The sequence below is a fragment of the Paenibacillus sp. 2KB_20 genome, assembly GCF_052115765.1.
Taxonomy (GTDB): Bacteria; Bacillota; Bacilli; order Paenibacillales; family Paenibacillaceae; genus Paenibacillus_AQ.
This window is the reverse complement of the sequence record NZ_JBFRHH010000002.1, coordinates 230,687-288,357: the sequence shown is the minus strand read 5'-3', so window position 1 is coordinate 288,357 and position 57,671 is coordinate 230,687. Positions and strand designations below refer to the sequence as shown.

Below are 57,671 nucleotides of genomic sequence, written 5' to 3'. Positions count from 1 at the left end.
CAAGCGAAGGTGGAGCAGGGCGGTCCGCAAGATACCTTTAACTCGATTGGACTTAACAATATACGGAACCGGATATCCCTTCATTTTGGGCCGGAATACGGCCTGTGGATCAAGAGGGGAGAGCATGGCGGAACTGTGGCATGGCTTCGGGTTCCGATCATCACAGAAGAAACAGGGTGATAAGCAAGTGCGAATACTTATAGTAGATGACGAGCCTCTCGTTCGGATTGGAATCAAATCGGCGATTGATTGGGAGGCCCAGGGTGTGGCTATTGTGGGTGAGGCTGGCGACGGCGAAGAGGCCCTGCGCATGATAATGGAAATCGCACCTGACGTGGTGCTGCTGGATATCAAAATGCCGAAGATGGACGGGATCGAAGTACTCCGGGCGATTAAGGAGCGGCAGCTTCCTGTGCAGACCATTGTGCTGAGCAGCTTCGATGATATTACATATGTGAAGGAAGCTTTGAAGCTGGGGGCGTTCGATTATTTTCACAAACCCGATATGAATGAACGTGAGCTGACCGCGATGCTGAAGAGCGTACGGGAACAGTTTGGAAGCCGTGGGACTCCGGCTCAGGCGGAGTCGGGTGCAGCGGGCAACCGGAAGGAGAAGATGCTATATGACGCTCTCCATGGTTATGTTCATGACCTGCACGAAACGGAACTTAAAGAGGGTAACATATACGTCGTTCTTTTTAAAATCAAGAATTATCATACGGTCATCCAAAGGTATACCAAAGAAACCGAATCCATCCTGCCGAATACGGTTCAGAACGTGGTCAGCGAGATTCTGTCCACGGAGAAGGAAGTTGAATATCTTCAACTGGATGAGCAGTGCAGCGTCGTATTCATCAGCAACAGCGAGCTGAAAAGCCTGCTGGCTTCGTTGACGCGTGTCAATAAAATGGTGCAGATGATCAGCTCCGCGCTCAAGCGCTTTGTGAACATCGACATCGTGCTGGGTATCAGCGACTGGTTTGCCGATTTTGGTGGCATTCAGAAGGGCTACGAGCAAGCAGGAACCGCGTTAGCGCATCAATTTTATAACCCGGATACGTCGATATTCTATTATCAGCATCTGAAGCAGAAGAGTGAGGGTGTCTATAAACAGGCGGATGCCTATTTAAGCCAGATGAAATCTGCACTAAGGGAAGAAGCGAGCGATCGGTTTATGGAGCTGCTGTCCCAGTGGGAGACGTTTCTGGAGCAAGAAGAATGCATGGAAGAGAAGGATGTCCGCAAGGTTTACGAAGGTCTGCTGTTTATGATCGGGGAGAGCACGGGGACGTCCGGCGGGACCGTTCAAAAGGATGTAACGGCTTTTGAAGAGATCCATCATTTCCAGCAGCTGTCGGCAGCGTACCGGGCCAGATTCGAGGAGCGGTTTAAGAACCGCAACCATCTGGAGATGAAGGGATACAGCCAGCTCACGCGCAATATTATGGAGTATACAGAAGAGCACTACCCGGAGAGCCTCTCGTTAAAATTGTTCGGCGACCTATTTCATGTCAGCCCGAATTATGTCAGTCGTCTGTTTAAACAAGAGGTCGGTCAAGGCCTGTTCGATTATATTAATGAGCTCCGGATCGAAAAGGCGAAGATACTCCTTAAGGACTACCGCTACAAAATTTATGACGTTGCCGAGATGGTAGGGTTTAATAATCAGGCCCATTTTGCGATTGTATTTCAAAAATACACAGGCTTTTCTCCTAAACAGTATAGGAAAGAAGAAGTGTGATATTTGAAAAGAAAGTGTGATTTTTCATAAAAACGCTCTTGCCGTGCAACCTATTTATAAAAAAATAGTCAATTTTAAAAAATTAATCATCATTTGATTAATTTTTTTTATTGCTTCCGCTCTTTATCATTAAGGAGCAAGGTAAAACGAAAAGAAACGTGGGGGGGAGCATCATGGGTAAATTGAACAAGAAGTTTTCGGCCATGCTGGTGTTGTGCCTGGCTCTTGTTGTTGGTTTAACCGCTTGCGGCGGCAATAAAAGCGTTGACAATAAAGATAATGGAGCCGCAGATACGGAAAAAGTAACAGTGAATTTCGGATTCTGGGGTACGGCACAGGATTTGGAGATTTATCAAAAAGCGGCGGACACCATCTCCGAGCAGTATCCGGAGCTTGAACTGAAAATCAAACAATATCCAAGCAGTGAGCAATTCTGGAACACGCTTCCGGGTGAAATTGCGGCCGGCGTCGCGCCGGACTTCATTAAAATGTCCAACGAAGGTGCTTACGAGTACATCAACAAAGGATTGTTCTCGCCAATCGATGACCTGGTTCAGGCAACGGGCGTTGACATGAACCGTTTCCCGGATACATCTAAGAACATCTGGAATGTGGACGGTAAGCAATACGGTGTGCCGAACAGTGATATGCCGGCGATGTTCTTCATCAATGAGCAAATGTGGAAAGATGCTGGTCTCGGCGAGTACCCAACCACTTGGGATGAAGTGATCAAAGCGGCGAAAGTGCTGAACAAAGGCGATGTGAAGGGCATTATCGTCAATCTGGATGCCTTCCATATTACGAACTACGTGAAGAGCTTCGGCGGCGGCTGGGGCAATGGTGAGACCATCAACTCGCCAGAGAACGTCAAAGCGCTGGAAATGATCATCGATATGTATGACCAAGGACTGGCTGTAACTCCTAAATCACTCGGCTTTGGCTGGGACGGCGAAGTATTCAGCAACGAGCAGGGCGCTATGAGTACAGGCGGTTACTGGTACAAAGGTTACCTGAAGGATGCAAATCCGGACCTGAAAATGGTAGCTATTCCGGTACCAAAAGGAACAACCAACGGAAGCACCATGAGCTCTGACGCTTACATGGTATTGAAAGACGCGAAGAACAAAGAAGCTGCGCTCAAAGCTGCTTATTACATGACCAATGACGATACGCAAACCGCATTCATGGAGCTTGGCTTTAATCCGGCGGTAGCCTCATTGTCCGAGCAGTATTTCGAGAAAAACCCTGAATTCAAGGCGCTGCAGCCTGCGCTGGAGTACAGCACAGACTATGGTTATCCGACAGATACCAAGCGTTTCACGGATGAACTCGTGAAAGAATTGGAAGGCTTGATTCTAGGTGGCTCCGGTAAAACGGCTCAGCAAATTCTCGACGATATTCAAAGCCAGTTCAAATAAGAAAAAGGCAACACCCGCTCCCGCTCCTTGTTCTAAGGGAGCGGGAGCGTTTGTTAAATGATCCATTCAATTTAAGCCATGGAAGCGGGGGATAAATTATGTCCGATTACAGCAGCAAGCACGCTGATATGAAAGGGAACAAGATCAGGCAATCCTGGTTCCGTTCGCTGGCAGACTCCGACAAGACGCTGGGCTGGTTGTTTACGCTGCCCTTTTTGATTTTATGGGCGTGGTGGTTTCTCTATCCATTTATCCAGTCTTTCGTAAGGAGTTTTCAGGATGCGAATTTCGCTGCCTTGGACCAGGCGAAATTCATCGGCCTCGAAAACTATGTCACCATTCTTCAAGATAAGGAATTCTTCCAGGCGCTGCTTCACTCCCTGGAAATCGTTGTCATCTCGATTCCGATTCAGACCCTGCTGGGTCTGCTCCTGGCGATCCTGGTCAACCAGAAGCTGAAGGGCAAGGGAATATTCCGGACGGTATTCTTCATTCCGTACATTACCTCGCAAATCGCGATCACCACGGTGTTCATGATGCTCTTCAAGAAGGGTACCTTCCTGACGGAATTTTTCGGAGCGTTGGGCTTCGGGAATGTGACATGGTTTGCGGATACTAACTATGCGCTCTTATTCGTATGTATTCTGTTTATCTTTCAACAAGCCGGCTTCACCATGATTGTGTATTTGTCGGGTCTACAGGAAATTCCGAAGGATCTGTATGAAGCGAGCGAGATTGACGGAGCGTCCAAGTGGAACAAATTCCGCTACATTACGGTGCCGTTCCTGAAGCCGATCACGTTCTTCATCGTGTCGGTATCCACGATTGCCGGTTTCCAGATCTACGATCAGATTGCAGCGATTTCCCGGTATGGCGCACTCGGTTCGCCAGCGGGCGCTACCAGTACGGTGGTTACGTATTTCTACCAGCACGGGATCCGTTACATGAACATTGGATACGGAAGCGCGGCGGTGGTGCTGTTCTTCATGATCATCATGCTGATTACGTATCTGCAAAAAAAATTCTTGGATGAGAAGGAGTGAGGGTAATGTTGACCCGTACGAATAACGGTCGGCTGTTTCTGTATATCGGCACGATCATCCTTGGGCTCTTATTTGCCCTTCCTTTTCTCTATACCCTCTATACGTCTATCATCCCGATGCGCCATGTCAATACGCTGACTTCGCCGGCCAACTGGACGTTCGAGAACTTTAAAATCTTCTTCACGAACGATGCCTACAACGTGCCGAGATGGTTTCTGAACACCATTATCATGACTGGCGTTGTTGTCATCGGGAACCTGATCATTAACCCGATGGCCGGCTTTGCCCTGGCCAAGCTGAATTTCAAGGGAAAAGGTCTGATTTATTGGATCGTCGTTGCCACCATGATGGTGCCATACCATATGATCCTGATCCCGGTATATGTGAATGTGGCACAGCTCGGTTGGCTGAACACATTCTGGGGGTTAACGGTACCGTTCCTATATCAAGGCCTGTACATCTTCATGCTCCGCCAGTTCTTCATCTCGGTTCCGAATGAGTTTCTGGAAGCTGCGCGGATGGATGGCCTGACGAAGATGGGCGCTTTCTGGCGAATCGTCTACCCGCTGGCCCGTTCATCGCTGATTACGATGTCGATTCTTGCTTTTGCCGGAACCTGGAACAGTTACCTTGTTCCGAGTACGCTTGCGAATACACCGGAAATGTATGTGCTGGTTGTGGGTCTGAACAGCGTGAAGGATATGTTCTTTGAGAATACGCCGATGATTATGGCGGGGGTTGTGCTGTCCACGCTGCCGATCATCCTGTTCTTCTTCCTGTTCCAGCGCCAATATATCGAGGGGATTTCGAACGCCGGCGTGAAAGGTTGATATAAAGCCTTGGGAGGGATTAGATATGGATAACGTGGAACAGCGTGCAAAGGATCTTCTCGCGCAGATGACCTTGACCGAGAAGATTGGCCAGACGGTGCAGTATGGCCGGTGCGAGGAGCAGGAGCTGAAGCTGGTTGCCGAAGGCAAGATCGGGTCCTTGCTGAATGTGCATGGTCCGAAAAAGATCAATGAGCTTCAGCGTCTGGCCGTAGAGGGGACGCGGCTCGGGATTCCCCTTCTCATTGGGGATGACGTCATTCACGGCTTCCGTACCATCTTTCCGATTCCGCTCGGCGAAGCCGCCAGCTGGGATCTGGAAGGGATGGAGAAGAACGCTCGCATTGCAGCGGTAGAGGCGGCCGCGGAAGGCATCCGCTGGACCTTTGCCCCGATGGTCGATATCACGCGTGATCCCCGTTGGGGCCGCATCGCGGAGAGCACGGGGGAGGACGTCTATCTGTCCTCCCTGGCCGCTGCCGCGAAGGTCAGAGGATTTCAAAGTCCGAATGAGGACGGCTACCCGACGGTGGCGGCATGCGTGAAGCATTTTGCCGGTTATGGCTGGATCGAAGGCGGCCGGGACTATGACACGACGGACATGTCGGAGCGGACGCTCCGGGAAACCGTGCTTCCCCCGTTCTATCACGGGATTCAGGCCGGGGTTCTGTCCGTGATGAGTGCCTTCAGCGAACTGAACGGCGTTCCGGCTTCCGGCAGCCGGTATCTGCTGCGGGATATATTAAAGCAGGAATGGGGCTTTGACGGCATGGTGGTCAGCGATTGGGAGTCGATTGAAGAGCTGATCCACCATGGCTATGCGGAAGACCGGAAGGATTCCGCGTTGAAGGGATTGAACGCCGGCGTCGACATGGACATGCACGCCGGAGTCTATCTCGATCATCTGGAAACGCTGGTCCAGGAAAACCCTGAGCTGCTTAAGCTATTGGACGATGCGGTTCTCCGCATATTACAGGTAAAAATTAGCCTTGGATTGTTCGAGAATCCGTATGTGAGCGAAGACGCTGAAGGCGCCGGAGATCCGCTGAAAGGGCAAGTCATTCCAGCGGATCATCTGGCTCAGGCCAGGGACAGCGCCCGGAGATCGATCGTGCTGCTGCAGAATAACGGCGGGATTTTGCCGTTGGATACCAGTAAGCACAAGAGACTGGCGTTAATTGGGCCGCTGGCGGATGACCGCCACAATTCGATGGGCTGCTGGGCTTGGAAAGGCCGCGATGAGGACGTCGTCACGGTATGGGATGCTTTTCAATCGGAAATCGCACCTAAAGCCGAGGTATTCTATGAGCAGGGCAGCGGCATTCTGGAGGAACTGGATGGGGGAGTAGAACGGGCTGTGGAGCTCGCCAGACAGTGTGATGCCGCCGTGGTCGTTGTGGGTGAATCCGAAGCGATGACGGGCGAGCATTACAACGTAACGTCCATCACGCTTCCATCCTGCCAGGAGCGCCTGATTCAGGTGCTGAAACGTCAGACCGACACGCCGATCGTCGTCGTCCTGATGAACGGACGTCCGCTTGCCACTCCATGGCTGCATGAACATGCGGATGCTGTGGTTGAAGCGTGGCATTTGGGAACCACCACAGGTCATGCGCTTGTGGACGTGCTCACCGGCGCTTACAATCCGAGTGGTCGCCTGCCGGTTACCGTTCCGCGTGCGACGGGCCAAATTCCGATGTATTACAACCGGAAGAATACCGGACGTCCTCATTTGTACGAAGATTATATCGATTGCGATGATTCTCCGCTGTATCCGTTCGGGTATGGCCTCAGTTATACAACGTTCGAATATACGGATTTGCAGCTGGATCGGCATCAAATCGGCCGGGACGAGACCGTACATGTATCCGTGAGCATAACGAATACCGGATCCAGAGCCGGCGAGGAAACCGCGCAGCTGTATATCCGCGACTTGGTGGCAAGCTCTACCCGGCCGGTCAAAGAGTTGAAGGGATTCCGCAAGGTACAGCTGCAGCCGGGCGAGAACCGGACGGTGCATTTTACGCTGGGGCGTGAAGAACTGGGGCTCTTGGATGAGAGGCTTGCGTTTACGGTCGAGCCCGGGAAGTTCCATGTCTGGGTCGGCCCGCATTCGGAAGAAGGATTGCAGGCTGAGCTTGTGGTTGTTGAATAAACCGGAAACAAAGGGGGATTTATGCATGGACTACCGCGTAATTAAAGAAGGAGACGTATTTTTTCTGACCGGGCTTAATGGAGATATCGTCCTCGGGGATGATCAAGGCCATGGGTTATATACGAAGGATACGCGTTTCCTGAGCCGCATGGAGTTGTTCATCGACGGCGAGAAGCCTTCGCTCTTGTCCTCTACGGGCGACAAAAGTTATGTGGCATCCTTCCGCCTAATGAAGGATACAAAGGATGTAGGGGCGATTGAAGTGCTTCGGGAGCGTTTTATCTATAATGGCATCCTGTACGAGCGCTGCACCTTGTCCAATTATTTTGTGACGGATTCGAATATCGAGTTCACGATTTCCTTTGATGCCGATTTTCAGGATATGTTCCTGGTGCGTAAATATCGTACCGGGGAAGTTGGCAAGATGGAGGGTATACGGACAGGCGATCAAGATATGACGCTGGCCTATGTCGGCGCCGACAACCTGAAAAGGCAGACACGCATTACTTGGGATGCGGATGGCGGCCAAGCGGATGAATCCGGGAATGTTTCGTTCTCTTTGTCCCTGAAAGCCAAAGAGCAGAAGGTTATTACGTTCTTTGTTTCGCCGATGACGGAGCAGCATTCCGCAGCGGAGCCGTTGACCTACGAAGAGGGGTTGAAGAAGCTCGAAGCCTCCTATGAAGCTTGGTACGCGAACAGCTCGCAGGTCCAGTCGGACTCCGCGCTGTTCAGCGGCTTGTACCAGAGAGGACTGCAGGATCTGCGCATGCTGACGACCGATGTAGGCTTCGGCGATACAACGGTCGCGGGGCTGCCGTGGTTCGCGGTTCCATTCGGCAGAGACAGCTTGATCACGGCCCTGTTCATGCTTCCGGTGAATCCGCTCCATGCCAAGGGGACCCTGAGAACGCTCGCAGCTTATCAAGGTGAGAAAACCGATCCTTGGCGGGATGAGCAGCCGGGCAAAATCATGCATGAGATTCGCTATGGTGAGCTGGTCACGACGAACCAATCCCCGTTCTCGCCGTACTACGGCACCATCGACTCCACGCCGCTGTTTCTGGCGCTGATCGGCGAATATTACCGCTGGACGGGCGATCTTTCCTTGGCGGAGGAGCTTAAGCCAAACATGCTGCGGGCATTGGATTACATCGATGCCGCGCTTGAAGCGGGCTCCGGCTTCATGGCCTACAAACAGGAAGCGGAGAAAGGCTTTCCGAACCAGGGCTGGAAGGATTCCGCCAACTCGATCATTCATGAGAACGGGGAGTACGCGGAATCTCCGATCGCGCTGTCGGAGGTTCAGGGTTACGTGTATCAAGCGAAGAAATCGCTGGCACCCGTCTTCGCAGAGCTGGGCGAGCCGGATCTGGCCCGTAAGCTGGAGACGGAAGCCGAGGAGCTTCGCGCCCGTTTCGAAGCGGCCTTCTGGATGGAGGATCAGCAGTGTTATGCCATCGCTTTGGATAAGGACCTGCGTCAGGTCCGAAGCGTCACCTCGAACCCGGGGCATCTGCTCATGAGCGGACTGCCGGAAGAGAGCCGGGCGAAAGCCCAGTCCGAGCGGATGCTCCGAAACGATATGTTTAACGGATACGGTATTCGTACGATGAGCACAGACTCCACCGGATATTATCCGGTGAGCTATCACAATGGCAGCGTATGGCCGCATGACAATGCCATGATCCTGCTGGGTCTCGGCAAGCAAGGATTCAAAGCTGAGGCAGGCAAGGTGATCTCCGGCCTGCTGCAGGCTTCCGCACATTTTGAATACCAGCGTCTGCCGGAGCTGTTCTGCGGACATGATGCGAAGCTGGGCCATCCGGTTCCGTACCCGACAACCTGCTCGCCGCAGGCATGGGCGGCCGGAACCTCGATTGTCTTCCTACAGGCAATGCTCGGATTGTATCCGAATGCGGTGACCAAGGAAATCGCATTGTCCCCGTTCCTTCCGGAAGGGATGAATGAACTGAAGGCCGAACGGATTGCGATCGGAAGCGGCCATCTGTCCGTCAGCGTCGTGCGTGAAGCTGACGGCAGCAAGTTCCGCGTGGAAGTGCTTGAGAATACAACCGGATTTAATCTCGTTGGCTGATCGGTTATAAGATATATAGCGGAACAACCTGCCTCTTAGCATTTAAGAGGCAGGTTGTTTTTTTGTTGAAACATTAGGAACATATGTTCTATAATAATGAAGCGAGTTCGAACAACATATTAGTGTATACATATTGGATTGGAGAGAACATATGAATTCCTATTGTACATATGCATTACATCAGATTGAGGTTGCTATCGTTTCCATTGTTGCGATTATCGACAAGCTCGATGAAGCGGATTTGCTCGTTAAGCCGACAGAGGGTAAATATTCTGTCGGGGAACTGCTTAAGCATATCGCCGTCATCTGCCGAGCCGATTTCCACATATCCGGAGGAGCCACGCAAGAGGAGATGAGCACCTATTATGCAGGTGTATCGTTAAATAACCTGAAGGATTTACAGGCTGAATTATTAAGCAGCTATTCCTATCTGGAGCAGGCGTTTAGAGAGATGACAGAAGAAGAGCTCCATCAGGAGATGACGTCCTACTGGGGTGTCACCTATTCGAGGTATGAATGGCTGCTCGAAATCGTGGCGCATGTGTATCACCACAGAGGACAACTGCATGCGATGCTGGTTCATTGTAACGGGAAGGACCCGAGGGTACCGTTATTCGAGTAGCAATTGCGTGGAGGATTATCAGCCCTGGCCGGACAAGGATTTATTCTTGGTCGGCTTTTTTTCAGCATTTGAAAGCTCCTTCCTTTCCTCGCATAGAAATTCACATAAAAAACATACAATCGCGCATCGTCAATCCTTCTGGGAATCCTTTATAGTAATGACACAGCATGGAATGTGCTTGTCACCCACCGTTAAGCCCCCGCAGATTTACTCACGGCAATATCGTGTTACTTATCTTACAGCAGCGCGTAAACCAACATACCCACTCATTATATTTTCCGGATGATTCGCTACAAACATTGCTAGTACTCAAGATTTTACCTTTGTTAGGGCTAACCAACAAGGTTATTCGCGTTTGCGGCGTGACGTGGAGTACTGCGGCAACGGTTGACCGACACAGGACACACAGGAGTTCAAGGGAGGTGATCGGCACGAACGGAACATAAATGTAAGCGCATACTTTTTTCTTTCAACATGCGGCCAAGAAGGCGAGATTATGTATGCAATGTACAGAAGGAAAGCATTTGATATCGGGAGGTTGGATAATGAAATCCAGAAGGTTGATGAATAGAATCAAGCCTGCTGTAATGAGCTTACTCGCATGGATGCTGATATGGACACAGCTGATCATCGTGCCTGACACGGGCTTTGCGGAACGATCCCATACCGATTCGCACCCAGCCATCCAGATTGGAGATTGGCAGCAAATGGATGGCGATCCGGCGACGGGGGAACCCGTTGGTGATAATACGGACACAGGGCAGCTTGGTTCAGGTCATGAGGAGGTGCCTGGAGATGGCTCAGGTAATGAAGGCACTCCCGGCAGTGGATCCGGAGAAGGTAAAGCTCCTGCATCCGGGGATGCCGTAATCGCGGTGGAGCCTGGCAATCTGGCGGCGGGCAAGAATATGACAGCCAGCTCCTATAACCAGACTTATGTTGCCGGGAATGCCAATGACTCTAACCAGGCCACCTACTGGGAAAGCAATAACAATACCTTTCCGCAGTGGCTTCAGGTGGATCTGGGCAGCTCCTACAATGTCAACAAAGTGATATTGAAGCTGCCCGCGAGTGGGTGGGAGATGAGATCCCAGACCTTGACCGTACAGGGCAGCAGCAACGGCTCGACGTTCACCAACCTGGCTTCATCCGCTGCCTATACATTTAATCCGGCAGACGGCAATAAGGTTACGATCAATCTGACGGCACAATCGGCGCGATATGTGCGGCTGCTCTTCACGGCCAATACGGCATGGCCTGCCGGTCAGATTTCCGAGTTCGAAGTATACGGCCAGGCTCCAACCGGGGATACAGAGGCTCCGGCTGCCCCGAGTAATCTCGCTTATACTGAGCCTGCTTCTGGTCAGATTAAGCTGACTTGGTCGGCATCAGCCGACAATGTCGGTGTATCGGGGTACGATGTTTATGCCGATCATGCGGTGAGGGCAAGTGTAGCCGGCAATGTGCTGACGTATACGGATAATCAGCCTGCTGCTGCCACTGTCAGTTACTATGTGAAGGCCAAAGATGCTGCCGGTAATGTATCTGCCGCTAGCAACACGGTGACCCGCACGGGCAGTGGCAACGGAGGCACCGGAACCAATCTCGCACTGAACAAACCGATCACAGCTTCATCGAACGAGTACATTTATGCTGCTTCCAATGCCAATGATGGCAGCTTGAGCACGTATTGGGAAGGTGGGGCAAACAGCTATCCGCATACGCTGACCATCGACTTAGGCTCAAATTCGGACATCTCTTCGGTCGTACTGAAACTGAATCCGGATAGCCAGTGGGGAACGCGGACACAGACGATTCAGGTGCTGGGTCATGATCAGAACAGTACCACCTTCACGAATCTGGTATCCGCTGCGCAGTATACCTTTAACCCGGCTTTGGGAAATACCGTGACCATTCCGGTTGCTGCGAAGGTTAGCGCCGTACAGCTGAGAATTACCGCAAATACCGGTTCGTCTGGAGGGCAAATTGCCGAATTTCAGGTCATCGGCACGCCTGCTTCCAATCCGGATTTGACGATTACGGGAATGTCTTGGTCACCGGTGAACCCCGTGGAAACCGACAGCATTGTAGTAACGGCAGTAGTGAAGAATATCGGAACTTTGTCTTCCGGGGCGACAACCGTCAATTTCTACCACGGCAATACCAAGCTCGGTACTTCGAATGTGGCAGGATTGGCAGCCGGTGCTTCGGCTAATGTGACATTGAATCTTGGTGCCAAGGAGGCTGGTACGTATCAGCTCACAGCCAAGGTGGATGAGAACAATGCCGTTATTGAGCAGAACGAAGCCAACAACAGCAACATGCATCCGACATCCATGGTCATCAGCCCTGTTCAAAGCTCCGACCTGGTGGCAACGACGAGCTGGTCACCGGGCAATCCAGCTGCCGGAAACAGCGTGAATTTCACCGTTACGGTGAAGAACCAGGGTACGGCCGCATCCGCTGGAGGAGCCCACAACATTAAGGTGACCTTGAGCGATGCGAATACGAACAATATCATTCAGACCTTTACAGGTACAGTGAATGGCGCCATCGCCAGCGGGGCTTCGGCTCAGCCGGTGAACGTCGGCAGTTGGACGTCTGCCAACGGCAAGTATAACGTGAAGACCGAGGTGGCCGTGGATGCCAATGAGCTGCCGGTGAAGCAAGGTAACAACATCTCAACAAGCCCGCTATTTATCGGGCGGGGCGCGAATATGCCGTACGACATGTATGAGGCTGAGGATGCCGTCGTTGGCGGCGGAGCGGCTGTTGTCGGGCCGAACCGCAACATCGGGGATATTGCCGGAGAAGCATCCGGCCGGAAGGCGGTCACACTCAATTCAACAGGCAGCTTCGTAGAGTTCACGACGAAAGCCAGCACGAATAGTCTGGTTACGCGCTTCTCGATTCCGGATGCGCCTGGCGGCGGAGGGATCGATGCCACGCTGAACATCTATGTGAATGGCGTCTTTACGAAGGCAATCAATCTCACTTCCAAATATGCATGGCTGTATGGCGATGAGGCCGATCCAAGAAATAGCCCATCTGAGGGAGCACCTCGTCATATATATGACGAGGCCAATATCATGTTTGACACCACCATCCCGAAGGGAAGCAAAATCCGCCTGCAGAAGGATGCAGCCAACACAAGCCAGTACGCCATTGATTTTATCAACCTGGAACAGGTGTCGTTAATTCCGAATCCGGACCCGGCTAAATATGTCGTTCCGGCAGGTTTTACGCATCAGGACGTGCAGAACGCCTTGGATAAATTCCGCATGGATACGACGGGGAATTTGGTCGGCGTTTATCTCCCGGCTGGAACCTATCAGACTTCGAATAAGCTCCAGGTTTACGGCAAGCCCGTGAAGATCGTCGGTGCGGGTCCATGGTTTACGCGTTTTACCGCCCCATCGTCACAGAACAATACCGATATCGGATTTTCCATCAATTCAACGGCGAACGGCTCAACCTTCGCGAACTTTGCATACTTTGGCAATTACACCTCGCGGATCGACGGACCGGGTAAAGTGTTCGATTTCTCGAATGTCGCGAACATTACGATCGATAACATCTGGGTGGAGCACCAAGTGTGCATGTATTGGGGAGCCAACACGGATTACATGAAAATTACCAACTCCCGGATCCGCAACGTGTTTGCTGACGGGATCAACATGACCAATGGCAGCACGAACAATCTCGTAAGCAACATTGAGGCACGGGCAACGGGTGATGACAGCTTTGCTCTGTTCTCCGCGATTGATGCGGGAGGGGCAGACGAGAAGGATAACGTCTACGAGAATCTGACTTCGCTGCTGACCTGGCGTGCGGCGGGCCTTGCGGTATATGGAGGATACGGCAATACGTTCCGTAATATCTACATTGCGGATACGCTCTGTTATTCCGGCGTCACGATCAGCTCGCTGGATTTCGGATACCCGATGAACGGCTTCGGAGCATCGCCGCCGACCCAATTCGAGAATATCTCGATTGTCCGTGCTGGCGGCCATTTCTGGGGCCAGCAGACCTTCCCGGCGATGTGGCTGTTCTCAGCCTCGAAGGTGTTCCAAGGCATTCGGGTAACGGACGTGGACATTATCGATCCGACTTACCACGGCATTATGTTCCAGACCAATTATGTTGGCGGGCAGCCGCAGAATCCGGTCAAGGATACGATCTTTACGAACATTACGATCACAGGGGCCAAAAAGAGCGGCGACGCATTTGACGCGAAATCAGGCGTAGGTATCTGGGCTAACGAAATGCCGGAACCGAACCAAGGTCCGGCCGTTGGCAGCGTGACCTTTAATAACCTGAAGATCACCGATACCGTAACGCCGATCAAGAATAACACATCGACGTTTACGATTAATGTGAATCCTTAATACTCAAGCTGTGAAGCAAGATCAGCGCGGCTTGCAGAACGAGCAGCTAAGCTACGTGCAGAGCAGACCCGATGGTGCATTTGAAGCATGGAACCGTAAGCCGTCCGAACTTTTCGGGCGGCCTGTTCCATGTTCGATCTTAGCTTACGCTGCAGGAGGCCTTTTTCTAGATGCACCGTAACTGCGGACGGGTGAAACATTATCACACCTTTTTACTCTCGTAAATCTCCAACAAGAGCATGCTCTATTGGGGTGTAGCGGTGTCATAGTATCGTCGTTCGCGCCATGATATTTGTTACATTGAGTTGATATTCTTTTAAATTCGACAAAATAATACAAATTTCGCTATAGACTATGGCTAAATCATTCCTCTATGATAGATATTAAATAGTTTGGCGAGCTATTCTGAAAGCGCTATCCCAACCTCTTCGCTGAACCGAATGATCCTAAGTCTAGGGGGAATCCAACAAACCAGGGATATAGCAGAATCTGTTGTTAACTGAATAGTAAGCGTATACATGATATATCGAAGCCTTGATGAGTGCCGTTAACACAAATTTTACATATCGTTAATACTGTCATGATCTTATCGCTTTATCATAAGAGTGTTCGGTAGAAGGGGGACACGCACTTATGGCAGATCAAAGGACACGGCGTCTTCCCGTAATCGCTTCGATTACCAAGCTGGAACAGATCGATGCAGCTGTGAACAGCACGGTGGAGCGTGTGAACCTGATGACAGGCGATATCATAAAACTCAGGGATATCGTTAATCGACTTCACTCCTCAGGCAAAAAAGTGTTTGTTCATCTGGAGATGGTAAGCGGCATCGGCCGGGATAATTCGGCTGTGCAGTATTTGGCGGATTCGTACAAGATCGACGGGATTATTACGACGAAGACGAATACGGTATTGGCTTCGCGCCAAGCGGGCATTAGCTCGATACAGCGAGTGTTTGCCATTGATACGACAGCTTTAAGAACCGCAGTGAAAATGATCGGACAAGCCCGTCCGGATGAGGTGGAATTAATGCCGGGACTCATACCCCGCGTGATCCGCGACCTGAAGAAGGAAATTCACTGTCCGCTTATTGTGGGAGGTTTTTTACGAAGCGAGGAAGAAATCGATGAGGCGCTGGCAAATGGTGCAGACCTCGTATCTACAGGAGATACGCGTTTTTGGACGTAAGATTCCCTGTACGGTTGATGGATTAACTATAATTACATATTTGCTAGGGGTGGAGACGATGAGATAACCCGAGTAGCAGCTACTTTAGCTTTTATAGGAGGTGGTGGCTCTTAGGTTGCGCTCTTTTGACGTCTCTATTTTTGTGCGCTTTTTAAGGGGGAGACGGGTTGATTGGATGGGGGAATCCCCCCATCTTAGGATCCGCGTGCAGTTGAACCGGCCATTTGATGAAGTGGATAGACAGCAGTGATGAAGATGAATGATGAATAGATTCGAGAGGGGACAACAGATCATCTATGAAAAAGAAATCATGGTTGTTAATGTTACTGACCATATTTATGGTTATTACCACGGCTTGCGGAGGCGGCGGTGGAAGTGAAAGTGCCGGAGGAGAGGTTTCGCTCGACGATGTGGAAGCTGCTTCGATGGATATGAAGAATGATACAACGCCTGTCAAAATCCAGTACTGGCATGCCCATGCGGATGCTCAACTGGAAGGCTTGAACTACATGATCGCAGAGTTCCAGAAGAAGTACCCACATATTACGGTAGAACCGGTGTTCCAAGGCGGCTATCCTGATCTTCACAAAAAATTATCGGCTGCAGTAGCAGCGAACGATGTACCGGCCGTTACTAATGTTGAGGTATCTTCACTCGCTAACTTTGCGGATAGCGGCGTTTTTGCCGATCTGGGTCCGTGGATTAAGCGCGACGAAGTGAAGATGGACGATTTCGCTCAAGGTATGCTGAACGCTTATGCATACAACGGGAAACAATTCGGATTCCCTCTGATCGTCAGCACCAGCGTATTCGTCTACAACAAAACGATGCTGGACGAGCTGGGCGTAGAGCCTCCTGCGAAATGGGATGAGATCGAGGATTTCAATGCGAAAGTAACGAAAAAGGAAGGCGAAAAAACGACGCGTTATGCTTTCTCTGTTCCAGGTTGGGACACATGGTACTATGACCCGTGGAACATTAACGGCGGTGGACAAATTCTGACGGAGGACTTGAGTGCCTCGGCTGTCGAGAATGAGGATTCTCTCCGTTACCTCCAGAATTTCTACAAGTGGCAAAATGACGGCAGCATGCATATGGGCTTCGGTAAAGGGGCCTCCGATAATATGCGTCAAATGTTCCTGAACGGTGAAATCGCGATGGTACAACATACTTCCGCGATGCTGAAAATGTACCGCGAGAATGCGAACTTCGAGGTTGGAGTATCCTTCATCCCTGGTGATAAAGTACGGACCTCCAACATCGGCGGCGCGGGGATCGTCATGATGGACGGTGCCGAGGATCTGGAGAAGGAAGCGGCTTGGAAATTCATCGAGTTCATGACTTCGGCGGAGCAAAACATTAAGTGGGCTGAATCCGTTGGATACCTGCCGACAAGAAAATCCGCAATCGAGTCTGAGGAAGGCGATCAATATTTCGAAAGATGGCCGCAATACAGAGCGGTATACGAGCACTTTGACGAAGTGACACCGCGCATGCAGCACCCGGCTTACCCTGAATTCAGCGAAGTTTACAAAGAAGTCGTAGGGGAAATGGTGCTGAACAAAAAAGATCCGACACCACTTATGCAGGATGCAGCCAAGAAGATCAACGATATTCTGGCTGACTATGAGTGATGCCTATGGAGACCAATAAACATATGACAAAGGCGGCGTCCAATCGGGCGACCGCTTCGGTCTCTAAACGGATCTCCCATACGTTGATCGAGAAGTGGAAGGACTTCTCGTTTGCGGTCCCGGCGTTGTTATTCATGGGCGTGTTCCTGTATTATCCTCTGGGTTATTCCGTGTACATCAGCTTTACGAACTGGAATATGACGCGGCCCATGAAGAAGTTCGTGGGCGTCGATAACTATACGCGCTTGCTGTCAAACCCGGATTTCTATCACTCCTTGAAGGTCACGTTCTTGTACACTGTTATGGACGTAGTGTTCACGCTTGTCATCGGGCTACTGCTGGCGCTGCTGCTCAACGTGTCATCCTCACGGTTGTTCGGTTTCATGCGTGGCGTTATCTTCATGCCGTATTATGTCTCGATGGTTGTTGCCGCCATGGTATTTACCTGGATTTACAACGGGCAATATGGGTTGCTGAATTCCATTGTCTCCTGGTTCGGCATGGATCCGGTCGAATGGCTGACCAACCCTTCGACGGCATTGCCGGCGCTGGTTGCCGTTTCGATCTGGAAGGGCGTCGGCTTTGCGATGATTCTCTTTATTGCGGGCATGCGCGGGATTCCGGCCGAGTATTATGAGGCGGCTTCGATTGATGGAGCCAGCAAGTTCCGGCAGTTCCGCAACATTACGCTGCCGCTCTTGTCGCCTATGACACTGTTTCTTGTCATCACGAGCTTTATCTCCTCTATGCAGGTGTTCCAGTCCATTGACGTCATGACGGACGGCGGCCCGCTCAAGGCAACAAACGCGATTGTGTACTGGATCTATACGATGGCCTTTGATGAATTCAAAACAGGAAGAGCCTCGGCGCTTGTCATGATTCTGTTTGTAATCATATTGCTGTTAACATTGGTACAATGGGTGGTCAGCAGGAAGAAGGTGCACTATGAAGGATAATTATATGGCTGGGTCCGCCAAGTACCGAAAGACCATGATGGGGCTCCGTATCATCGGAGCTGTGATCGTGACGCTCGTCATGTTCTTTCCGGTATATTGGCTGCTGATCAGCGCGCTCAAGACACAGTCTGAGATGCGGATGGCCGTACCTACATTCTGGCCGGAAACCTTTGCCTGGCAGAACTTTGCCGAAGCCTTCCGGGTTATCCCGTATGCACGATTTTTTGGCAATACGCTGCTCATGGCGATCGGAACGATTATTCTGCAGCTGAACGTGGCGCTTATGGCGGCGTATGCATTTGCGAAGGGGAGATTCTGGGGACGGGACGCTCTATTCTTGCTCGTTCTCGCCGCATTGATCGTGCCGGAGCAGGTTATTTTCGTTCCGGTATACGTCATGATGTCCAAGCTGGATTGGCTGAATACATTCTGGGCGCTCATCGTGCCTCACGGGGCTTCCGCCTACGCGATATTCCTGCTCAGGCAGGCGTTCAAATCGATTAACAACGACGTGCTGGAAGCGGCACGCGTGGATGGAGCCGGTCGTTTCTCCATACTGTACAAGCTTTTATTCCCGATGGCGATGCCGACGATCGTTACCATGGGCGTGTTGATCTTCATCTCGTCCTGGAACTCGTATTTCTGGCCGCTAATCATGACTAATAACAACGACATGCGCGTGCTAACGGTAGGTATTGCGATGCTGAGGGACTCCATTGCCGGAAATGAAGCCATGTTCTTCAATGTCATTATGGCGTCCAGCGTTATGGCGATTATCCCGATCGTGCTGGTCTTTACGGTCATGCAGAAGCATATCGTGGCCGCGATGGCGAATTCGACGTTTAAATAACCACATAACCGGATGAAGCAGGTATTCTAGACGGTATGGAAACGGTGGTCAAGGATACACCGCCATGCCGTCTCTCTGTTTTCTCCCGAAGGTTATGATCTGCTGCAGACAGCAGGGATCGGAAGGTTCATGGCGAACAGTCCTATAGAGCTTCAAATGGCATCCCGATTACGTAACTCAGTCCGTTAACGTACGGTATTGGCCGTGATCGAGGCCATCAATCGACTTAAGTTTGGAGGGAATGGTACATGGAAGTACGGGGATTGGCTCATAGAGGGTATCCGCTGAAATACCCGGAGAACACGATGCTGGGCTTTCGGAAAGCGTTGGAGCTTGGCTTCTCGCACCTGGAACTGGATGTCCAGCTGACGAAGGACGGCGTGCCTGTTGTGATCCATGATCCAACGGTAAACCGGACGACCAACGGAACAGGGGCAATCAATGCCTTCACGCTGGATGAAATACGCAAGCTGGATGCAGGTTCAGGAGAGGTCATTCCCACGCTGGAGGAAGCTCTGCGCTTTGCCAAGGATCGGATGATCGTTGACATTGAGCTGAAGCAGATGGGGGATACCTATCCCGGCCTGGAACAAAAGGTTATTGACGTGATCAAGGATACAGGCATGGAGAAGCAGGTATTCCTCACTTCCTTCGATCATTATTCCATTGAACGAGCACGTTCCCTGGACCCTGAAATCGAGCTGGGCCTGGTGATATATGGAGCTACGCCATCGGTATTCCCTTACCTGGAGGAGATCGGCGCTCGTTATGTGTCCGTTAAATATGTGTACGTGACCCCTTCATTTATGGAGGAAGCGCGCAAGCGGGGGGTTCAGCTCATTGTCTGGACGCCGGATGATGAGGCTGTACTGGCATCTCTTGCCCAATACCCTGAGCTCTTGATCGTTACGAACAATCTGGAGGGCTGGGCCAGAGTATACAAGGAGAAGATTGCGCTGAATACGTAACGGCTCACGGAGCCGACGTGCGTGAATACTAAAATCGAAGGATCTGTCCTAAGTTGCGGCGTAGGGCGGATCCTTTTTTTGTGAAGAAGATTACAGCCGGTAATTCTATGTGTGTCCACTGCATGACCCAGCGGATTCGTACCATGGACGGCATCCATTTTTCTTTTATTGAAAATTCAATGAAAATTTTCAGTTGACCTGCGGACAATTGTCCGTTACAATAAAAAACGCATTACCGGACAATTGTCCGTGTATACAGAGATAAGGGAGGATAAGCTCTTGGATATGGGAGTGGGGCCAAGTTCGGCCAAGATTGATTTAAGTAAAATAAAGAGAGGGCCGATTGTTGCCGCGCTGATTATTGGCGCGTTCGTTTCCATCTTGAATGAGACACTGCTGAACATCGCTTTCCCAAGCTTGATGGAGCAGTTTGGTATTGGAGAGTCTACGGTACAGTGGCTTTCAACATCCTATATGCTGGTTGTCGGTATTCTGGTGCCAGTCACGGCGCTGCTGCAGCTGTGGTTCACGACAAGACAGATGTTTATAGGCGCCATGACGCTATTTCTTATAGGTACGATTATTTGCGGCTTTTCACCGGTATTTGGGGTGCTGCTGGTAGGGCGTATCCTGCAAGCGGTCGGAACGGGGCTTATGCTGCCGGTTCTGATGAACACGATACTTAGTATTTATCCGCCTCAGAATCGCGGAGCCGCCATGGGGATGATCGGTCTTGTCATCATGACTGCTCCGGCGATCGGACCGACGCTGTCCGGCTTGATCGTGGACGCGCTGAACTGGCGCTGGTTGTTCTATCTGGTTATTCCGCTTGCTGCGTTCTCCATTGCATTTGCAGCGGTTTTCCTTAAGAACGTATCGATCCTGACCAAGCCGAAGGTCGATTATATCTCGATTATTCTGTCTACTATCGGTTTTGGGGGTATCGTATATGGATTCAGCAGTGCCGGAGAAGGCACTTGGTCTGATCCGAAGGTAGTATGGTGCATTACGGCAGGGGCTATCAGCTTGCTGCTCTTCGTATGGCGCCAACTGAAGATGAAGGAACCGATGCTGGATCTGCGTACCTTCAAATTTCCGATGTTCTCGCTCGTAACCGTGCTGATGCTGGTGCTGATGATGAGCATGTTCTCCACCATGATCATGCTGCCATTGTTCCTGCAGAACGCACTGGGCTTAACTGCGCTTGCAGCTGGCCTTGTCATGATGCCAGGCGGTATCATCAACGGATTGATGGCGCCGATTACAGGAAAGCTATTCGATAAATTCGGACCGAGAGTTCTGATTATCCCGGGTCTTGCTCTCTTGAGCGTCGCCATTTTCCTGTTCTCGCGCATCGACTCTTCATGGACCGGTGGTTATGTCATCTTCCTTCATGTTATGATGATGATAGGGATTTCGATGGTTATGATGCCGGCCCAGACTACAGCGTTGAATCAGCTGCCGCGCTTGCTGTATCCGCATGGAACAGCCATCATGAATACACTGCAGCAGGTAGCAGGAGCCGTAGGTATGGCGCTCTTTATCAGCATCATGACAGCAGGTGCTAAAAATTACGTTGAAACAACCGGGGATCTCAATCCGGTAGAGAGCATGGTTGCCGGTCTTCATAATGCTTTTGTAATCGGACTTGTTCTTGCAATCATCGCTTTAGTACTGGGCTTATTTGTTAAACGTACAACTTCACCCGTTGAAGAAGAACAGTCTGCTGCATAAGGTTCCCGTGTGTTCAAATTAGAAAGGGATGCGTGCATTGCCGAAAGAGTATGACGAGTTGGGTCAAAAGATTTTGGATACGGCTCAGGCTTTATTTAATAAATACGGAGTCGAGGACGTCTCCATGCATCAAGTGGCGAAAACGGCCGGGATCGGGCAAGGCACCTTGTACCGCCGTTACCCCAGCAAGAGCAAGATTTGCTTCACGTTGATGGAAGCCAAGATCGATCGGTTTATGGAGGGGTTGGACGTTTACCTTCAGAGCAGCGAAGGTGAACCGGTGGCTCATCGGCTGCGGACGGTGATGACAAAGGTCATTCTGCATTTCAATGAAGATTTGGAGTGGCTAAGGGTGATGCTGACCTCTGACCGTCTGGAGGAAACCAAGAACATTATGTGCGAGAACCCGCCCTTCACGTTTTTGCGGTTCCAGATTAAGCGCCTGCTGGAGCGTGCGGCGGAGCAGGGAGTACTGATGCCGCTTGACCCTCAGTTTACCTCTGTGATGCTCGCATCTCTGCCGCGCGCGGATATCATTCTCTACATGCGTGATATGGGATACAGCGCGGAGCAGATTGCGGAGGAATATTGCAGAAGCTTTGTTGACCCGCTATTTATCCATCGCTAAGTCAGATAAAGAGGCCGTTTCGGAAGACTTGATAAGTCTATCCCGGAACGGCCTTTCTGCGTACTATCTTGCACATTCGCTTATCATTTCATTGCAACATTTGGCTAATACGCCCGTCAGTATAGTAGTACATGATAATTTAAGGCACCTAGAAAGGATGATGAGCATGAATAAACAATGGAAGAAGCAAGCGGCGACATTGATGGTTGCGGCCATCGCTGTCTCTGGTGGCGCAGCGGCTTATGCAGCACCCCAGGCTGGAGGCAACCAGGAACAACAATCGGTCGTGATATCGGCTGTAATTGATTATGGGGTTCTGGTTAACGGTAAGAAAGTGGCCGGCGCCGGTTATTTGAACGCCGATGTGAAGCAGGTCATGATCCCGCTGCGGAGCGTATCCGAGGCGCTCGGATTTGAACTGGGCTGGAATCAACAGGACCGCTCTGCGGAGCTGACTAAACCGGGATCCCCGATCTGGACCCTCGTTCAAACGGGGAAAGACCAGTATACGGTTAACAAAATGTACAAGTCCCTCGGCGCTGCGCCAGTAAATGTGAAGGGCACGCTCTATGTTCCGGCTAATTTCTTCAGCGAAGTGCTCCAAGCTAACGTATCGGTTGATGGCACTGAGGTGAGCATCTCGTCCGAAGAAGATGTTAAGAAGGAAACCGCGAGTGGTACAATCAGTGAAATTATTAATAATGAAGATCGTAAAGCCGTTCACATTAACGGCACGGGAACTGAAGGAATTGTTCTGAATGTGGATGAGACCACCGTCATCCGCGATGCGGAAGGCACGAAGATTGAGCTTAAGGATCTTGCGGAAGGGATGAAGATTGAAGCGGTTCACAGCATGGCGATGACCATGAGCCTGCCTCCTCAGACCTATGCATTTGAAATCAGCGTTAAATTGGACAAGGAAGAGACGGACCAGCTCGCTACAGCTGGTGTCATCACGAATATCAATGCCGATGGCGGCAATCTACGCGTAACGATTAAGGGTAAAGGGTTAACGGAACAATCGCCGAGCGAAGTAATCCTGAATCTGACACCCGAGACGGTCGTCGTGAATAAAGACGGTAAAACCTTGAAAGCTACTGAATTGACCGACGATGCGGAGATTATCGGTTATTACAGCCCCGTGCTGACCAAGAGCCTGCCTCCGATCGGCAATGCCATTAAAATCGTTCTTCAATAAGTCACGAACACAACAAGCCTGGCGGCAGCGCCAGGCTTGTTGTGGATCATTAATGATACAGGGGAGGGATCGGGATCTCCTTATCGTAGACGGTGATGTTTAAACGCTTCTGTTCATCGAGTGAAGCAAAGAACACCTGATCGAGCGGGATTCCCCGCTCATCCAGCTGAGTCTCCAGCCATTTCCCGGTAAGGTTTAATTTTTGGAGGGTGATCGTCTGAATGCGTCTTTCTTTGACGACGGCGTAAGAAAGCCCGGAATTCGGCCGTTTTAACTTCAGGTCCTCCAGCGTGACGGCGGTCTTCTCCATCTTTTTCAGTATGGATAAGACGCCACTCGGCTCCAATACCGCCATATCGACTTCAGCTATGTCAAATATCTGCTCCTCGCGCAGCATTTGCAAAATGTTATCGATGGAGTATCGGGCTTTTTTCATATTCGGATAAATGAACTGCCCGTCTTTAACGACAATCATCGGTTCGAACGTAATCCACTTGCCGATGCGCCGGCTCTTCACATGAAGGACAGAGGCTATCTTCTGTAACACGCCGATGGCGACGATCGCGAAGGCGGTATGGATATGTTCGATTTTTGGATCTGCGATGTCTGCTCCGATCACGGAACCGAGCGACAGGATGATGATGTAGTCAAACACGGGAAGCTCGCCGATGGAGCGGCGGCCCATGAATAAGGTAACGCCCAAGAGCAGCGGGTAGATGGTATAAATTCTTCCAAGCACTAACAGAAGATCTTTGAGGAGTTCCATGGCACAGACCCTTTCTGAAAATTTTACGGTCTTATTTAGAAGGGTTGGCCGATGCTATGAAAAATATGTATGCTCATCCAATTCTAAGATCCCATCGTGGCTATTGTCCGGTTCCGTAGGCGTAATCAACTTAGCCTTCGCATAGGCAGGTATATTCGTGCCATCCGCAGAATACTGTACAACAAAATCGTCCATGACGGATGGAGGGAAACGGATGAAGCGCAGTTGGGTGAATTCGCCGTATTCATTTTCGCTTGGCATGTTTGCCATGATGGTCCCGAGCCAGGCGTTCAGCTCCTTTTACATCTTTTTCTACGTGGATACATTGGGTCTAGGCATTGGGCTTGCATCCTTGGCACGAACCGTATTTCTGATCTGGGATGCGGTTAATAATCCGCTGATGGGGTATTGGTCCGATCGAACCAATACCCGGCTGGGACGGCGCAGGCCGTGGGTGTTCGGCGCCATTCCGCTGTTCATGCTGACCTTCGTGCTCGTGTTCTCGCCGCCGGAAGGGTTGTCGCAGAACGGACTATTTATGTGGTTTTTGGTTGCCCTTATCCTGTACGAAGCTGTTGCAACCGTATTATGGGTCAATTATGGAGCGCTGTTCCCCGAGCTGTTCCGCGGAGACCGCATCCGGGCAAAAGCCTCGGCCATCCAACAGGGCTACCAGGTCGTGGCACTATTGATCGGTACCGCGTTGACCCCGATTATTTATGACGCCATGGGGTTCTCGAATATGGCGATTCTGTACGCACTGCTGTTCGGCGTGTTTATGTTTCTCTGCATGATGAGCGTCCGAGAGCAGGAGGTGTACACCGCAAGTGAGCCGCTCAAACTTGTCCAAGCGTTCCGCGAAACCTTGCGCAATAAGAAGTTTTGGGTGTTTAACATCTCCAATTCCTTTGCCCAGACGGTAAATGGACTGATAAGCTCGACGATCCCATTTTATGCAAAATACGTGCTCAGCATCCCTGACAATCAAGTATCCATTCTGCTGGCAGCCGTGTTTGTATCAGTCATTCCGCTGGTATTCGTCTGGTATTGGATGATCCGAAGAATGGATGGTGTGAGAGCATGGCGGTTGTCGCTCGGCGTGTATGGCCTTTCGGTCATTCCGCTCTGGTTTGGTTACGATCTGATCAGCGGGATTCTGGCAGGCATCGGCGTTGGGTTCGGTCTGGCGGGATTTCTGGTAACGCCGGCCATGGTTAGCGGCAACATCATCGACGAGGATGCGGAGCGGACGGGGCTGCGCAGAGAGGGGATCTATACGGCTGTCAGCGGATTTATTACGCGTTCCAGCGGATTGATCTCTGCCCTGGCATTTTTTGTGGTAGGCATGATATTCGGATATGAAAGCGGTGATAATCCGGGAAGTGATCCGGAATCGACCTTCAGGTATTTGATCAGTGTCGTTCCATTGTGCTTGCTGGCTATTTCCTTTCTGTTATCGTTTGCAACCAAAATCGAATTTTCAAAAACTATAGGAGGCGGACACGACCATGGAGCGAAGACTGATCATTAACTGTGACGATTTCGGGCAAAGCAAGGCCATGAATGAGGCGATTCGCCATCTGCTGGAGGAGAACAAAGTCTCCTCAGCAACCATCATGACCGTGGCTCCCGGCTTTGAAGAGGCGGCCTCCTGGGCCGCACGCCGACGCCAATCCAATGTGGGGCTGCATCTGACCTTGACGAGCGAATTTGAGGCTCTGCGATGGCGCAGCTTGACGGGGCACTCCTCCCTTCATGACGCCAGCGGTCATCAATACCGGACCGTTCCGGAGTTTGAACGGGGGGCAGAGACAGGTGCTGTGTTAAAAGAGCTTGAGGCGCAGTACCGGCTGGCGAGCAAGGCCGGCATTCGGATCAGTCATGTGGATAATCATATGGGCAGCCTGTACGGGATGGAAACGGGGCGAAGCCTCATTCCGCAGATGCTGTGGAAGACTTCGCGTTGGCGTCTCCCCGCACGATTGTTCCGCTATATCTACCCGGAGGATCCGCTGCTCAGCTCGCTGCCGAATATCGAGCGTCCGGTTGCGCTCGCCTCAGGCCTTGCTGATACGTTTGGCGTGCCAATCCCGGATTATCTGCTCTCGCATCCGTTTCCTGTTGTCGAGGGAGAGACCTACGAAAGCTTCAAGCAATCGCTCATCGATAAGCTGTACAGACTTCCTGAAGGAGTCAGCGAAACCTATGTCCATCCAGGAGCGGAAGATGAATGGATGCTGGCGAATATCCCAAATTGGGAGAAGCGGGTATGGGAGTATCGGCTGCTGTTCGATGACGATTTTGCTTACGGACTCCGGGATGCCAAAGTGATCCTGACGGATTACCGCTATGTGGAAGAGCACTTAAAGCGGCCCCGGGTGCGCTCTGCCGTTAAACTGATGAAGGTCATGACGAAAAAATCGTGATATAGGCCTATACAGAAGAACAACCCCTGCCGCGGCACCGGCAAGGGTTGTTTGTGCTTTAAGTAGGATCGGCTTGCGCCGACATATGCTGCTCCGTATAACCTTACTTCGCTTCAGCTTCCAGCTTGGCGATCTGTTCCTTGTATTGGTCCAGCAATTTCGTCAGCGCCTTTTTGATAGAGTCGGAGTCCTTGGAATCCACCGCTTTGAAGAGATCGATTCTGGCATGGATGAACGCCAGATCCTCATCGTTGATCTTCACTTCGAAACTTGCTGCATCACTGATCTTCACTGCCGCGAAACTTGCTGTCTCGCCTTGGATCACGTCGTATTTCACTTCACCGGACTCTGCATTCACCATTTCGGCCCTTTCCAGCCTTATGCCTTCAAGCGGCGTGATAACGTCCTTAATCTGGGTTGCTTTGAATTCCTTGATGTCCCCGCTGTCTATTAATTCCTGGATATCTTTTGCCGGAGAAGTCTTCATAGCAACGGAAACCTCGAATTCGCCTTCAGCCACAACCGGCTTCATCTCTCCGGCAACTGCAGTTGTAGCGTCGGAGAAAAAGAATGTTCCCTCAGCTCCGGCAAGCTTGCCGTACTTCTCAAGCGTCTCCTTCCAATCCTGTACCGTTTCCGGTGCGTATTTCTCAGCCAATTCCAGCGGATTCGGCAGAATGGAGATGGTTGCAGTAGTTTTAAGAGGCGCGCTTTTGCCTGTTTGATTCGGTACGTCACTTGGGGTATCAGCACCAGAGGCATGTACGGGCAGGGCGGCTGATCCCAGCAGGGCAGCGGATAGGGCAAGTTTACCAAACAGTTTGTGTTTCATCGTATAACACTCCTTATCGGGTTGGTTTGTCTTACAGTACCCAGTGTACGAATCAGCATTGGCAGAACATTGGTGTATTTGTGGAAAAATAATGGCATTCCCCTTCATCATCCCGGAGCTTGGTATACTGGGAGGAGACGAAGCTCGGAGGTACATGGATATGAACCGAAATTATCTCATCGCCGTGATTGACGATGATCAGCATATACGAAATTTAGTGGAGGCTTATTTGCGCAAGGAAGGCTATCGAACCGTGGGCCTTGGCACGGCTGAGGAAGGGTGGGAGATGTGGAGAACGAACCCGCCGGATATGTGGGTGCTGGATATTATGCTGCCCGGCATGGACGGTTTCGAATTGTGCCGGCGGATCCGTGCGGAAGCCGAGGTCCCGATCATCATGATCTCTGCCAAGGATAGCGAAGTGGATAAAATACTGGGGCTTGAGCTGGGAAGCGACGACTATATGGTCAAACCATTCAGTCCCCGCGAGCTGGTTGCCCGAATCAAACGGCAGCTAAATCGATGGTACAAATTCAATCAGGCGGAGAGCGTTCCGCGGCTTGCGGCCGCTTCCCCGGAGCTTAGCAATGGACGGCTTCAGTTAATGCTGGAGGAGCGGCGCGTATTCTGGAACGGGGAAGAAGTGGATATGACGAACAAGGAATTCGAGATGCTAAAAGTGTTTGCCGAGCATCCGAACCGTGCGTTTACCAGGGACGAACTGCTGACCTCCGTATGGGGGGACGACTATTTTGGAAGCGACCGGGCGGTCGACCATCTCATCAAACGACTGCGAAAGAAAGTGGAGCAGCTGCCGATCGAGGCCATATGGGGACATGGATACCGAATGAGAACGGATGGGGAGGAAACGTTGATATGAAGCTGGTGCATCAGATCAATCTTGCTTTTGCTTTATCGCTAATACTCGTGCTTTCCGTTACGGCCGTTGTCATTCATTACGTGCTGCTGGATCACTTTATCGGTACGCAGCGCAAGGACATGCAGTCCATCGGTGCCGAACTATCGGCAAAGCTGGAGACGGCCGCCGCACAGAGTCTTCCAATCGATAGTACGCCGATTGCCGTCAGTGGTTATACTTCTTCGCGGATTGCGGATGTGGAAGTCATTATTCAAGATGCTCAAGGTAATGTGGTAGCTCCTATGGCAGCTGCTCATTCCTATCCATATACGGAGATAGCCCGAATTACGCCGGAAGACACGGCAACCTTCCAAATCGCGGCGAAGAGTGACATGTATCTGACAGAAGTCACGGCAGTTCCCCAAGGAACGGTAACGCTGATTACGCCGATCAGCAAGATCAAGGCCATTGAGCAGGCGCTGCTGGGGCGCTTGATGCTCGTATTTGGCGTAGGGGCCGTGATCATGGTGATCTTAAGCCTGTTCATTACCAAGAGGCTGATTAAGCCGCTTATGCATCTGCGCGAAGAATTGAAGAAGGTGAAGGAGCGCCAGTTCTCCGAAGTCCGGCGTGTGTCCGCAAGCGGGGAGATCGGCGCAGTTGCAGAGTCCGTCTACGAAATGGCGGGTGAGCTGGAGCGGTACAACCATGTGCAGAAGCAATTTTTCCAGAATGCCTCCCACGAGCTAAAGTCGCCGCTCATGTCCATATCCGGCTATGCGGAGGGAATTCGGGACGGGGTATTCGAAGGGGAAGAGATCCGCAAAGGGCTGGATATTATTATGAGTGAGAGCAGCCGCATGAAGAATATCGTAACCGAGATGACGCTGCTTGCGAAGCTGGATAGCGAGGATGATATATTTAAGGCAACGGCGGTCAATTTGAAGGAACTCGTGGAAGAAACGATCGAAAGAGTCAATCCGGTCTTGGTGAAAAAAGGACTGTTCGTGCATCCTTCATACGGCGATAACGAATCGTTAATGGTGTATGCTGACCGGGATAAGCTGCTGCAAGCGCTCCTGAACATCGTATCGAATGGAGCAAGGCACGCGAGCAAGCATATATACATTCAAGCCGGTATCCAAAATGGCCGGGTATTGCTCACCGTTTCCGATGATGGCGAAGGCATATCCGAGGAGCTGCTTCCGTATTTGTTCCACCGTTTCGTGAAGGGCAAGAACGGGGAATCCGGCCTGGGCTTGGCGATTGCCCGCGCCATCGTGGAACGCTGTGGAGGACTGATCACGGCGGGAAATCGGAAAGAGGGAGGAGCCGTCATCTCGTTAGGTTTTCCTCCGTATAGGAAGACAACCCTGGTCTAGTTCATGTGTGCCCCAATCGGTGTCCATAGACGGAATCACCCTGGTTGGGTAAGAGGGACTTTTTCTGGGTATTTATACTTAAAGGAAGTCTCTTTTTTTGCGCATTCGCACATATCAATCAATATTCTCTAACAAAACGCGTAAGCTATAGAGGATTTCAAGTGGGAAGGCAGAATTCTGTATATATCCGGGCAAGCTGGATGATAACAGGTGACAGGCATGATACAAAATAATCAAAAGGCGATGGTGATGTTGTCCATGGATATGCAGTATCGAATTGAAAAAGATTTTCTGGGGGAAAAACAGCTTCCTGTAGAAGCCTATTACGGCATTAATACGGTTAGGGCGGTAGAGAACTTTCCGATCAGCGGGGTACCCATTCATGCAGAATTGATTTCTGCACTGGGCGAGGTTAAGAAAGCCGCGGCGCTGGCGAACATGGAGCTTGGCCTGCTGCCGAAAAAGATAGGCAGTGCCATTATAGAGGCGGCAGACGAGATCATCGCGGGCAATCTCCGTTCCGAATTCATTGTCGATTCCATCCAGGGCGGAGCAGGCACTTCGATCAATATGAATATGAATGAGGTCTTGGCGAACCGAGCGCTGGAGATTTTGGGAAAACAGAAGGCCGAGTATTTCTACTGCAATCCTAATAATCATGTCAATATGTCGCAATCCACGAACGATGCCATTCCGACGGCGATCCGCATTGCGTCTTACCGTCTGACTCAGGATCTGCTTGAGGTGTTCCGGACCTTGGTTGCCGGCATTCAGGAGAAGGCCAAGGAATTTGACGATGTCATCAAGATGGGGCGCACGCATCTGCAGGATGCGGTACCGATTCGACTCGGACAAGAGTTCGGGGCTTATGCCAATGTTCTAACGCGTGACATCAATCGCATCGAGCGGGCGGCGCAAGGTTTGTTAGTCGTTAATATGGGGGCGACGGCCGTAGGTACGGGGCTTAATGCAACGCCTGACTATATGCACAGCGTTGTTCAGCATTTGATTGAGCAGACAGGCTTCTCCTTGAAGCAAGCCGAAGATTTGGTCGATGCCACCCAGAACACCGATGCGTATATGGAATTGTCGGCTGCGCTCAAAGTGTGTGCCGTGAACTTCTCGAAAATGTGCAACGATATCCGCTTGATGGCTTCCGGCCCGAGAGCGGGCTTGAACGAATTGAACGTACCGGCGAGACAACCGGGTTCGTCGATTATGCCGGGCAAGGTCAATCCGGTGATGGCCGAGGTCATGAACCAGGTGTCGTTTCAAGTTATCGGCAATGACCATACGATCAGTTTGGCATGCGAAGCCGGGCAATTCGAACTTAACGTCATGGTTCCGGTCGCAGCGAACAACTTGATGCATTCCCTCAAAATTCTGAAGAACGGCATGGATGTGTTCTACAAGAATCTGATGGTCGATCTTACAGCGAATAAGGAACGCTGCAAGTACTTCGTGGATAACAGCTACGGCATTATTACGGCATTGAACCCGCATCTGGGTTATGACGTAGCCTCCAGACTCGTGAAGGAAGCCCAGAAGACAGGCCAAAGCATCAGGGAGATTATTCTGGAGCAGGGTCTTTTGACAGAGGAACAGATCCAGGTCATCCTGGACCCTTACCATATGACATCCCCAGGCATTGCCGGAGAAGAGTTCCTGCTGAACCAATAAGGTGTACCCTTGTTTTATCGATACAAAGAGCCGACTAAGATGTAGATCTTGGTCGGCTTTTTTTGCGTTGTCGGTTATCTCGAATTGATGACATAGATAAGGCTTGTGAAACCGTTTGAATCCGGTCGCAAGATGTTACCGGCAGGATAAGGGTGGTGTGTTGGTATTATGGATTGTTGAGTGCGGCTATAAGGGAGGCGATGACGTTCTTCTCGGGATCATCCAGCCCCTTATTCGATTGCCATTGTTCGAGCTCTTGTTTCACCTGTGAAACATCCTGGTAACCAAGATGGTAAGCAATACTGGAAATGACACTTTGCCTGTTAGCATCGTCACTCAAATCAGCGAGTGCTTGAACCACGCCTTCCGTGTCTTGGGTAAATAATTCTCCTGCGATGGCGGCATATTGCTCGGCAGAGGCGCCGTCGAGATTTGTTGTTGCCAGGAACAGGCTTCTGTAATGCTCGGGTTTGATAAGGGAGCGGTGGGTATACAGCAGCTCAAGAGTCGCCAATGTTTTGCCATTACTCAGGCGGTTATATTCTGTCCAGTCTATGCCTTCCAATTGAGCAAGCATGTTCGTGACTTTATCCTCGGTACTCATGTCCTCCTCTTTATATAATGAAAATACGTTCTCCGCCGGACTGTTGTGGTCAATCACTGCAGTTGTCGCAGGTTCGGATGATGAAGTCGGCGCTTCAGCTTGATTGCTCGAGCAGGCTGTTACCAGAAATAGAACGGCCATGAGGAACAGGTAAGCAATATTGGGTTTGAACATGGATTCTCATCTCCTTTACATCCTAAACGGATATTTCCTGTAAAGAGTTACATAACGGGAGAAGAATAAAAGAATATGTTCCCAAAGTTCTGCTTATCCCGTATATATTCATAAATGTTAAGATGAAGGCTGCCAGTTCACTTTCTATTAAGTTTACCGGCAGGCTCCATCTGCCGATAAAAGTGATAGAATAAACGTTAGGTTACATTAAAGTGGCAGTATGATAAAAAGGGGTATGTGATTTTGGATAATCAATGTGGTGAAATAACTGATCTGGAGATCATTCAGCAAACTAAGCAGCAGTGTATAGACAAGGGGATGGACCCGGAGCTTGTTCCAACACATACGAATCGATTGAATGATGAGGTATTGGCCGCAAGGCGTGCAAAATATAAAGAGTACATTGAAGTGATACAAGTTTTCGTGAATAAGTTCCTTTCCTCCGGATCAGGAAACCCTGTCGTGATTACAATTACGGATAACGAGGGATTCATTCTTGATATGGAAGGGGACCCGACCATTATAGAAACAGCCCGGTATTTGGGTATTGCCGAAGGCAACGGCTATTCCCAAGTAGACGGTCCGAGCTCAATTGATCTGTGTCTCCGGTACGAACGGCCATTTACGTTGATAGGAGAGGACCATTTTCATCATATTCTTCATCGCATGGCATGTTATTCGGCTCCCTTTCACGGCGAGGATGGGAAGGCGATTATAGGAACGATCTCTCTAATGACGAACAGGGAGTTTGTTCACCCGCATTTGCATGCCTTGCTGTGCACGATGGCCGATTCCCTGGAACGGGAGATGGTTACCCGCAAACAGAACACGCAGTTGCAAACCCTGAATCAGGTGCTCCTCGGAACGAATCATTATGGCGTAATCATTACCGATGCAACGGGTCAAATTATGGAGATGAACGAAACCAGCTTAAGCCTGCTGTGCCCGGACGGCAGCGACCGAAACCGAGCTCAATATGTGGGTCGATCGGTCTTCGGAATTAAGCCGATTGGCGAGTTTTATGAGCGGGTGATACACCGGCAGCAAATCTGCATCGGAGAAGAGCTTTCGCTTGAGATTTCTGGAAACATGAATCACTATATACTTGATGTTCAGCCTGCTTATGACCGTGAGGGACAGCTCATGCGGGTGGTAGGTTTTCTTCGTGATATTACAGAGCTGAAGCGGACGGAGGAAGTGCTGCGGAATACGGAAAAGCTGGTATTTGCCGGTCAGGTTGCCGTAAGCATCGCTCATGAAGTGCGCAATCCTCTCACCACAGTGAAGGGAATGCTCCAGTTAGCGAATAAGGACGCCTGCCTTCGGCACTATGACCTGATTATGTCCGAGCTGGAGCGGGCTAATCTGATGGTAGGGGAATTTATGATTCTGGGAAAGCCCCAGGCTGCGGTTTTTAAGCTAGAGGACTGCGGTGAAATTCTGACAGAGGTGCTCCACTTGTTTGCCATTCAGGCGGAGCTTAGCGGGATCGACATGACCCAATGCATCGGGCAGCATGCAACGATTCTATGTGACCGGAATCAGATTAAGCAGGTATTTCTTAATATTCTGAAGAATGCGATGGAAGCCTTGCCGCATGGCGGGAACATTCACATTCATCTGGATGTGCAGGAAGGATATCAACGCGTGATTTTTACGGATAACGGCTCCGGCATGACGGATGACGTGCTTCAGCGGATTGGGGAGCCTTTTCATACGACCAAGCCGGACGGCAATGGCCTTGGTATTATGATTGTCCACCGGATCATGGAGAGCCACAATGGCCGGATTGTCATCCGGAGCGAGGAAGAGCGGGGAACATCGGTCGAAATAAGTCTGCCGATCTCGTAATATGTCGATACTTAGATAGGTATATCTTGTTGTGATATTGTGCTAAATTATTTAAAGGGTTTTTATAGCCACACTACGAGATTAACATCTAAAGGAGGACTTATTTTTTGGATTGGCAGGACATCCTATTTAAATTTGTCGGCGGCTTGGGCATTTTTCTGTTTGGCATCAAGTATATGTCGGACGGTCTGCAGAAGTCAGCAGGAGACAAAATGCGCGGGTTGCTGGAGAGATACACATCCAACCCGGTACTGGGCGTGTTGGTCGGTGTCGGGGTCACGATACTGATTCAATCCTCATCGGGAACGACCGTGATGGCGATCGGACTGGTTAATGCGGGGCTGATGACACTAAGACAAGCCATAGGCGTCATTATGGGGGCCAATATCGGCACGACGATGACTGCATTTATCGTGGGGATTAAAATCGAAGAATATGCACTGCCCATTATTGCGGTAGGGGCGTTCTTTTTATTTTTCTTTAACAAGAAAAGATTCCAATATATCGGCCAGGTGGTCTTTGGCTTTGGTACCCTTTTTCTGGGGCTATCCACCATGGGCAGTGGCGTGAAGCCGCTCAGTGAGCTTCCAGCCTTTACTGACTTCATGATCCAGTTGAAGGATCAGCCTCTCCTGGCGCTCGTTGTAGGTACTATATTCACGATGGTTGTCCAGAGCTCAAGCGCTACCATCGGCATATTGCAGACCATTGCAGACGAAGGAATGATCAACCTGAAAGGTTCGTTACCGATCTTGTTTGGCGATAACATCGGGACAACCATTACCGCAGTGCTCGCCTCGATCGGCGCAACGGTCGCAGCGAAGCGCACGGCTCTGGTTCACGTTATCTTTAACGTCATCGGTGCCATTATCTTTATGATTCTGTTGATTCCGGTGCATTCCCTTGTGTTATGGCTGGGCGAAGGCGTCAATATCCGTATGCAAATTGCGTACGCTCACGGCATCTTCAATACAACCAATGCCCTGATCTTCCTGCCATTAATTCCGGCTTTGGCATGGATCGTAACCAAGGTTATTCCTGGCAAGATGCAGGAGTTTGAATTTAAGGCGATTTATCTGGATGAACGTTTGCTGGCCACACCGGCGGTTGCTTTTGGACAAGCACAGCATGAAATCTTGCGCATGGGGCAGTATGCCCGGGAGACTCTCAATGATGCGTCTACTTTCTTTTTCAGCAGGGAATCCCGGGTGGGGGAACTCGCCCTGCAGAAGGAAGAGCTTATTAACGAATTGAATCGAAAAATCACGGATTATATGGTGAAAATCCAGCAGCAGAACGGGTTGCCGGAAGGCGAGTCCGAAAAAGCCTCCGGTTGGTTCCAACTGGTGAACGATATTGAGCGGATCGGCGATCACGCGGAAAATATCGTGGAGCTATCCGAATTCAGCATCAATAAAAAGGTTGAGTTCTCAGAGGAAGCCGGGCGCGAGTTGAAGGAAATGCTGTCCTTAGCCGACAAGGCGGTGGAACGGGCGCTGGCTGCGTTGGAGCATAATGACGTGGCCGCAGCTCAAGAGGTGCTGGACTATGAGCGGCAATTGGACGAGATGGAGGTCAGGTTCCGCAAGAGTCATATCCAGCGGTTGAACCAGAATCTGTGCACAGGAAACTCCGGAGCGGTCTATCTGGATATTCTGAGCAATTTGGAACGTGTCGGAGACCACAGTAAGAATATTGCTCAATTCGTCATGCACGAGGAGTAGGCTTAACAGAAATGGACTCCATAGAAACAGCGCTGGCCAGGCCAGTCCCTTGAACCTCAGGGACAGGCGCGGCAGCGCTGTTTTTGTACGATGGATTGCTCAATCATTATTCCCAGTAACGGGACACGATGTCCGTAGCCCATTCGGGCTGCTTGGTCTTTGTCTTCGGCAAAAATTCCTCCATGACAGGCTTGATATCAACGACGGGAGTCCCGTCTATGGCATCCAGCCCTTTCACGAAAACGGATCTGCCCTCTCTGCTTACCAACTCCACCATGGTGGCTCCTAGCTTGTTGGGGCGGTTTTTGCCCCGCTGGGCGAAGATACCGACCTTGGGAAAGCTCGGATTATTTCGCGGATGTCTCGCCGCGTACTGAATGCTGTCGTCCTGGACGAGATGGAATACATAGATGATTTCAAGGTGGCTGAACGTTTCAATCCCATCCAGGGAGCATTCATCCCATTCTTTGCCCAGCCTGATCTCTGAGATAACATCCCCCCAGTAATCATCCTGAATCGCCTTTCTTTCGTTATGGATCGTTCCGATCGCCTGTATCGTATACATGCTGTTTCCTCCTTCAGGTTTATCGTTCCTTTATATAAACTTCTGGTGTTTTACCGATCACCGCTTTAAAATCCCGGATAAAATGCGACTGGTCATAATAACCCATGTCCATGGCCAGCTCCAGCACATCCTGATGATCAAGGCCTTCAAGCATCTCGGCGACATTCTGCAGTCGGTACAGGCGAATCACCCATTTAGGGTTTACCCCGACGTATTGCTTGAACAGGCGCTGAAGTGATCTCGGGCTCATCTGGAACCATTCGCAAACCTGCTCGACCCGAATGATGTCCCGGTTGTGATGAATCCGATCAATGATGGTATGAATCCGTTCGATCTGTTCATCTTCTTCGGGAAGAACGCGGCGAATAAGCTCCTCCATGTACCTAACCTTTTGCTCCGGTTCCTCTGCGGTCAATAGCTGCTGCTCCAGCGTATAGGGCTCGGCTTGGAGAATCTCCATGGTCCCTATGGAGGAATCCGTCAAACGGTCCATGGACGTGTTCACGAACGGATAGAATCCGCCGGGTCTGAACTTGATTCCGAATACTTGTCCAATGCCCTCCAGATGGTGGGAATGCCTGGTGCTGGATACGCCATAAAAAGCGGTTCGATGGGGCTGAACCACCAAGTTGGAGCAAGGATTAGGAACAACATCCTGCAGATAAGGCTCCTGATCGGTTAAATCCCAATGAATGATCCAGTAATGCTTGATGAAATAGGAAAGGTCCTTGGATGGGGGAACTCGCAGGAGCTGGAACTTCTCTCCGGCTCTGTTCATGTTCAAAATGCCGAGGCTGGACTGATGAGGATGCTGAATCATGGATACATAAACACCTCCGATAATCCGTAACAGGCCAGGATCGATGGACCACTTGGCCCTCACACGGGACTTGTGCTTGAAGTGATTCTGCAGGTTGCAGCCTGTCGCATTTTTACAATACTTGGATCTCAGCTTCTTGATAACATCATCATATCACAGGAGGACAAGCCGGTCTTACTGCGTATTTCATGGATGGTAGGAGGAAACTAAAATGGAGCCGTTACATTATGAGTTTTATATCGGTGCTTCGCCGGAGAAGGTATGGGATGTCTTAACTTTGCCGGAGGGAACTCGGGCCACCTTTTTCGGGAGCGAGCTGAGATCTTCATTTGAAATCGGGGAGCCTTACGCTTATGTGGGTCCGGGGAATGACGGAGAGGAGACGGTTCATGTCTATGGGAAGATTCTGGCTTATGAGCCGCAGAAGAGACTGAGTCTGTCCGAACATCCGGGTCCGTCGTATTACGCGAATCATGAGGAGCTGGAGTCTCGGATTACGTTCACCCTCGAGCCGGTAGGGAATTGTACCAAGCTGACGCTCGTCAATGATCAATACACGCCGGATCATCCGTCCCGCGCCAAGGCGGCGGACAGCTGGTGGATGGTCATGAGCATTCTGAAGACCTATGCGGAGACGGGGGAGACCCTGGATCTGGGCTGGTAGCCTCATGGTGAATAATCGGCATATGGTCGATCGCATCCAAGCATGCCCGGACCGCGCACCGTGCGCATGATTTATGGATTCGTTATATATTAAAGAAAGCCTATTAAAGAGCCGTAATGGCTCTTTTTTTGTAGGGAATTATAGGTGGCAGGCAGCAGGGGTGGAATTGAAAAGTAATGAATCCCGCTGGCCAATTTCACTTGCCAAATATTCGATAGCGGGTATGATTTAGGTATCCATGCCGGCTTGCCGATAAGCGGCTTCTCGGCAATGGGAAAGATGGGAGTGAAGGAGATATGACGGAGCGGAGGCAACTCCCTGTCCAGCAAATTCGTATCGGTATTATCGGAACCCAGACGATCGTTGATAAAATCATGAAGGTCATTGAAACCTTTCCTTCCTTTGACCCCGTGCCGCTTGTTTTTCAGGATGATGACGAAGCGCCGGCACTGGCTGAGCGGATCGGAGGCGAGGTTGAGGTATTGTTCCTCTCGGATCCGCTGTCCCAGCGCAAGGTGAAGGAGCTCGGACAGGTCACAATCCCTGTGCATTATGTCCCCGTCACGGACGCGGGTTTATATAAAGCGCTGTTCCATGCCGGGCAGCGGGGAGGACTGGCTGGTGGCATATCGGTGGATACTTTAACCGAGACGATGGTGGTCCGGACGATAAGGGATCTGGGTATCCCGGCTGTACAAGCTGTTATTTACGATGGACCGGCTTATGCCCCGAAGAGGAATCTGATTGATTTTCACCGTCTTCAATATGAATCCGGCGGTTGCTCTGCTGCGTTCACGGGCGTAGAATCGGTGGCCCATGAACTGACGAGGCTTGGGGTCCCTAATGAATGGCTGCTGCCTTCCGATCAGGATATCGTGGTATCGCTCGAGCGGGCTTTGCTGTCCACGGCATCCCGCCGTAGCCGGGAAGGCCAGATCGTGGTCGGGATGATTAATATAGACGATTTCGGAACCCAGGCGTTAAGACGGAATAATGAGCACGAGGTGCAGAAGCTGAAGCTGGATATTCACCGGATGGTGCTCGATTATGTGGAATCGCTGGATGGCTATCTGACCCATCTGGGCGGTGACGAGTATCTGTTCTTCACGACGCGCGGCATCTTTGAACGGGAAACCGGAGGTTACAAAACGATTCCCTTGGCTAAAGACGTGAACAAAACCTATGGTATTTCGCTCAGCATCGGCATGGGATTCGGCCAGTCGGCCAGCATGGCGGGAACCAATGCGCGCATCGCGATGCGGAAATCCAAGGAGGTTGGCGGTAACGCCTGCTTTATTGTCCGGGAGGATGGAACGCTGATAGGACCGCTGGAGATGGCCGACCCTGTGCAGGAGGTGCTGTCCTTTACAGATGCAGAGCTGATCAAGCGGGCAGAGGACGCGGGTATGACGAGTGCCTATTTGAGCAAGCTGCTGAACCAGCGTGCCCGTTCGGGTAAATATGAATACAAGGTCCACGAGCTCGCTCACCTGCTGGACATTACCGTCCGCAGTGCACATCGGCTGCTCCAGCTGTGGACCGACAACGACTTGGTCGAGATTGCCGGAATCGAGAAGGTGCCGAGGGGGAGACCAAGGCAGATTTTCAGATTTACGTTTTTGGAATAGAGCTGTGAAATTGCTTTGGAACGGGCGCCCCTTTCGTTACGCGACGAAAGGAGGCGCTTTTTCTGCGCTGTTTTGAACGAAAAAGGCAAGATAGTGCCATATCGACATGGCGAATACGTTCCAGGTTCCACAATGCGGGGATATAAAGTGACTTTTTAAGGTATTCCGCGAAATGACAGGCTATCTGCCGGGAGAGTTCCGGAAAAGCAGCAGGCCAGATTGAACCTACCGGTGTGCATTGACATTGACGTTCGTACTTACCGTGTGCGGCGAAGCGATGCATGGAGAGGGCAAAGGTTTCTCGGAGCAAAGGCCCCGCCTTGATAAATTTCTTTAGCGCGCCCGCAACCTTCCAGATGATGGAACCGTTAGTAGATAAAACGGAAAATATTTATCTTCAGGGGGTTGAAGTATGAGAAAGCGGGGTTCATGGATTGCTGCTTTGATGCTTATCGTATTGCTGGTCGGCGGCTGCTCTTCGGGTTATCAAGACAAAAGCGCTGGAGGTGCCGCGGCCGTCGAATCGCAAGAAACAAGGGCGGATCAAGCCTCAATCAAAACAGATGGAGGTGAGGCGGAAGCCAAAAACGAAATGGCGGTGACGAGCAAGAAGAGCGTCGAGGAGCCGGCATCGGCGGATGCCGAGCTTCCGAATATGCCATCGTCTGCCCAGGCTTCCGGCGCAGGGTTTAATACGCAGGATTTATCAGCCGGGCTCAACAAAAAGCTGATGTACAAAGCGAATATCGTGATGGAGATTCAGGACTATGGAAAAGCGCAGTCGGAAGTCCGGAACACAGTGACGCTTTCTGGCGGTTATATTGTTAATTTCAGCGAAACCCAGTCCAGCAACGAAAAAGGCGGCACGTTTATTGTGAAAGTTCCTGCAAACGATTTCTCCTCCTTTTTAAACCGTTTGGAGAACATTGCGCATGAAAACCTGCAGCGAAGCATCGAAGGGCAGGACGTGACTGAGGAATACGTCGATTTGGAATCCAGGCTCAAGGCCAAGCAAATCATGGAGGAGCAGTACGTCGCCTTCATGAAAAAAGCGACCAAAACGGCCGACCTTGTCGCTTTTGCCAACGAGCTGGAGCGCATCCAATCGGAAATCGAGCAGATGAAAGGCCGAATGCGTTACATTGACCAAAACGTGTCTTATTCCACGGTAGAAATCAGGCTTTACGAGACGCCACAAAAAAAGGATGATCCCAAAACGTCCGCCATTCAGGCACCGCTCGGGCAGCGGATTTCCCAAGCTTTTCAGGGCAGCATCGACGTGATCACCATCATCGTCCAATGGATTATCGTCATCCTTTCCGGCTCGCTTCCCGTATTGTTCATCGCGGTCTTCGTTCTGCTCATCCTATGGCTGGCGCGAAGATCGGGGCAGCGGAAACGGGAAGAGGTAGTCCGTAAACGAAAGCTGCTCAATAACGGGCCGGCATCTGAGCAAGGGCATCCGGAAGACCAAAAGGACGAGGAAAAACGAATGAAAGACGAATAACGGCAGGAGCAGACCCGGATGCATCAAAAGACGCACATAAAATCCAGAGGAAGGCCAAGGCAAATCTTCAGATTTATGTTTCTGGAATAAAGTATCATATTTGTACTATAATGGAAGTCGAGGTGATTGTGATGAATAAAACGAAGGTCAAATTTACTCGCGTTGAGAAAATCGTCATCTTCACGATGCTGGGGCTGGCAGCCTCCTTTATCATTGCCTTTCTCGTGCTTCGACACATCGTGCTGAACGTTTCGTTTGCTCCCTGAGATCAGGGGGCTTTTTTTAAGAGATAAGAAAGTATAAACATTCGAGGCTTAGCATCCTTATCTCGCAAGAAAAACTTCCTCTAAACGCGGTCTGTCTACTGAGAAAGTACGTGGATAGACGTTTCTCTTATGCTGTCATGAAGATGGTTGCAGCTCGACCGCCGGGGGGTGAAAGTCCCCGTTTCCCGGAAGCAAATCTGCGAGTATAATGGCACATCGCTGCCTATTTAAAGACAATTTAAAGATTTGTCTTTATATCAAGCGAGGCCGTATGATGAGGATGAATCATCAATCGGAGGAGGAGATTGTTCATGTTAACCGTTGCAGAATTAGAAGCGAAGCTGGCTGAGCCTTCAGCACAGCTTGTTGCCGACCTGGCGTCTTTGGAGGGGGATATCCTTGTGCTGGGTGTCGGCGGGAAGATGGGTCCCAGCCTTGCAAGGCTGGCAGCGAATGCCGTACGTGAAGGCGGTGGTGGCAAACGGATCATCGGCGTATCCCGGTTCTCGAACCAAGAGGCCAGACGCGAGCTGGAGGAGGCGGGCGTCCAAACGATTTCGTGCGACCTGCTGAACGATGGGGAGCTGCAGCAGCTGCCCGAGACTCCTAATGTGATCTATATGGCGGGCAATAAATTCGGCACGACCGGTCGTGAATATTTTACTTGGGCGATGAATTCGTATTTGCCGGGCCGGGTGGCCGAGAAATTCAAGCAATCTCGCATGGTGGTGTTCTCGTCAGGAAATGTGTATCCGTTCTCACCGGTGGGCAGCGGCGGAGTCAACGAATCGGTAGCGCCGGAGCCGGTCGGAGAGTATGCGCAGTCCTGTCTCGGCAGAGAGCGCGTCTTTGAATATTTCTCTCACCAGAATGGTACGCCGATGGCGATCTACCGCCTGAATTATGCTATCGACATGCGTTACGGCGTTCTGCATGAGTTGGCCAGATCGATCCACGAGGACCGGCCGATTCACCTGGCGATGGGGTATGCGAATATCATATGGCAAGGGGATGCCAACGAGATGGCGCTCCGTTCGCTCCTGCACTGCAGCTCGCCTCCTGAAATCATCAACATTACGGGACCGGAGACGATGTCGATCCGCTGGGCGGCACAGGAATTGGCGGTACGGATGGGCAAGGAAGTGACCTTTACGGGTACGGAATCCGAGACTGCACTCCTGAACAATGCTGCGAAATCCCACCAGCTGTTCGGTTATCCGAAGGTGTCTCTGCTGCAGATGCTCGACTGGACCGCAGCATGGGTACAATCCGGCGGCGAGAGCTGGAATAAGCCGACTCACTTCCAAGAGAGAAAGGGGAAATTCTAATGAGCGGACAGGTTCCTACAACTCAACGTTTGGCCCCCGAGAAGCTTAAAGCTCTGCATGAAGGGCTCGTTATACCGGCTCACCCGCTGGCATTGGATGAGAATCGGAAGCTGGACGAACGACGCCAGCGGGCATTAACGCGTTATTATGCGGCATCCGGTGCAGGCGGTATTGCGGTCGGCGTTCATTCGACTCAATTCGAAATCCGCGACAAGGGCATCGACTTGTATGAACCCGTGTTGCGACTTGCGGCAGAAGAGGTTCGCAGGGCGGAGCTCGATCGGCCGTTCATGATGGTGGCCGGTGTCTGCGGCCCCACGGAGCAGGCTGTGGAGGAAACAGAGATTGCCCGCAAGCTTGGCTATGACGCCGTCCTTCTCAGCATGGGCGGTTTAAGCGGCTGGAGCGAAGAAGACATTCTAAAGCGCACGGAGGAGATTGCACAGAGGATGCCGGTGATCGGTTTCTATCTTCAACCGTCGGTTGGCGGTAATATCTTCTCCTTCGATTTCTGGCGGACTTTCGCCGAAATTCCGAATATCGTGGCGATCAAGATGGCTCCCTTCAACCGCTACCAGACGATGGACGTCGTTCGTGCCGTCTGTTATTCGAGCCGTAGAGATGATATTGCGCTGTACACGGGGAACGACGATAACATCGTCAATGATTTGCTGACGACGTATCAATTCCAGGTGGACGGGACGCTGGTCACCAAGCCTATCGTCGGCGGTCTGCTTGGTCACTGGGCAGTCTGGACGAAGAAAGCGGTGGAGCTGCTGGAAGAGATCAAGGAGACACGCAAGCAGGATCGATTCGCGAAGGAATGGCTGACACGCAACGTGGAAATTACCGACTCCAATGCAGCCTTCTTCGATCCTACACATCAGTTTGCAGGCTGTATTCCAGGTATCCATGAGGTGCTCCGCAGGCAGGGACTGCTGCAAGGCATATGGTGCCTGAATCCGCATGAGACGCTGTCTCCCGGCCAATCCGAAGAGATTGACAGAGTCTACCGGGATTATCCGCATTTGAACGATGACGATTTTATTCAAGAGCACTTGGAAAGATGGCTGGCGGACTGATACAATGAGGGCAGAATAGTTGAAAGTGGGGAATCGCGCATGCGGTTTAAAGATGTGTTTTCTATTATTGGGCCCAGTATGGTGGGGCCGTCGAGCTCTCATACCGCTGGGGCCGTGCGGATCGGAAGGGCTGCGCGGCGCATATTTGGAGCATTCCCTGATCAAGCGGAAATTGTGTTCTACGGTTCTTTTGCTGAAACCTACCGGGGCCACGGCACCGATCTGGCTGTCGTGGGCGGATTGCTCGATTTTGCCACGGATGATATGCGTATCCGGAATTCGATCGAGCTTGCCGAAGCGGCAGGCATTGAACTTAAATTTAAGACGGCACAGAATGTGGCCTTTCACCCCAATACCGTGGAGTTGAGGCTGACGGACGGCGATCATACCGATGTCATTGCAGGCGCTTCCATTGGCGGAGGCAGCGTGGAAATGCTGCGCGTGAACGGCTTCGACGTCAAGTTTACGATGAATTATCCGGTGCTGCTGGTCTTTCATGACGATACGCCGGGCATGGTCGCGCATATCACCCGGCTCCTGGAGGCCGGCGGCGTCAATATTGCCTATATGGATGTCGACCGCAAGGGAAGAGGCGGTGATGCCATGACGGTGGTGGAGTCGGATGAAGCGGTTCCGGCTGAGTTGATGAAGCATATCGAAGGGTTGCCGAGCGTGCACCGTGTCGTCGTTGCGGATTTGACAGTAGAGGAGGCGCAGTCATGAAGTTTTCTACGCTGGAGCAGATCATCGCATGCTGCCGGGAGGATCAGGTTACGATTGGCCAGCTGATGCTGAATGAACAGATCAAGGAAACGGGGAAAAGCCGGGACGAGACGTTCAAGCAAATGGCCGATTACTACGGCATCATGAAGGAAGCTGTGCACCGGGGGATCCATGAACCCGTCCCTTCCAAAAGCGGCCTGACCGGCGGCGATGCCGTACGCGTCCATCAATACATGAGCAGCGGGATACCCGCGCTCGGTACGGACGCCTGCACGGCACTGGCCTACGCCCTGTCCGTGTCTGAAGTGAATGCCTCTATGGGGCGCATCGTGGCAACGCCGACGGCAGGCTCCTGCGGCATTATCCCCGGGGTGTTCGTCAGCACGCAGGAACGCTTCGGCTGGGAAGACGAGCATTTGGTGATGGGGCTGTTCAGCGCAGGCGCGATCGGTTATGTTATCGCCAACAACTCGTTTATTTCCGGTGCGGAGGGCGGCTGTCAAGCCGAAGTTGGCTCAGCCATCGGTATGGCGGCAGGTGCTTTGACTGAACTTCGAGGCGGCACGCCGGAGCAGGCAGTTCATGCTGTTGGACTTGCACTGAAAAACTCTTTGGGGCTCATCTGCGATCCGGTTGGCGGACTGGTTGAGATCCCTTGCATCGTGCGCAATGGCTTTGGGGCCGTGACAGCACTGGCGGCATCGGATATGGCGCTTGCCGGTGTACGCAGTGTCATTCCATCCGATGAAGTTATTGACGTGATGCTGGAAGTCGGCACGGCCATGCCGTCCAAGCACAGGGAAACGGCGAAGGGTGGTCTTGCGCAGACGCCGACCGGCAAGAAAATCCTGAAGGACTTGTACGGTAAGGAAGGCAAGAAATTGCGGGAAAAGGGTGCCAAAGCAAGGAAAGACGAAATGGGTGAATGAGTTCACACTCATTTTCATAAAAGCCCAAGGCGTCAGGCTTCTCTAATGTACGATGAGGAGGAGAAGAAATTTAACATGCTCCGTGAGGGATTTCATTATGAAATCCCTCATTTTTTTTAGATATTTCTACCGCTTTAGCATTTTCCACATGTATGAAAAGCCTGATACTACGCGGTTTTTTGGCATTTTAATGGCTTGGGTGAGAAAAAACAGCATCTCGCCGAAATACGCTTCTTTACGAAACGTGAAAGCGTTTTTATGATGTGGATGGATAGAAAAATCCGTGCCGGAGGATCGGTATCGGCTGCCGAGTGATTTTAGAATATTCCCTGCGCTGAGCTAGGGATCTTCGCCAACAAGGAGGAGTGGTAGGGAGCATCTTGCTATTTGAAACGTAGTCCAGATGAATAAACCAACACGCACAGATGAGAAGAAATAACGGGGGTAGAGTAGCGATTACACAGATTCAGTCAGCAGCATGTAAATGATCTTTTTAAAGGAGGAACGAAAATGACAAAAAAGTGGTTTCGTATGGCACTCGCATTCACACTGATAGTTTCGATCCTGGCCGCATGCAGCGGAGGGGGTAAAGAGGCAGCTCCCAAAACGGACGGAGACAAAGCCCCTCCAACGGCACCGGCAGATCCGGATCAATATGGGGATACTGGGGGTCTCGCGCTTCCTTTGGTCGATAAACCGACAACGATCAATTGGATGGTCGTCAGCGAGAAAACCAACCTGAATGATTCCCTGCTTGCAAAGGAAATCGAGAAGCGAACCGGCATCAAGGTGAATTTCCAAGCCTATTCTTCGGCTACCTTTCAAGACAAACTGAAAGTAACCGTTGCTTCCGGCAAGCTCCCGGACATTATCCACGGGCTAACGCCTCCGGAGCTGAAGAAGATCGGCAAGCAGAAGGCGGTCGTTGCCATCAACGAATATCTCGACATGCTGCCGAATTTTAAAAAGATGTATGTCGATGAGAATCCGTGGGTCATTCCGTCCTACGGAGACGAATCCGGAAACATCTATACCTGGCCGGTTGCAAACATCAACCGTGACGTTAACCACGGCTTCCTGTACCGCAAAGACATCTTCGATGAGCTGGGCATCAAGGAATGGACGAATACCGATGAATTCTATCAGGCACTCAAAAAGTTGAAGGAAGCCTATCCGGATTCCTATCCTTACGCCTCCAAGACGAAAGAACACATTTTCCGCGATTGGGCCTTCGGCTGGGGAATCGGCGGAGCCAACTATCCGACGTATTACGACGAGAACGCCAAGGCGTGGAAGTACGCTACTATACAGCCCGAGCATAAAGAAATGCTCGATTTCATGAAGAAGCTGTACAACGAGGGACTCCTCGATCCGGAATTCATGACGGACACCGACGATTCCTGGACGGCGAAAATGACGTCAGGCAACAAATCCTTTGTGACCTATGACTGGATCGGACGTTTGGACCTGTTCTACAACCAGGTCAAGGACCAAAACCCGAACTATGATCTGAGATACGGCAACCCGGTCGGACCGACCGGCAACGGCAAGACGATCGAGAGCATTACGAACGGCTTCAGCATCGCGGTAGCCAACAACGACAACAAGGAAGCTGCCCTGAAGCTCCTCGACTACCTGACGAGCCCGTCCGGCGCAACGCTGGTAACGATGGGCGTGGAAGGCGAGACATTCAAGATGGAAGGCGATAAAGCCGTCTATCCGGAGCTGACCGACGTGCCGCTGGTGGACATCAGCGTGCTGGAGGACCGTTATGGTCTGTGGCTGCAAGGTCTGTATGTCAACTCCGATAAGCGCAGCGTGTACTTCAACTACACGGAGAAGGAACAGGAGGCTCAGGATAAGCTGCTGAACGGTAATAAATTCGAGCCGCTGGATCCGGTCGTGAACTTTACGGATGATGAAACCGCAACAATTGCGGAGATTCAAACCTCGCTGAAGAAATTGGCGGATGAATTTAACGCGAAATACATTCTCAACAAAAATTACGGCGATGCGCAGTGGCAGCAATGGCAAGCGCAAGCCGAGAAGCAGGGAGCCAAGCAGATCGTCGATATTTTCAACGCAGCCCAGAAGAGATTGGATGAAGCCACGAATTAATCGGCGGAAGAAATAGGACTGATGGCGGCATCCGGGTACAACGCTCGGGTGCTGCTCATCATCTTAAGGAGGGAACACCATGTCAAGTGCAGGGACAGAGACAAAACTGGCCAATCCCCGCGGCGGGCTTGGAAGAAGAATGGCTTCGGCCTTTCAGCATATGAAACGGGACAGACAACTGTTGATTTTATTTATCCCGTGCCTGTTATTTTACATCATTTTTCGTTACGGGCCCCTGTACGGCTTAATCATTGCCTTCAAGGACTACAGCGTATTCACTGGTATCATGGAGAGCGACTGGGTAGGGCTCAAGCATTTCGAGAAATTCTTCAACAGTCCGGATTTCTGGCTGTTGTTCAAGAATACGCTGCTTCTCGGCGTATATAATCTCATTTTCGGGTTTCCATTTCCCATCATTCTGGCGATTCTCTTAAACGAGGTCAGAGTCAAATGGTTTAAAAAGTCGGTTCAAACGCTCAGTTATCTTCCTTCGTTCCTGTCGGTTGTCATTATCAGCAGCATGATTATCGACTTCCTGTCGCCCAATCAAGGAATCATTAACCAGCTTATCGCCGCGCTAGGCTTTGAGAAGACGTACTTTCTCATAGAACCGAGCTGGTTCCGAACCATCTATGTTTCATCGGACATCTGGGCAACCGTCGGTTATGAGGCTATCATCTATATGGCTGCGATCGCAGGAATCAGCCCGTCGCTTTACGAAGCGGCCAAGGTGGATGGTGCCAAGAGGCGCCATATGATCTTCAGAATTACGATTCCCGCCATTCTGCCTACGATTATTATCATGTTTGTCTTGAAGACGGGATCGATGCTCCGGATCGGATACGAGAAGGTACTGCTGCTTTACAATCCGATGACCTATGAGGTAGCAGACGTATTCTCGACTTATGTCTACCGAAAAGGGCTACTGGAGAGCAACTACAGCTATGGTGCAGCCGTGGGCTTGTTTGAAGCCGTTGTCGCTATGATATTGCTGCTGTCCTCCAATTACTTCAGCAAGAGACTGGGAGGTAGCGGACTATGGTAAACAACAAACGATTTGGCCTTCGGAACATCTCGTTATTCGGCATCATCAATACGCTGATTCTGACGTGCCTTGCCATTATTACCGTGTACCCCGTCGTATATATCACCGCCGTTTCCCTCAGTGCGACTTCCGAAGTGGTGCAAGGGAATATCACCTTGTTTCCCAAGGGATTTAATCTGGACGCCTATGCCCAGGTGCTGAACGATGACCGGGTGCCGCGCGCCTACCTGAACACGATTTTTTATACCGCGCTTGGTACGGTCATTAACCTGCTGCTTACGGCAGTAGCGGCATATCCGCTCGCGCGCAAAAATTTCTTCGGGCGCAAGTTTTTCCTGTTGGCGATCATCATGACCATGTTCCTGAATCCGGGGATCATTCCGAACTACCTGATCGTATCGGAGCTTGGCCTGCTGGATAGCGTATGGGCACTCGTGCTTCCGAATGCGATCTGGACCTTTGAACTGTTAATCCTCAAAAGCTTCTATGAGAATATGTCGGAGTCCCTGCGCGAGGCAGCCGTTGTCGACGGTGCTTCCGAGTATCGCATCCTGTTCCAGATCGTGCTTCCGCTGTCCAAACCGGCGCTGGCCTCGATCGGATTGTTTTACTTCATGGGTCATTGGAACAGCTTCTTTATCCCTCTGATTTATCTGAACGATGCGAATATGTATCCACTCCAGGTTGTCCTTAGGGATATGCTGATTTTCAGTGAGAACGGAAGCAACCCGAGTCTGGTGGACGCGTCGGCGCTGGCGCCTCAAGCTATGAAGAATGCAACAATCGTGTTGTCCATGATTCCGGTGCTGCTGATTTATCCGTTTGCTCAGAAGTATTTTGCCAAAGGAGTCATGCTCGGTTCCGAAAAGGGATAACGGGAAGGTGCCGGGGGCTTTCATGTTGAATATGAAGGGATGACATCCAAGAGAGGTGAATCCGTATGAATCGATTGATCGCCAACAGAGGATTGCTCCAGATTTTCTTCGCTCTGCAACTGGTCGTCGGCATCATGTTCATATTCAATTACATCGTGTACAAGAATTCCATTACGGGAATTTACGACAAGGTGAGCGAGAACAACCGGATGGTGATCAGAAACATTATTCAGTCGTTTGATACCAGTTTCTCCTCCGTCAACAATTTAATTTTTAACATTCATGCGCTTCCTTCAGACCGGATGCAATTGGATAACGGCATGCTGGACATGGAGAAGGTCATTTCCCTTCAGGATAGCGTCACCAGCATAGTGTCCAATGTGGACATCGTGGAAGATGTGGTCGTCTCTTTCGACAATCATGATTTGGCCATTACGACACGGGGGACCAGCAATCTGGACGCTCTGTTTGACAGACGGTACAAATCCCAGAAGTTCAACTCGATGTTCTGGAAGACGTTTACCCGATCGGAGCACGAGCTAACGATCTTTCCAGCAGAGGTTTATGCGGATCAGAGCAGCGGGTATGGCCGGAATTTGATGATTGCCGTGGACGGCAACAAGGTCAGGATGTCGAACAAAAACCTCATGGTCATGATCAACGTGAACCGGCTGCTTAAAGGGATCGATTTGAACTCGATGATTCCCGGTGCCTCGCTCATCGTGCTGGATGCGAACCGGAACGTCATCTTGAGCACCGAGAAGGATCTGGATCTGGTAGGCATTCTTAACGACGTATACTTTAACCCGTCGCAGGAAGCCTCCCTCACACACGATGATTTTGAGTACAATTTTTACAAATCGGATTATAACGGTTTTATTTATATCAACAAGCTGCCTTACAAGTTTCAAAATATCGATTCCGTCACCAATGCCAATACGTGGATCATGTACGGCGCGATTGCGTTAAACGTCATTCTGTCGGTGCTGCTCAGCATTTATCTGTACCGGCCGGTGAAGAACATCGTGCAGCTGCTCGGAGGCAGTTCGCTGAAAGGGAATGATTTTGTAAAAATCCAGAGCGGCATTATCAAGGTCCAGCGGGAGAATGAATCCTTGAAGAAGCAGATGGACCTGGTGGATGAAGATATTCGCCGCGGCGTGTTTCTGCAAACGCTGGACGGCCATCACCATTCACGCGAGCAGGAAATGCAGATGCAGAAGCATTACACGCATTTTTTCCAGTGTCGGCATTTCATGATGGCGGCCGTATATTTGCAGCCTGCCGGCAAGGGGGCAGCCAAGGCGGATTTTGTCCTGGAAGAGTTGACGGCCCAGATCCGAAGCGGCCTGCAGGAACGCTATGAACATGTGGTGGTTTATCATATCGAAGAGCTGAGATTCCTCGCGCTTATCGGTTTGGATCAGCCGTCGGACCGCAAGCAGCTGGTACGAAAATTCGAAGAGTATATCGGCCTGTGCAACCAGGAGTTTATAGATACATTTATGGTGTGGGGCTGCGTTAGCCAGACGTATGAGTCCAAGATCAGCAATTGCTGCGAGGCATACCGGAACATTAAGGATGGCCGATTATACCGGAATGTGAATGCGGACACGGATATGGTTGATACAGAGCAAATCCGTTATGTCCCGGATATTTATTATCCGCTTCAGAAGATTGAGAAGCTAAGCAACTGCATGCTGAGCGGCAAGGTGGATGAAGGCCTGCAGATTGTGAGTGACATTTTTCAGCAGAATGCGGACCTTCATATTCATCATCATCAGATGGTGCACATTGCGAAGAGCATGTTCTTTCTGGTCATGAAGCAGGCGGATTCGCCGTCCGTTGATCGCAATGAGCTGTTTCAGCTGGAGAGTGATTTCATCCGCAAGGTCGATCAAGCCTTTACCTATGAAGAGATCCAGAAGGCGCTAATGGAAGTTATGCGCGTGGTGGCCAATACGCGGAACCATGATCCGCGGAGCAAGCTGAATCCCGCTTTCATCTCGCAATATATCGAACTGCATTATATGGAGAATTTGTATTTGGACCATATGGCCGAAGTGCTGGATACCAGCTCGAAATATTTCTCGAATTATTTCAAGAAGACATTCGGCGTGAATTATGTGGAGTATTTGAACAAGGTCCGACTATCGCACGCACGTGAATATCTCCGGAACACGGATCTCAGCATTGCCGAAATCGGAGAGAAGACGGGGTATTCGAACTCTTCCACATTTACGACAACGTTTAAGAAGTATAGCGGCGTCTCGCCGAGCGAATATCGGAAAGCATCAGGAAAATAAGGTGGAGCAGGAGGGTTCATATTGAAGGCTGTTGCCACGATTCATGGAAAAGTGATCGTTGATCAAATCGAGAAGCCGGCCGGATTGCCGGCAGGCCATGTGCTGATTCGTACCGAATACTCGGCGGTCAGCCCGGGCACGGAGATGATCTTTATACGAAGAGCATCGGATCAAAAAGTCATTATGGGTTACAGCGCCGTGGGGATCGTCGAAGACTTGGGAGAAGGCGTGAAGGGACTTGCCGTCGGTCAACGGGTGGCCTGCTATGGGGCTCCTTATGTGCGTCATGCCCAGTGGCTTACGGTGCCTTCCAATCTAACGGCGATTGTTCCGGATGGAGTGGACCCGCAAGAAGCGGCATTTGCGGGACTCGGAGCGATAGCGATCCATGCCCTGCGGGTAGCGGATCTGCGTTTTGGCGAATCGGCTGTGGTGGTCGGACTTGGCATACTGGGGCAGATGATTGCCCAGGTCGCGCACGCGGCAGCTTGCCCGGTTGCGGGATTTGATCTGAACCCGGAGCGGGTACAGGGAATGAAGCGGCATATTGCTTATGCCTACGATAACCAGGAGCAGCTTGAGCAGCAGATTCAGCGAATGACCGGTGGTCATGGAGCCGACAGCGTTATTCTATGTGCAAGTGGCCCTGGGGAAGAACTCATTAACTCTTCGATGACATGGATTCGGGATAAGGGGAAAATCGTCATTGTCGGCGATTTGTCCATGACGTACGCGCGGGACCGGATGTTTGGCAAGGAGGCGCAGGTGCTCATTTCGCGAGCAGGCGGTCCGGGCCGGTACGACGCAAGTTATGAGCTCCGCAATACGGATTACCCGATCGGCTTTGTGCGCTGGACGGAAGGTCGCAACATCGCCGAGTATATTCGTCTGTTGGCGGAAGGGAGAATATCGGTCAAACCGCTGATCTCGCATGTGATCCCCGTGGATGAAGCGGATAAGGCTTATGAGCGGTACGGCCCTGGATCAACGACGCTGGGGACGATATTTAACTACGTGGACAATGCGTGAATTCCGGGAATGGGATTCGCGGTAGAGGAACGAGAAGAGGAATCGTTATAGCTGTCTTTCCGAGCAGTAATGCCACTGCAGAAAGACGGCTTTTTGCGTGCGACGGGATCCGATCTGCCAAACTATTAATTTACAATAATATACAATTAAATTATACTAGTAGTAGATATGGATAATTTATCATTTTATATAGAGACATTTACATATCTAATCTTCTTAGGATTTATACATATAAGCAGCATTCCTCGTTTCCATCGATTTTGGAAGGGTGGTGGTTTATTCGAAACCGTTTTACCAAACTGTAGCGGTAATGGCTTTCCAATTCGAAAAACAAAGGAGCGAAGCGTGATGAAAGTATTCCGAAATTCGATCATCCGTAAGTCGGCTGTGTTGTTCTGTGCTGTTCTACTGATCTTGCCAGCCGGATTGTCTCTGGCGGCCAACAAGCCGTTTCCCCAGCATACGTCGTATACGAGCGGTTCGATTAAGCCAAACAATGTGACGCAGTCAGCGATGGACAGTGCGGTCAAGAACAAATGGAACAGCTGGAAAGGGTCTTTCCTGAAGCCTGCAGCGACAGGGCAATATTACGTAAAATACAATTCGGCGGGTGAGACAGTGTCCGAGGCTCATGGCTACGGGATGCTCTTCACCGTTCTGATGGCGGGATACGACAGTAATGCCCAGTCGTATTTCGACGGACTTTATCGATATTATAAGGCGCATCCGAGTAATAACAATCCATATCTGATGGCTTGGAAGCAAAACAGCAGCTTTCAGAATATAGGGGGAGCCAATTCGGCAACGGACGGCGATATGGACATTGCTTACGCACTCCTGCTTGCGGACAAGCAGTGGGGAAGCAGCGGATCGATTAATTACCTCCAGGCAGCTAAGGATATTATCAATGCTATCATGAGCAGTGACGTTAATCAGTCCCAGTGGACGCTGCGCTTAGGCGATTGGGCAACAAGCGGCATCTTCGACACCGCCACGCGCCCATCGGATTTCATGCTGAACCATATGAAGGCATTCCGTGCGGCTACTGGCGATGCCCGTTGGGATAATGTCATTAACAAAACCTATACCATCATCAACTCCATCTATAACGGCTACAGCTCCAATACTGGCTTGCTCCCGGATTTCGTAGTCAAGTCGGGCAGCAATTATCAGCCTGCGGAAGGGGGATTCCTGGAAGGGGCGAATGATGGAAAATACTATTACAATTCATCCCGGACTCCTTGGCGGATTACGACTGACTATCTGATGACCGGCGATACGCGTGCGCTGAATCAATTGAACAAGATGAACACGTTCATTAAATCAGCTACAAGCAGCAATCCTGCCAACATCAAGGCAGGGTATAACCTGAACGGCACCGCGCTGGTAACTTATAACAGTGGGGCGTTCTATGCTCCTTTTGGCGTAAGTGCGATGACTTCGTCCAGCCACCAGAGCTGGCTGAATTCGGTATGGAGTTACACGGCGAATGCATCCGCAGAGGGATATTATGAGGAAAGCATCAAGCTGTTCTCGATGATCGTGATGTCGGGGAACTGGTGGACATATTAAACATCACGCCCTTTAAGTTTAAGGAATCATAAAATAAAACCCTGATCCGTTAAGGATCAGGGTTTTTTAGTTCTTTCCTACCAATGATTGATTTGTAGTAAAAAATAATAAGAATTTTGCATTGATATTTCACATAGAGCAATGTTAATATCTTATTAAATATAAAATGTTTTATATTAATATGAATTAAATTCGGGCTGAAGGCTTAACTAAGGGCATTGACATCTTGGTTTTTCTTTTTGTGAAGGGGTTTACAAGAATGAAATCGGGAACGAAGGGAGAATCGTATGCACAAGAGCATGGTGCGTAAGATGGCTGTGGCAGGGATAGCGGCAGTTTTACTGGTTGGAGGTTTAGGCTCAGCAGGTCAAGGACCTTCGGCGAGCGGTCCGGAGGTAAACGCGGAGGCAGCGCCGCTAAAGAAGGGGGAGAAGGCGCCTATATTCCGAGAGGCATCCGTTCATGATCCGTCCGTCATTAAAACAGGGGATACATACTATGTGTTCGGTTCCCACCTGGCCGCCGCCAAATCGAAGGACCTGATGAGCTGGGGCATGGTGGCGTCGGGGGTCTCGAATGGCAACCCGCTGATTCCGAACGTGACGGAGGAATTGAAGGAAACGCTGGTATGGGCACAGAGTGATACCTTGTGGGCAGCCGATGTGATTCAGCTGGCAGACGGCAAATTCTATATGTACTATAACGCCTGTAAAGGGGATTCTCCGCGATCTGCCATGGGGATTGCGGTTGCAGATCAGATTGAGGGGCCTTATAAGGATACGGGCATTATTCTGAAATCCGGCATGTGGGACGAGATCAGTGAGGATGGAACCATCTATGATGCAACGAAGCACCCGAATGTGGTGGATCCGGATGTGTTCTTTGATAAGAACGGCAAGCTGTGGATGGTATACGGCTCCTATTCCGGCGGGATTTTTATCATGGAGCTGGATCCGAAGACCGGAAAACCGCTGCCTGGGCAGGGATACGGCAAGAAGCTGCTTGGTGGCAACCACAGCCGGATTGAAGGGCCGTACATGCTCTACAACCCGGTGACGGATTATTATTATCTGTATCTGTCCTATGGCGGATTGGATGCGGTTGGCGGCTACAATATGCGGGTCGTCCGCTCCAAAAATCCGGACGGTCCTTTCTACGATGCGGAGGGCAACGATATGAGAGAGGTGAAGGCGGATCCTTCCCTTCCGCTCTTTGATGACCGGTCGATTGAGCCGTATGGCGTGAAGCTGATGGGGAACTATTTGTTTAAGCGCTTGATCGGCGATCCGGGAACGGGAATTGGCACGGGGGCCGTATCGCCGGGGCATAACTCCGTCTATTACGATGAACGGAATGGAAGAACATTCCTCATTTTTCACAGCCGCTTCCCACAGCGGGGGGAAGAGCATGAAATCCGGGTGCATGAATTGTATATGAACCAGGACGGCTGGCCGGTATCCGCTGCATACCGCTATGCGGGTGAAGAAGCCAAGGAATCCAAGAAAATCACGCCGAATGATGCAGCAGGAGACTACAAGCTGATTCAACACGGAAAAGATATTTCGTCCGTCATCAAAGAATCGGTGCCAATGGAGCTTCATAAGAACGGCAAAGTTACGGGCGAAGCAGAAGGCACATGGAAGATCAGCGGAAAGCGGGATGTGCAGCTTACCCTGGATGGAAAGAGTTATAAAGGCGTATTAACTCCGCAGTGGGATCCGGAAGCGAAGCGGCAGGCGATGACCTTTACGGCCCTCGCAGCCGATGGAACCGCCGTGTGGGGTGTTCGTCAGTTTGATCGGAGCGACAGGGAACTTGTGGATGCCGTGCAGAAGGACCTGTTCCTCGGGGATGTGAGCGGTGTGTTCTACGATCTTGATTTACCGTCAGAGGCTTCCGGCGGTGCGGTCATTCGCTGGAGTTCCTCTCATCCCGAGGTTGTATCAGCCGAAGGTAAGGTCCATCGTCCTGCTGCCGGGGACGCGAAGGTGACGCTGACCGCTCAGATAACGAAGGGTAAAGTGAAGACTTCCAAAGCCTTTGACGTGACCGTGCTGCAGCAGTCGGCAGGGCCGTTGCTGCTGAATTATCCATTCAGTGAGAATGAGGGTGGCTCGGTATTAGATAGCTCGGATAATGGATTTCACGGCAAGGTCCTTGGAGGGGCCCAGTGGAATGAGAAGAGCCGGCAGGGAGGCGGAATGGACTTTGGTGGGACAGACGGCTACATTGAGCTGCCGAGTCGGGTTACGGATACAGAGGACTTTACCTTTGCGGCTTGGGTATATTGGAAGGGTGGAGCACCCTGGCAGCGAGTGCTGGACGTAGGGAATGGACTTGCCAGGCATATGTTTCTGACACCATCCCAGCATTCGGGCGTTCTTCAATTCACGCTGCATGGCAGTGAGGGAGACCAGAGTCTCTTGTCAAAGGCACCGCTGCCGAGCCATGAATGGACGCATGTTGCGGTCACGCTGCAAGGGAATACCGGTAAGCTGTACGTGAACGGTCAAGTCGTTGCATCTGGTGATCATATGAAACTGAATCCGAATGAACTACTGGCAACGGAAGCTTATTTAGGTAAAAGCCGTTTTGCGGCCGACCCTTATTTTAACGGGAGCTTGGATGAGGTTCGGATTTATAACGAGGCGCTAACCGACAGCGAAATCAAGAAGCTGGCGGAATGACTTACACAGTGCAATCATGAGTTATGAGTTATGAGTTATGAGTTATGAGTTATGGGTTTTGAGTTTTGCGTGCAGACTACCGTCTGCACGCTTTTTTGTATTGGCGTTTAAAATAACGGTTGACAGAAGGATGTATATCAGATATCTTAATATTAAGTTAAGTGACTATATAAAAGTTAGTTGGTTGAAAGGAGTAAGTTTAAAGTGTTTAAACGTTAGCGAAGATGAAGCAGGTTAATCATTCTATATGTATATATCTTTAAATTAAGATATCGATGAATGCTATCGATGAATTTCTATAAATAATAAAAATGAATATGGAGGCGTATAAAATGGCTATAGATATTGGATTGTTGTTACTTCGTTTGGTGGTTGGGTTGTCGTTCATGGCGCACGGTGCACAGAAGCTGTTTGGATGGTTTGGCGGTTACGGGCCGAAAGGGACAGGCGGCTGGATGGAATCGGTTGGCATTAAGCCTGGTGTCGCAATTGCGGTGTTGTCAGGTCTGATGGAACTGGTTGGCGGGCTGTTGTTTGCTGCTGGATTTCTCACGGTGCTCGGTGCAGCGCTGATCACGCTAACGATGCTGGGTGCAATTGTGAAGGTGCATGGCCGGAACGGGTATTGGTCTACAGCGAATGGATATGAGTATAATCTGCTGTTGATCGCAGTCGCAGTTGCACTGGCACTCACGGGTGCAGGTGCATATTCACTGGATGCGGTAATCTTTAACTAATCGATAATGGGGGCGTGCAGATATGAGTGATCTGACAACAT

The 57,671-nt window shown here is 50.9% G+C and carries 46 protein-coding genes (2 of these 46 running past the window's edge); 41 read left to right on the top strand and 5 right to left on the bottom strand.

All coding sequences use genetic code 11. The features are described from left to right. The 17 genes from AB4124_RS07150 to AB4124_RS07070 form a co-directional block, all read left to right on the top strand. A protein-coding gene (locus AB4124_RS07150) for a sensor histidine kinase (RefSeq protein WP_441972015.1) crosses the window boundary here: on the top strand, nucleotides 1-180 show its end. Its footprint begins 1,623 nt before the window's first position; only the last 180 of its 1,803 coding nucleotides appear in the window; the start codon falls outside the window, past its left edge; the stop codon is at nucleotides 178-180. 7 nt (nucleotides 181-187) lie between these two features. Beyond that, entirely contained in the window at nucleotides 188-1,741 is a 1,554-nt protein-coding gene (locus AB4124_RS07145; protein WP_441972487.1) for a response regulator transcription factor, read from the top strand. Nucleotides 1,742-1,914: 173 nt separating this feature from the next. Beyond that, the gene (locus AB4124_RS07140; protein WP_441972013.1) at nucleotides 1,915-3,159 is read left to right on the top strand and encodes an ABC transporter substrate-binding protein; all 1,245 of its coding nucleotides are present in this window, start codon (nucleotides 1,915-1,917) and stop codon (nucleotides 3,157-3,159) included. A 98-nt stretch (nucleotides 3,160-3,257) separates the two neighbouring features. Continuing rightward, nucleotides 3,258-4,202 carry a carbohydrate ABC transporter permease gene (locus AB4124_RS07135; RefSeq protein ID WP_076322396.1) on the top strand — a complete coding sequence of 315 codons (945 nt, stop codon included), beginning with the start codon at nucleotides 3,258-3,260 and terminating at the stop codon, nucleotides 4,200-4,202. A 5-nt stretch (nucleotides 4,203-4,207) separates the two neighbouring features. After that, nucleotides 4,208-5,032, top strand: a complete 825-nt coding sequence (locus AB4124_RS07130; protein WP_441972011.1) for a carbohydrate ABC transporter permease — start codon at nucleotides 4,208-4,210, stop codon at nucleotides 5,030-5,032. Between the two features lie 25 nt (nucleotides 5,033-5,057). Next, nucleotides 5,058-7,187 carry a beta-glucosidase BglX gene (bglX, locus tag AB4124_RS07125; protein ID WP_441972009.1) on the top strand — a complete coding sequence of 710 codons (2,130 nt, stop codon included), beginning with the start codon at nucleotides 5,058-5,060 and terminating at the stop codon, nucleotides 7,185-7,187. A 25-nt stretch (nucleotides 7,188-7,212) separates the two neighbouring features. Continuing rightward, on the top strand, nucleotides 7,213-9,285 hold the full coding sequence (locus tag AB4124_RS07120; RefSeq protein ID WP_441972007.1) for an amylo-alpha-1,6-glucosidase: 2,073 nt from the start codon (nucleotides 7,213-7,215) through the stop codon (nucleotides 9,283-9,285). 151 nt (nucleotides 9,286-9,436) lie between these two features. Then, the gene (locus AB4124_RS07115; RefSeq protein ID WP_430110487.1) at nucleotides 9,437-9,907 is read left to right on the top strand and encodes a DinB family protein; all 471 of its coding nucleotides are present in this window, start codon (nucleotides 9,437-9,439) and stop codon (nucleotides 9,905-9,907) included. Nucleotides 9,908-10,452: 545 nt separating this feature from the next. After that, a complete protein-coding gene (locus tag AB4124_RS07110) occupies nucleotides 10,453-14,295 on the top strand; it encodes a discoidin domain-containing protein (protein ID WP_441972004.1) in 3,843 nt (1,280 codons plus the stop codon). A gap of 633 nt (nucleotides 14,296-14,928) precedes the next feature. After that, nucleotides 14,929-15,483 (top strand): glycerol-3-phosphate responsive antiterminator, encoded by a 555-nt coding sequence (locus AB4124_RS07105; protein ID WP_076322389.1) that lies wholly within the window; start codon nucleotides 14,929-14,931, stop codon nucleotides 15,481-15,483. A 296-nt stretch (nucleotides 15,484-15,779) separates the two neighbouring features. Next, nucleotides 15,780-17,117: an ABC transporter substrate-binding protein gene (locus AB4124_RS07100; protein ID WP_441972002.1), complete on the top strand. Its 1,338-nt coding sequence runs from the start codon at nucleotides 15,780-15,782 to the stop codon at nucleotides 17,115-17,117. Further along, entirely contained in the window at nucleotides 17,117-18,073 is a 957-nt protein-coding gene (locus AB4124_RS07095; protein WP_379414709.1) for a carbohydrate ABC transporter permease, read from the top strand. The genes AB4124_RS07100 and AB4124_RS07095 overlap by 1 nt, the downstream gene beginning before the upstream one ends. After that, entirely contained in the window at nucleotides 18,063-18,923 is an 861-nt protein-coding gene (locus AB4124_RS07090) for a carbohydrate ABC transporter permease (protein ID WP_441972000.1), read from the top strand. Before AB4124_RS07095 ends, AB4124_RS07090 begins: the two co-directional genes overlap by 11 nt. A 248-nt stretch (nucleotides 18,924-19,171) precedes the next feature. Then, complete coding sequence (locus tag AB4124_RS07085; protein ID WP_441971998.1) at nucleotides 19,172-19,891, top strand: glycerophosphodiester phosphodiesterase; 720 nt, start codon at nucleotides 19,172-19,174, stop codon at nucleotides 19,889-19,891. Nucleotides 19,892-20,176: 285 nt separating this feature from the next. Further along, complete coding sequence (locus AB4124_RS07080; protein ID WP_372238799.1) at nucleotides 20,177-21,625, top strand: MDR family MFS transporter; 1,449 nt, start codon at nucleotides 20,177-20,179, stop codon at nucleotides 21,623-21,625. A 28-nt stretch (nucleotides 21,626-21,653) separates the two neighbouring features. Continuing rightward, nucleotides 21,654-22,253, top strand: coding sequence for a TetR/AcrR family transcriptional regulator (locus AB4124_RS07075; protein WP_379414701.1), 600 nt, complete (start codon nucleotides 21,654-21,656; stop codon nucleotides 22,251-22,253). Between the two features lie 166 nt (nucleotides 22,254-22,419). Continuing rightward, a complete protein-coding gene (locus tag AB4124_RS07070; protein ID WP_441971996.1) occupies nucleotides 22,420-23,451 on the top strand; it encodes a copper amine oxidase N-terminal domain-containing protein in 1,032 nt (343 codons plus the stop codon). Nucleotides 23,452-23,500: 49 nt separating this feature from the next. Here the strand turns inward: AB4124_RS07070 and AB4124_RS07065 are convergent, their stop codons facing one another. After that, nucleotides 23,501-24,217 (bottom strand): DUF421 domain-containing protein, encoded by a 717-nt coding sequence (locus AB4124_RS07065; protein ID WP_441971994.1) that lies wholly within the window; start codon nucleotides 24,215-24,217, stop codon nucleotides 23,501-23,503. A gap of 214 nt (nucleotides 24,218-24,431) precedes the next feature. Between AB4124_RS07065 and AB4124_RS07060 the strand changes: the two genes are divergently transcribed. Further along, nucleotides 24,432-25,748: an MFS transporter gene (locus tag AB4124_RS07060; RefSeq protein ID WP_441971992.1), complete on the top strand. Its 1,317-nt coding sequence runs from the start codon at nucleotides 24,432-24,434 to the stop codon at nucleotides 25,746-25,748. Beyond that, nucleotides 25,726-26,643: a polysaccharide deacetylase family protein gene (locus AB4124_RS07055; RefSeq protein ID WP_430110508.1), complete on the top strand. Its 918-nt coding sequence runs from the start codon at nucleotides 25,726-25,728 to the stop codon at nucleotides 26,641-26,643. Before AB4124_RS07060 ends, AB4124_RS07055 begins: the two co-directional genes overlap by 23 nt. Nucleotides 26,644-26,746: 103 nt before the next feature. Here AB4124_RS07055 and AB4124_RS07050 read toward each other — a convergent pair whose 3' ends face one another. Further along, entirely contained in the window at nucleotides 26,747-27,475 is a 729-nt protein-coding gene (locus AB4124_RS07050) for a hypothetical protein (protein WP_441971990.1), read from the bottom strand. Nucleotides 27,476-27,635: 160 nt separating this feature from the next. Between AB4124_RS07050 and AB4124_RS07045 the strand changes: the two genes are divergently transcribed. The 3 genes from AB4124_RS07045 to aspA all read left to right on the top strand — a co-directional run bounded on the left by AB4124_RS07045 (nucleotide 27,636) and on the right by aspA (nucleotide 31,396). Then, nucleotides 27,636-28,355, top strand: a complete 720-nt coding sequence (locus AB4124_RS07045) for a response regulator transcription factor (protein ID WP_441971988.1) — start codon at nucleotides 27,636-27,638, stop codon at nucleotides 28,353-28,355. Further along, nucleotides 28,352-29,716 (top strand): ATP-binding protein, encoded by a 1,365-nt coding sequence (locus AB4124_RS07040; protein ID WP_441971986.1) that lies wholly within the window; start codon nucleotides 28,352-28,354, stop codon nucleotides 29,714-29,716. Before AB4124_RS07045 ends, AB4124_RS07040 begins: the two co-directional genes overlap by 4 nt. A 219-nt stretch (nucleotides 29,717-29,935) precedes the next feature. Further along, nucleotides 29,936-31,396: an aspartate ammonia-lyase gene (gene aspA, locus AB4124_RS07035; RefSeq protein WP_235613212.1), complete on the top strand. Its 1,461-nt coding sequence runs from the start codon at nucleotides 29,936-29,938 to the stop codon at nucleotides 31,394-31,396. 166 nt (nucleotides 31,397-31,562) lie between these two features. On the opposite strand, the gene AB4124_RS07030 is transcribed toward aspA, so the two are convergent. Continuing rightward, nucleotides 31,563-32,174, bottom strand: a complete 612-nt coding sequence (locus AB4124_RS07030; protein WP_441971984.1) for a hypothetical protein — start codon at nucleotides 32,172-32,174, stop codon at nucleotides 31,563-31,565. A gap of 237 nt (nucleotides 32,175-32,411) precedes the next feature. Between AB4124_RS07030 and AB4124_RS07025 the strand changes: the two genes are divergently transcribed. Next, complete coding sequence (locus AB4124_RS07025) at nucleotides 32,412-34,025, top strand: ATP-binding protein (RefSeq protein ID WP_441971982.1); 1,614 nt, start codon at nucleotides 32,412-32,414, stop codon at nucleotides 34,023-34,025. Between the two features lie 107 nt (nucleotides 34,026-34,132). Then, a complete protein-coding gene (locus tag AB4124_RS07020; RefSeq protein ID WP_422759635.1) occupies nucleotides 34,133-35,749 on the top strand; it encodes a Na/Pi cotransporter family protein in 1,617 nt (538 codons plus the stop codon). A 106-nt stretch (nucleotides 35,750-35,855) separates the two neighbouring features. On the opposite strand, the gene AB4124_RS07015 is transcribed toward AB4124_RS07020, so the two are convergent. Together AB4124_RS07015 and AB4124_RS07010 are read right to left on the bottom strand one after the other, a co-directional pair. Beyond that, on the bottom strand, nucleotides 35,856-36,314 hold the full coding sequence (locus AB4124_RS07015; RefSeq protein WP_441971980.1) for an SAM-dependent methyltransferase: 459 nt from the start codon (nucleotides 36,312-36,314) through the stop codon (nucleotides 35,856-35,858). A 19-nt stretch (nucleotides 36,315-36,333) separates the two neighbouring features. Further along, nucleotides 36,334-37,134, bottom strand: a complete 801-nt coding sequence (locus AB4124_RS07010; protein WP_441971978.1) for an AraC family transcriptional regulator — start codon at nucleotides 37,132-37,134, stop codon at nucleotides 36,334-36,336. A 211-nt stretch (nucleotides 37,135-37,345) separates the two neighbouring features. Here AB4124_RS07010 and AB4124_RS07005 point away from each other — a divergent pair, with 211 nt between their 5' ends. The 17 genes from AB4124_RS07005 to AB4124_RS06925 form a co-directional block, all read left to right on the top strand. Next, nucleotides 37,346-37,798, top strand: coding sequence for an SRPBCC family protein (locus AB4124_RS07005; protein WP_430110527.1), 453 nt, complete (start codon nucleotides 37,346-37,348; stop codon nucleotides 37,796-37,798). A 296-nt stretch (nucleotides 37,799-38,094) separates the two neighbouring features. Then, nucleotides 38,095-39,426, top strand: coding sequence for a hypothetical protein (locus tag AB4124_RS07000; RefSeq protein ID WP_430110530.1), 1,332 nt, complete (start codon nucleotides 38,095-38,097; stop codon nucleotides 39,424-39,426). Nucleotides 39,427-39,838: 412 nt separating this feature from the next. Continuing rightward, a complete protein-coding gene (locus AB4124_RS06995; RefSeq protein WP_441971975.1) occupies nucleotides 39,839-40,933 on the top strand; it encodes a DUF4349 domain-containing protein in 1,095 nt (364 codons plus the stop codon). Between the two features lie 131 nt (nucleotides 40,934-41,064). Continuing rightward, nucleotides 41,065-41,199 carry a hypothetical protein gene (locus AB4124_RS06990; RefSeq protein ID WP_256720511.1) on the top strand — a complete coding sequence of 45 codons (135 nt, stop codon included), beginning with the start codon at nucleotides 41,065-41,067 and terminating at the stop codon, nucleotides 41,197-41,199. A 311-nt stretch (nucleotides 41,200-41,510) separates the two neighbouring features. Next, on the top strand, nucleotides 41,511-42,527 hold the full coding sequence (locus AB4124_RS06985; RefSeq protein ID WP_441971973.1) for an NAD-dependent epimerase/dehydratase family protein: 1,017 nt from the start codon (nucleotides 41,511-41,513) through the stop codon (nucleotides 42,525-42,527). Beyond that, the gene (locus AB4124_RS06980) at nucleotides 42,527-43,609 is read left to right on the top strand and encodes a dihydrodipicolinate synthase family protein (protein ID WP_441971971.1); all 1,083 of its coding nucleotides are present in this window, start codon (nucleotides 42,527-42,529) and stop codon (nucleotides 43,607-43,609) included. The genes AB4124_RS06985 and AB4124_RS06980 overlap by 1 nt, the downstream gene beginning before the upstream one ends. Before the next feature lie 39 nt (nucleotides 43,610-43,648). Next, nucleotides 43,649-44,332, top strand: a complete 684-nt coding sequence (gene sdaAB, locus AB4124_RS06975; protein WP_076322365.1) for an L-serine ammonia-lyase, iron-sulfur-dependent subunit beta — start codon at nucleotides 43,649-43,651, stop codon at nucleotides 44,330-44,332. After that, on the top strand, nucleotides 44,329-45,261 hold the full coding sequence (sdaAA, locus tag AB4124_RS06970; protein WP_339269880.1) for an L-serine ammonia-lyase, iron-sulfur-dependent, subunit alpha: 933 nt from the start codon (nucleotides 44,329-44,331) through the stop codon (nucleotides 45,259-45,261). Before sdaAB ends, sdaAA begins: the two co-directional genes overlap by 4 nt. 510 nt (nucleotides 45,262-45,771) lie before the next feature. Next, nucleotides 45,772-47,379, top strand: a complete 1,608-nt coding sequence (locus AB4124_RS06965) for an extracellular solute-binding protein (protein WP_441971969.1) — start codon at nucleotides 45,772-45,774, stop codon at nucleotides 47,377-47,379. Between the two features lie 79 nt (nucleotides 47,380-47,458). Then, nucleotides 47,459-48,424, top strand: a complete 966-nt coding sequence (locus AB4124_RS06960) for an ABC transporter permease (RefSeq protein ID WP_339269882.1) — start codon at nucleotides 47,459-47,461, stop codon at nucleotides 48,422-48,424. Beyond that, nucleotides 48,418-49,299 (top strand): carbohydrate ABC transporter permease, encoded by an 882-nt coding sequence (locus tag AB4124_RS06955; protein ID WP_339269884.1) that lies wholly within the window; start codon nucleotides 48,418-48,420, stop codon nucleotides 49,297-49,299. Before AB4124_RS06960 ends, AB4124_RS06955 begins: the two co-directional genes overlap by 7 nt. A gap of 65 nt (nucleotides 49,300-49,364) precedes the next feature. Next, on the top strand, nucleotides 49,365-51,605 hold the full coding sequence (locus tag AB4124_RS06950) for a helix-turn-helix domain-containing protein (protein ID WP_441971967.1): 2,241 nt from the start codon (nucleotides 49,365-49,367) through the stop codon (nucleotides 51,603-51,605). Nucleotides 51,606-51,626: 21 nt separating this feature from the next. After that, complete coding sequence (locus AB4124_RS06945; protein WP_441971965.1) at nucleotides 51,627-52,634, top strand: zinc-dependent alcohol dehydrogenase; 1,008 nt, start codon at nucleotides 51,627-51,629, stop codon at nucleotides 52,632-52,634. A gap of 348 nt (nucleotides 52,635-52,982) precedes the next feature. Next, entirely contained in the window at nucleotides 52,983-54,206 is a 1,224-nt protein-coding gene (locus AB4124_RS06940) for a glycosyl hydrolase family 8 (RefSeq protein ID WP_379414659.1), read from the top strand. Nucleotides 54,207-54,493: 287 nt separating this feature from the next. Beyond that, entirely contained in the window at nucleotides 54,494-56,893 is a 2,400-nt protein-coding gene (locus tag AB4124_RS06935) for a LamG-like jellyroll fold domain-containing protein (RefSeq protein WP_441971962.1), read from the top strand. A gap of 332 nt (nucleotides 56,894-57,225) precedes the next feature. Further along, on the top strand, nucleotides 57,226-57,630 hold the full coding sequence (locus tag AB4124_RS06930; protein ID WP_076322356.1) for a DoxX family protein: 405 nt from the start codon (nucleotides 57,226-57,228) through the stop codon (nucleotides 57,628-57,630). Between the two features lie 22 nt (nucleotides 57,631-57,652). After that, on the top strand, nucleotides 57,653-57,671 hold the beginning of the coding sequence (locus tag AB4124_RS06925) for a nitroreductase family protein (protein ID WP_213646390.1). 608 nt of this gene lie beyond the right edge of the window; only the first 19 of its 627 coding nucleotides appear in the window; it begins with the start codon at nucleotides 57,653-57,655; its stop codon lies off the right edge, out of view.

What these genes read in the sequence shown, in the direction of transcription:
- AB4124_RS07070 (WP_441971996.1), top strand. Translation starts at nt 22,420, where the DNA reads ATGAATAAACAATGGAAGAAGCAAGCGGCGACATTGATGGTTGCGGCC.
- AB4124_RS07015 (WP_441971980.1), bottom strand. Translation starts at nt 36,314, where the DNA reads ATGTATACGATACAGGCGATCGGAACGATCCATAACGAAAGAAAGGCG.
- AB4124_RS07075 (WP_379414701.1), top strand. Translation starts at nt 21,654, where the DNA reads ATGCGTGCATTGCCGAAAGAGTATGACGAGTTGGGTCAAAAGATTTTG.
- AB4124_RS07090 (WP_441972000.1), top strand. Translation starts at nt 18,063, where the DNA reads ATGAAGGATAATTATATGGCTGGGTCCGCCAAGTACCGAAAGACCATG.
- bglX (WP_441972009.1), top strand. Translation starts at nt 5,058, where the DNA reads ATGGATAACGTGGAACAGCGTGCAAAGGATCTTCTCGCGCAGATGACC.
- AB4124_RS07005 (WP_430110527.1), top strand. Translation starts at nt 37,346, where the DNA reads ATGGAGCCGTTACATTATGAGTTTTATATCGGTGCTTCGCCGGAGAAG.
- AB4124_RS07135 (WP_076322396.1), top strand. Translation starts at nt 3,258, where the DNA reads ATGTCCGATTACAGCAGCAAGCACGCTGATATGAAAGGGAACAAGATC.
- AB4124_RS07065 (WP_441971994.1), bottom strand. Translation starts at nt 24,217, where the DNA reads ATGGAACTCCTCAAAGATCTTCTGTTAGTGCTTGGAAGAATTTATACC.
- AB4124_RS07110 (WP_441972004.1), top strand. Translation starts at nt 10,453, where the DNA reads ATGAAATCCAGAAGGTTGATGAATAGAATCAAGCCTGCTGTAATGAGC.
- AB4124_RS07085 (WP_441971998.1), top strand. Translation starts at nt 19,172, where the DNA reads ATGGAAGTACGGGGATTGGCTCATAGAGGGTATCCGCTGAAATACCCG.
- AB4124_RS07045 (WP_441971988.1), top strand. Translation starts at nt 27,636, where the DNA reads ATGAACCGAAATTATCTCATCGCCGTGATTGACGATGATCAGCATATA.
- AB4124_RS07120 (WP_441972007.1), top strand. Translation starts at nt 7,213, where the DNA reads ATGGACTACCGCGTAATTAAAGAAGGAGACGTATTTTTTCTGACCGGG.
- AB4124_RS07130 (WP_441972011.1), top strand. Translation starts at nt 4,208, where the DNA reads ATGTTGACCCGTACGAATAACGGTCGGCTGTTTCTGTATATCGGCACG.
- AB4124_RS06965 (WP_441971969.1), top strand. Translation starts at nt 45,772, where the DNA reads ATGACAAAAAAGTGGTTTCGTATGGCACTCGCATTCACACTGATAGTT.
- AB4124_RS06960 (WP_339269882.1), top strand. Translation starts at nt 47,459, where the DNA reads ATGTCAAGTGCAGGGACAGAGACAAAACTGGCCAATCCCCGCGGCGGG.
- AB4124_RS07140 (WP_441972013.1), top strand. Translation starts at nt 1,915, where the DNA reads ATGGGTAAATTGAACAAGAAGTTTTCGGCCATGCTGGTGTTGTGCCTG.
- aspA (WP_235613212.1), top strand. Translation starts at nt 29,936, where the DNA reads ATGATACAAAATAATCAAAAGGCGATGGTGATGTTGTCCATGGATATG.
- AB4124_RS07115 (WP_430110487.1), top strand. Translation starts at nt 9,437, where the DNA reads ATGAATTCCTATTGTACATATGCATTACATCAGATTGAGGTTGCTATC.
- sdaAA (WP_339269880.1), top strand. Translation starts at nt 44,329, where the DNA reads ATGAAGTTTTCTACGCTGGAGCAGATCATCGCATGCTGCCGGGAGGAT.
- AB4124_RS06940 (WP_379414659.1), top strand. Translation starts at nt 52,983, where the DNA reads ATGAAAGTATTCCGAAATTCGATCATCCGTAAGTCGGCTGTGTTGTTC.
- AB4124_RS06930 (WP_076322356.1), top strand. Translation starts at nt 57,226, where the DNA reads ATGGCTATAGATATTGGATTGTTGTTACTTCGTTTGGTGGTTGGGTTG.
- AB4124_RS06935 (WP_441971962.1), top strand. Translation starts at nt 54,494, where the DNA reads ATGCACAAGAGCATGGTGCGTAAGATGGCTGTGGCAGGGATAGCGGCA.
- AB4124_RS06950 (WP_441971967.1), top strand. Translation starts at nt 49,365, where the DNA reads ATGAATCGATTGATCGCCAACAGAGGATTGCTCCAGATTTTCTTCGCT.
- AB4124_RS07010 (WP_441971978.1), bottom strand. Translation starts at nt 37,134, where the DNA reads ATGATTCAGCATCCTCATCAGTCCAGCCTCGGCATTTTGAACATGAAC.
- AB4124_RS07060 (WP_441971992.1), top strand. Translation starts at nt 24,432, where the DNA reads ATGAAGCGCAGTTGGGTGAATTCGCCGTATTCATTTTCGCTTGGCATG.
- AB4124_RS07000 (WP_430110530.1), top strand. Translation starts at nt 38,095, where the DNA reads ATGACGGAGCGGAGGCAACTCCCTGTCCAGCAAATTCGTATCGGTATT.
- AB4124_RS06980 (WP_441971971.1), top strand. Translation starts at nt 42,527, where the DNA reads ATGAGCGGACAGGTTCCTACAACTCAACGTTTGGCCCCCGAGAAGCTT.
- AB4124_RS07105 (WP_076322389.1), top strand. Translation starts at nt 14,929, where the DNA reads ATGGCAGATCAAAGGACACGGCGTCTTCCCGTAATCGCTTCGATTACC.
- AB4124_RS06990 (WP_256720511.1), top strand. Translation starts at nt 41,065, where the DNA reads ATGAATAAAACGAAGGTCAAATTTACTCGCGTTGAGAAAATCGTCATC.
- AB4124_RS06995 (WP_441971975.1), top strand. Translation starts at nt 39,839, where the DNA reads ATGAGAAAGCGGGGTTCATGGATTGCTGCTTTGATGCTTATCGTATTG.
- sdaAB (WP_076322365.1), top strand. Translation starts at nt 43,649, where the DNA reads ATGCGGTTTAAAGATGTGTTTTCTATTATTGGGCCCAGTATGGTGGGG.
- AB4124_RS06985 (WP_441971973.1), top strand. Translation starts at nt 41,511, where the DNA reads ATGTTAACCGTTGCAGAATTAGAAGCGAAGCTGGCTGAGCCTTCAGCA.
- AB4124_RS07050 (WP_441971990.1), bottom strand. Translation starts at nt 27,475, where the DNA reads ATGAAACACAAACTGTTTGGTAAACTTGCCCTATCCGCTGCCCTGCTG.
- AB4124_RS07080 (WP_372238799.1), top strand. Translation starts at nt 20,177, where the DNA reads ATGGGAGTGGGGCCAAGTTCGGCCAAGATTGATTTAAGTAAAATAAAG.
- AB4124_RS07100 (WP_441972002.1), top strand. Translation starts at nt 15,780, where the DNA reads ATGAAAAAGAAATCATGGTTGTTAATGTTACTGACCATATTTATGGTT.
- AB4124_RS07030 (WP_441971984.1), bottom strand. Translation starts at nt 32,174, where the DNA reads ATGTTCAAACCCAATATTGCTTACCTGTTCCTCATGGCCGTTCTATTT.
- AB4124_RS07040 (WP_441971986.1), top strand. Translation starts at nt 28,352, where the DNA reads ATGAAGCTGGTGCATCAGATCAATCTTGCTTTTGCTTTATCGCTAATA.
- AB4124_RS07095 (WP_379414709.1), top strand. Translation starts at nt 17,117, where the DNA reads ATGCCTATGGAGACCAATAAACATATGACAAAGGCGGCGTCCAATCGG.
- AB4124_RS06955 (WP_339269884.1), top strand. Translation starts at nt 48,418, where the DNA reads ATGGTAAACAACAAACGATTTGGCCTTCGGAACATCTCGTTATTCGGC.
- AB4124_RS07055 (WP_430110508.1), top strand. Translation starts at nt 25,726, where the DNA reads ATGGAGCGAAGACTGATCATTAACTGTGACGATTTCGGGCAAAGCAAG.